This is a genomic window from Bacillus sp. BC05(2025), assembly GCF_056725905.1.
The window spans coordinates 1-57,671 of the sequence record NZ_JBWYRA010000014.1; the positions used below are offsets into that span (position 1 = coordinate 1).

At 33.5% G+C, this 57,671-nt stretch carries 46 protein-coding genes and 7 pseudogenes; 41 read left to right on the forward strand and 12 right to left on the reverse strand.

What is annotated here, in order from left to right:
• Positions 1-94 precede the first annotated feature (94 nt).
• The 5 genes from ACZ76X_RS26190 (at position 95) to ACZ76X_RS26210 (ending at position 4,497) form a co-directional block, all read left to right on the forward strand.
• A complete protein-coding gene (locus tag ACZ76X_RS26190; RefSeq protein ID WP_479852219.1) occupies positions 95-1,372 on the forward strand; it encodes a hemolysin family protein in 1,278 nt (425 codons plus the stop codon).
• A 359-nt stretch (positions 1,373-1,731) separates the two neighbouring features.
• Entirely contained in the window at positions 1,732-2,388 is a 657-nt protein-coding gene (locus tag ACZ76X_RS26195; protein ID WP_479852154.1) for a TetR/AcrR family transcriptional regulator, read from the forward strand.
• Complete coding sequence (locus ACZ76X_RS26200; RefSeq protein WP_479852155.1) at positions 2,381-3,112, forward strand: ABC transporter ATP-binding protein; 732 nt, start codon at positions 2,381-2,383, stop codon at positions 3,110-3,112. The genes ACZ76X_RS26195 and ACZ76X_RS26200 overlap by 8 nt, the downstream gene beginning before the upstream one ends.
• A complete protein-coding gene (locus tag ACZ76X_RS26205) occupies positions 3,105-3,803 on the forward strand; it encodes an ABC transporter permease (protein ID WP_479852156.1) in 699 nt (232 codons plus the stop codon). Before ACZ76X_RS26200 ends, ACZ76X_RS26205 begins: the two co-directional genes overlap by 8 nt.
• A gap of 16 nt (positions 3,804-3,819) precedes the next feature.
• Positions 3,820-4,497 carry a DUF4097 family beta strand repeat-containing protein gene (locus ACZ76X_RS26210; RefSeq protein WP_479852157.1) on the forward strand — a complete coding sequence of 226 codons (678 nt, stop codon included), beginning with the start codon at positions 3,820-3,822 and terminating at the stop codon, positions 4,495-4,497.
• Positions 4,498-4,923: 426 nt separating this feature from the next.
• On the opposite strand, the gene ACZ76X_RS26215 is transcribed toward ACZ76X_RS26210, so the two are convergent.
• From ACZ76X_RS26215 to ACZ76X_RS26225, 3 genes are all read right to left on the reverse strand, one after another.
• Positions 4,924-5,376, reverse strand: a complete 453-nt coding sequence (locus ACZ76X_RS26215) for an SMI1/KNR4 family protein (RefSeq protein WP_479852158.1) — start codon at positions 5,374-5,376, stop codon at positions 4,924-4,926.
• A gap of 62 nt (positions 5,377-5,438) precedes the next feature.
• Positions 5,439-5,549: a hypothetical protein gene (locus ACZ76X_RS26220; protein ID WP_479852159.1), complete on the reverse strand. Its 111-nt coding sequence runs from the start codon at positions 5,547-5,549 to the stop codon at positions 5,439-5,441.
• A gap of 21 nt (positions 5,550-5,570) precedes the next feature.
• Positions 5,571-5,792, reverse strand: coding sequence for a hypothetical protein (locus ACZ76X_RS26225; RefSeq protein ID WP_479852160.1), 222 nt, complete (start codon positions 5,790-5,792; stop codon positions 5,571-5,573).
• A gap of 219 nt (positions 5,793-6,011) precedes the next feature.
• On the opposite strand from ACZ76X_RS26225, the gene ACZ76X_RS26230 reads away from it, so the two are divergent.
• Positions 6,012-7,994 (forward strand): serine hydrolase domain-containing protein, encoded by a 1,983-nt coding sequence (locus tag ACZ76X_RS26230; RefSeq protein ID WP_479852220.1) that lies wholly within the window; start codon positions 6,012-6,014, stop codon positions 7,992-7,994.
• Positions 7,995-8,496: 502 nt separating this feature from the next.
• Here the strand turns inward: ACZ76X_RS26230 and ACZ76X_RS26235 are convergent.
• Both ACZ76X_RS26235 and ACZ76X_RS26240 read right to left on the reverse strand, forming a co-directional pair.
• A pseudogene (locus tag ACZ76X_RS26235) lies at positions 8,497-9,922 on the reverse strand (IS4 family transposase).
• 247 nt (positions 9,923-10,169) lie between these two features.
• Positions 10,170-10,409 (reverse strand): annotated as a pseudogene (locus ACZ76X_RS26240) (Tn3 family transposase); the annotation flags it as partial.
• 137 nt (positions 10,410-10,546) lie between these two features.
• Between ACZ76X_RS26240 and ACZ76X_RS26245 the strand changes: the two are divergent.
• The 4 genes and pseudogenes from ACZ76X_RS26245 to ACZ76X_RS26260 all read left to right on the forward strand — a co-directional run.
• Positions 10,547-10,609, forward strand: a pseudogene (locus ACZ76X_RS26245) (undecaprenyl-diphosphatase); the annotation flags it as partial.
• 154 nt (positions 10,610-10,763) lie between these two features.
• Complete coding sequence (locus ACZ76X_RS26250; RefSeq protein ID WP_479852161.1) at positions 10,764-11,696, forward strand: ABC transporter ATP-binding protein; 933 nt, start codon at positions 10,764-10,766, stop codon at positions 11,694-11,696.
• The gene (locus ACZ76X_RS26255; protein WP_000278329.1) at positions 11,671-12,378 is read left to right on the forward strand and encodes an ABC transporter permease; all 708 of its coding nucleotides are present in this window, start codon (positions 11,671-11,673) and stop codon (positions 12,376-12,378) included. Before ACZ76X_RS26250 ends, ACZ76X_RS26255 begins: the two co-directional genes overlap by 26 nt.
• Positions 12,378-13,109, forward strand: coding sequence for an ABC transporter permease (locus ACZ76X_RS26260; RefSeq protein ID WP_479852162.1), 732 nt, complete (start codon positions 12,378-12,380; stop codon positions 13,107-13,109). Before ACZ76X_RS26255 ends, ACZ76X_RS26260 begins: the two co-directional genes overlap by 1 nt.
• Positions 13,110-13,615: 506 nt before the next feature.
• On the opposite strand, the pseudogene ACZ76X_RS26265 reads toward ACZ76X_RS26260, so the two are convergent.
• Positions 13,616-13,747, reverse strand: a pseudogene (locus ACZ76X_RS26265) (Tn3 family transposase); the annotation flags it as partial.
• 100 nt (positions 13,748-13,847) lie between these two features.
• Between ACZ76X_RS26265 and vanR-A the strand changes: the two are divergent.
• The 8 genes and pseudogenes from vanR-A (at position 13,848) to ACZ76X_RS26305 (ending at position 24,006) form a co-directional block, all read left to right on the forward strand.
• The gene (gene vanR-A, locus ACZ76X_RS26270; protein WP_001281104.1) at positions 13,848-14,543 is read left to right on the forward strand and encodes a vancomycin resistance response regulator transcription factor VanR-A; all 696 of its coding nucleotides are present in this window, start codon (positions 13,848-13,850) and stop codon (positions 14,541-14,543) included.
• Positions 14,533-15,687, forward strand: coding sequence for a vancomycin resistance histidine kinase VanS (gene vanS / locus ACZ76X_RS26275; RefSeq protein ID WP_195756760.1), 1,155 nt, complete (start codon positions 14,533-14,535; stop codon positions 15,685-15,687). The genes vanR-A and vanS overlap by 11 nt, the downstream gene beginning before the upstream one ends.
• 624 nt (positions 15,688-16,311) lie before the next feature.
• A pseudogene (locus ACZ76X_RS26280) lies at positions 16,312-16,554 on the forward strand (D-Ala-D-Ala carboxypeptidase VanY); the annotation flags it as partial.
• Between the two features lie 56 nt (positions 16,555-16,610).
• Complete coding sequence (locus ACZ76X_RS26285; protein ID WP_479852163.1) at positions 16,611-17,249, forward strand: VanZ family protein; 639 nt, start codon at positions 16,611-16,613, stop codon at positions 17,247-17,249.
• 294 nt (positions 17,250-17,543) lie between these two features.
• A complete protein-coding gene (locus ACZ76X_RS26290) occupies positions 17,544-18,527 on the forward strand; it encodes a glycerophosphodiester phosphodiesterase family protein (protein ID WP_479852164.1) in 984 nt (327 codons plus the stop codon).
• Positions 18,528-18,970: 443 nt separating this feature from the next.
• Positions 18,971-20,641, forward strand: a complete 1,671-nt coding sequence (locus ACZ76X_RS26295) for a M4 family metallopeptidase (RefSeq protein ID WP_479852165.1) — start codon at positions 18,971-18,973, stop codon at positions 20,639-20,641.
• 662 nt (positions 20,642-21,303) lie between these two features.
• A complete protein-coding gene (locus tag ACZ76X_RS26300) occupies positions 21,304-22,503 on the forward strand; it encodes an NAD(P)/FAD-dependent oxidoreductase (protein ID WP_479852166.1) in 1,200 nt (399 codons plus the stop codon).
• 66 nt (positions 22,504-22,569) lie between these two features.
• Positions 22,570-24,006, forward strand: a complete 1,437-nt coding sequence (locus ACZ76X_RS26305; RefSeq protein WP_479852167.1) for an MBL fold metallo-hydrolase — start codon at positions 22,570-22,572, stop codon at positions 24,004-24,006.
• A 388-nt stretch (positions 24,007-24,394) separates the two neighbouring features.
• Here ACZ76X_RS26305 and ACZ76X_RS26310 read toward each other — a convergent pair whose 3' ends face one another.
• The 4 genes and pseudogenes from ACZ76X_RS26310 to ACZ76X_RS26325 form a co-directional block, all read right to left on the reverse strand.
• A complete protein-coding gene (locus tag ACZ76X_RS26310) occupies positions 24,395-24,568 on the reverse strand; it encodes a hypothetical protein (RefSeq protein WP_479852168.1) in 174 nt (57 codons plus the stop codon).
• 101 nt (positions 24,569-24,669) lie between these two features.
• Positions 24,670-25,011 carry a hypothetical protein gene (locus ACZ76X_RS26315; protein WP_479852169.1) on the reverse strand — a complete coding sequence of 114 codons (342 nt, stop codon included), beginning with the start codon at positions 25,009-25,011 and terminating at the stop codon, positions 24,670-24,672.
• Between the two features lie 25 nt (positions 25,012-25,036).
• The gene (locus tag ACZ76X_RS26320; protein ID WP_479852221.1) at positions 25,037-26,527 is read right to left on the reverse strand and encodes a WXG100 family type VII secretion target; all 1,491 of its coding nucleotides are present in this window, start codon (positions 26,525-26,527) and stop codon (positions 25,037-25,039) included.
• Positions 26,528-26,697: 170 nt separating this feature from the next.
• Positions 26,698-27,013 (reverse strand): annotated as a pseudogene (locus ACZ76X_RS26325) (YolD-like family protein).
• A 1,020-nt stretch (positions 27,014-28,033) separates the two neighbouring features.
• On the opposite strand from ACZ76X_RS26325, the gene ACZ76X_RS26330 reads away from it, so the two are divergent.
• The 4 genes and pseudogenes from ACZ76X_RS26330 to ACZ76X_RS26345 all read left to right on the forward strand — a co-directional run bounded on the left by ACZ76X_RS26330 (position 28,034) and on the right by ACZ76X_RS26345 (position 30,087).
• Entirely contained in the window at positions 28,034-28,300 is a 267-nt protein-coding gene (locus ACZ76X_RS26330; RefSeq protein ID WP_479852170.1) for a hypothetical protein, read from the forward strand.
• Positions 28,301-28,558: 258 nt separating this feature from the next.
• Positions 28,559-28,840: a barstar family protein gene (locus ACZ76X_RS26335; protein WP_479852171.1), complete on the forward strand. Its 282-nt coding sequence runs from the start codon at positions 28,559-28,561 to the stop codon at positions 28,838-28,840.
• Positions 28,841-29,071: 231 nt separating this feature from the next.
• Positions 29,072-29,335: a DUF3937 family protein gene (locus ACZ76X_RS26340; RefSeq protein ID WP_479852172.1), complete on the forward strand. Its 264-nt coding sequence runs from the start codon at positions 29,072-29,074 to the stop codon at positions 29,333-29,335.
• A gap of 127 nt (positions 29,336-29,462) precedes the next feature.
• Positions 29,463-30,087: pseudogene (locus tag ACZ76X_RS26345) on the forward strand (MerR family transcriptional regulator).
• 118 nt (positions 30,088-30,205) lie between these two features.
• Here ACZ76X_RS26345 and ACZ76X_RS26350 read toward each other — a convergent pair.
• Positions 30,206-30,409 carry a hypothetical protein gene (locus tag ACZ76X_RS26350; RefSeq protein ID WP_098296196.1) on the reverse strand — a complete coding sequence of 68 codons (204 nt, stop codon included), beginning with the start codon at positions 30,407-30,409 and terminating at the stop codon, positions 30,206-30,208.
• A gap of 912 nt (positions 30,410-31,321) precedes the next feature.
• On the opposite strand from ACZ76X_RS26350, the gene ACZ76X_RS26355 reads away from it, so the two are divergent.
• From ACZ76X_RS26355 to ACZ76X_RS26415, 13 genes are all read left to right on the forward strand, one after another.
• Positions 31,322-31,747 (forward strand): DUF4879 domain-containing protein, encoded by a 426-nt coding sequence (locus ACZ76X_RS26355; RefSeq protein WP_479852173.1) that lies wholly within the window; start codon positions 31,322-31,324, stop codon positions 31,745-31,747.
• A gap of 309 nt (positions 31,748-32,056) precedes the next feature.
• Positions 32,057-32,839, forward strand: a complete 783-nt coding sequence (locus ACZ76X_RS26360) for an IclR family transcriptional regulator (RefSeq protein ID WP_000159567.1) — start codon at positions 32,057-32,059, stop codon at positions 32,837-32,839.
• A 294-nt stretch (positions 32,840-33,133) separates the two neighbouring features.
• A complete protein-coding gene (locus ACZ76X_RS26365; RefSeq protein ID WP_227900752.1) occupies positions 33,134-33,784 on the forward strand; it encodes a bifunctional 4-hydroxy-2-oxoglutarate aldolase/2-dehydro-3-deoxy-phosphogluconate aldolase in 651 nt (216 codons plus the stop codon).
• 2 nt (positions 33,785-33,786) lie between these two features.
• Complete coding sequence (locus tag ACZ76X_RS26370) at positions 33,787-34,791, forward strand: sugar kinase (protein ID WP_479852174.1); 1,005 nt, start codon at positions 33,787-33,789, stop codon at positions 34,789-34,791.
• A 31-nt stretch (positions 34,792-34,822) separates the two neighbouring features.
• Positions 34,823-35,653, forward strand: coding sequence for a 5-dehydro-4-deoxy-D-glucuronate isomerase (gene kduI, locus ACZ76X_RS26375; protein ID WP_086419499.1), 831 nt, complete (start codon positions 34,823-34,825; stop codon positions 35,651-35,653).
• Positions 35,654-35,684: 31 nt separating this feature from the next.
• Positions 35,685-36,461, forward strand: coding sequence for a 2-dehydro-3-deoxy-D-gluconate 5-dehydrogenase KduD (kduD, locus tag ACZ76X_RS26380; RefSeq protein WP_001052291.1), 777 nt, complete (start codon positions 35,685-35,687; stop codon positions 36,459-36,461).
• Between the two features lie 218 nt (positions 36,462-36,679).
• A complete protein-coding gene (locus ACZ76X_RS26385) occupies positions 36,680-37,111 on the forward strand; it encodes a PTS sugar transporter subunit IIA (protein WP_479852175.1) in 432 nt (143 codons plus the stop codon).
• Between the two features lie 15 nt (positions 37,112-37,126).
• Positions 37,127-37,903, forward strand: coding sequence for a PTS mannose/fructose/sorbose/N-acetylgalactosamine transporter subunit IIC (locus tag ACZ76X_RS26390; RefSeq protein ID WP_000255370.1), 777 nt, complete (start codon positions 37,127-37,129; stop codon positions 37,901-37,903).
• The gene (locus ACZ76X_RS26395) at positions 37,896-38,690 is read left to right on the forward strand and encodes a PTS system mannose/fructose/sorbose family transporter subunit IID (RefSeq protein ID WP_000041901.1); all 795 of its coding nucleotides are present in this window, start codon (positions 37,896-37,898) and stop codon (positions 38,688-38,690) included. The genes ACZ76X_RS26390 and ACZ76X_RS26395 overlap by 8 nt, the downstream gene beginning before the upstream one ends.
• A gap of 15 nt (positions 38,691-38,705) precedes the next feature.
• Positions 38,706-39,185 (forward strand): PTS sugar transporter subunit IIB, encoded by a 480-nt coding sequence (locus ACZ76X_RS26400; RefSeq protein ID WP_479852176.1) that lies wholly within the window; start codon positions 38,706-38,708, stop codon positions 39,183-39,185.
• A gap of 133 nt (positions 39,186-39,318) precedes the next feature.
• Entirely contained in the window at positions 39,319-40,485 is a 1,167-nt protein-coding gene (locus tag ACZ76X_RS26405; protein ID WP_479852177.1) for a glycoside hydrolase family 88 protein, read from the forward strand.
• A 58-nt stretch (positions 40,486-40,543) separates the two neighbouring features.
• On the forward strand, positions 40,544-42,319 hold the full coding sequence (locus ACZ76X_RS26410) for a glycoside hydrolase family 35 protein (protein ID WP_479852178.1): 1,776 nt from the start codon (positions 40,544-40,546) through the stop codon (positions 42,317-42,319).
• A 236-nt stretch (positions 42,320-42,555) separates the two neighbouring features.
• Positions 42,556-44,907: a polysaccharide lyase 8 family protein gene (locus ACZ76X_RS26415; protein WP_479852179.1), complete on the forward strand. Its 2,352-nt coding sequence runs from the start codon at positions 42,556-42,558 to the stop codon at positions 44,905-44,907.
• A 240-nt stretch (positions 44,908-45,147) separates the two neighbouring features.
• Here ACZ76X_RS26415 and ACZ76X_RS26420 read toward each other — a convergent pair whose 3' ends face one another.
• A complete protein-coding gene (locus tag ACZ76X_RS26420) occupies positions 45,148-46,053 on the reverse strand; it encodes an AraC family transcriptional regulator (protein WP_479852180.1) in 906 nt (301 codons plus the stop codon).
• 244 nt (positions 46,054-46,297) lie between these two features.
• On the opposite strand from ACZ76X_RS26420, the gene ACZ76X_RS26425 reads away from it, so the two are divergent.
• From ACZ76X_RS26425 to tnpB, 6 genes are all read left to right on the forward strand, one after another.
• Positions 46,298-47,758, forward strand: a complete 1,461-nt coding sequence (locus ACZ76X_RS26425) for a glycoside-pentoside-hexuronide (GPH):cation symporter (protein WP_479852181.1) — start codon at positions 46,298-46,300, stop codon at positions 47,756-47,758.
• 20 nt (positions 47,759-47,778) lie between these two features.
• Complete coding sequence (locus tag ACZ76X_RS26430; RefSeq protein WP_479852182.1) at positions 47,779-48,810, forward strand: galactose-1-epimerase; 1,032 nt, start codon at positions 47,779-47,781, stop codon at positions 48,808-48,810.
• Positions 48,811-48,992: 182 nt separating this feature from the next.
• Positions 48,993-50,162 (forward strand): galactokinase, encoded by a 1,170-nt coding sequence (locus ACZ76X_RS26435; protein WP_479852183.1) that lies wholly within the window; start codon positions 48,993-48,995, stop codon positions 50,160-50,162.
• Complete coding sequence (galT, locus tag ACZ76X_RS26440; RefSeq protein ID WP_479852184.1) at positions 50,159-51,673, forward strand: UDP-glucose--hexose-1-phosphate uridylyltransferase; 1,515 nt, start codon at positions 50,159-50,161, stop codon at positions 51,671-51,673. Before ACZ76X_RS26435 ends, galT begins: the two co-directional genes overlap by 4 nt.
• 926 nt (positions 51,674-52,599) lie before the next feature.
• Positions 52,600-55,881, forward strand: coding sequence for a VaFE repeat-containing surface-anchored protein (locus ACZ76X_RS26445; protein ID WP_479852185.1), 3,282 nt, complete (start codon positions 52,600-52,602; stop codon positions 55,879-55,881).
• Between the two features lie 464 nt (positions 55,882-56,345).
• A complete protein-coding gene (gene tnpB, locus ACZ76X_RS26450; protein ID WP_479852186.1) occupies positions 56,346-57,464 on the forward strand; it encodes an IS200/IS605 family element RNA-guided endonuclease TnpB in 1,119 nt (372 codons plus the stop codon).
• Positions 57,465-57,671 lie beyond the last annotated feature (207 nt).

Below are 57,671 nucleotides of genomic sequence, written 5' to 3' on the forward strand. Positions count from 1 at the left end.
CGAATATGTTTTTAGATATTTCGATAAATATTAACATCTAAAAAATGAAAAGAAATGAGATAAAGTCCAGCTAGAAAACTAGAGAGTAGTTTTAATCGCTTTTACAGCATTTTTCGTCGCGATAGAATTTGCCATAGTAAAAATAAGAGGATCAAAGATTGACCAATTTGTATTAGAAGGAAAGAAGGGTGCGCTTGCAGCTAAAAAGGTGACCACAAAACTGGATGAATATTTGTCAGCTTGTCAATTGGGGATTACAGTGACAGCGATGGGACTAGGTGCACTAGGTGAGCCAACCATCGAAAGACTTTTACACTCCTTATTTGATAAAGTGAATGTCAATCCTTCCATTGCAAGTTTATTATCTTTAGGAATTGCCTTTACTATCATGACGTACTTACATATCGTAGTAGGAGAATTAGCCCCAAAAACATTTGCGATTCAAAAGGCTGAAAAGATTACTTTATTACTTTCGCCTCCGCTTATTTGGTTCTATAAAATCATGTACCCATTTATACGATTGTTAAATGGCTCTGCAAGGATGATAACAGGACTATTCGGCCTAAAACCAGCATCAGAGCATGACGTGGCTCATACAGAAGAAGAATTACGACTCATTCTCTCTGAAAGCTATGAGTGTGGAGAAATTAATCAAGCTGAGTATAAATATGTAAATAATATTTTTGAATTTGATAATCGTATTGCTAAAGAAATTATGGTCCCTCGAACGGAAATTATAGGACTACATGTAGATAATTCTTTAGCAGATCATATAAAAATAATTCGCCATGAAAAGTACACACGTTATCCTGTATTTGGAGAAGACAAAGATGAAATCATTGGAATGGTGAATGTGAAAGACTTCTTTATTCGTTACATCAATAAAGAAACTAAAGAATCCGATTCGATCCACTTGTATACGCGTCCAGTAATAGAAGCGATTGAAAGCATTCCAATACATGATCTTTTACTGCAAATGCAAAAGAAACGTATTCCATTGGCTGTATTGCATGATGAATATGGCGGTACAGCTGGTATTGTAACCATTGAGGATATTCTAGAAGAAATTGTAGGAGAAATCTGTGACGAATATGACGAAGATGAACGTCCGCCCATTCAGCAAATGAATGAATATCATTTCATAGTAGAAGGTAAGGTACTCATTAGTGAATTAAACGATTTGCTGGGATTACATATGAATGATGATGATGTTGACACGATTGGTGGTTGGATTATGATGCAGAATTATGATATCGAAGAAGGACAGACAATAAAAAGCGAAGAATATGAATTTAAGGTTCTTTCTAAAGATGCCCATCAAATTAAAAGTGTCGAAATAAAAAAAGAAATTGAGCAAGCAGCAACTGTATAGTTGCTGCTTTTTATTTGTGGCGAAGTTATAGTTCTTAAATTTACAAGAAAGAGTTGTTGGAGAAGAGAGCGTATTTTATATGTCTTTTTAGCTATGTAGGGGTCAATATATATATCCATCACCCTAAAAAATTAGTTGTTCTCCAAAACGAAAATTTCAACTCTTCATAGCTGTCTATGGGAATCCAGCTTATTTGTTGTCTTAGGGAATAATGGATTTCTTAACTTGATGGTAGTGGGGCGAGAATCTATGTTGGAAAATTTAGACTATTCGTCAATATATCATGTTGACATACAAATATTGTAATGTTAGTCTAAACATACCGACGTCCGGTATCTATAAAGAAAGAAGGTTTTTAAATGAGAAGTAAAGATTCAAAGCAAACAATTGAAAAAATCCTAACAGTAGCCACATCACTGTTTAGTGAAAAAGGTTTTGATAAAACGAGCATACAAGATATTGTTGATTCTCTTGGAATGTCAAGAGGAGCTATTTTTCATCATTTTAAAACGAAAGAAGACATATTAGAAGCAGTCATGGAACGACAGTTTAATTATACTTACGAGATGTTGGAGCAATTAGTTAATAGTATCGATTCAGTAAATAGTAGGGATAAGTTAACAAAAATTTTAGAAAGAATTGCATCAGATAAAAACATTCACTCTATTGATGATATTTTGAATTACCAAATAAAAAATCCACAGTTTATTGTGCAAGGAATAAAAGCAAGTGTAAATAAAGAAGCGTTAATATTTACGGAAATCATGAAACAAGGGATAGCAGATGGTTCCATTACAACGGAATATCCCAATGAATGTGCAGAAGTTTTTATGCTTTTGATGGATGTTTGGACGAACCCGATCCTATTTAATCGTAAAAAATCAGAAACGATTAGTCGGATAAAGTTCTTACAACATATGATGAGACAATTAGGGGTTGATATTGTAAGTGATCAATTAATAAAAGAACTTATGAATCATTATCCAAATATAGAAATGGGTGGTATTAATGAATAAAATTGCTGTAAAAACACACAAATTGGTAAAAGTATTTGATGGTTCAGAGGTTATTAAAGGAAGTACGATGACGGTAAAAGCTAATACTGTTTATGGTTTTTTAGGTGCCAATGGTGCAGGTAAAACGACAGTATTTAAAATTTTATCAGGCTTATTGCTTCCTACATCTGGGACAGTTGAAATTTTTGGAATGGACGTAACGAAAAAGCGCGATTTGATACTAAAGAGTATAGGAACTTTAATTGAAGTTCCGGTATTTTATGAGCATTTATCAGCAACTGAGAATTTGAAATTTCATTTGGCTTATATGAATGTTGAAGGATTTGAGATTTCTAAAGTATTAAAAATGGTAGGTCTTGTTCAAACAGGTGATCAGCCAGTTTCTAAATTTTCATTAGGCATGCGACAAAGATTAGCCATAGCACGTGCATTCATTCATAAACCTAAACTTTTAATTTTGGATGAACCAATAAATGGATTAGACCCACTTGGGATTCAAGAAATGAGAGTGTTATTTAAAGATCTATCAGAAAATTATGGGATGACTATTCTTATTTCAAGTCATATCCTTAGTGAACTTGAACACATTGTAGATTCGATTGGAGTCATTGTAAATGGGGTAGTGGTAGAGGAAGCACTTCTAGAAGAGGTAAAGAAAAAATCTCCAAAGGGGTTAGAAGCTCATTTCTTCAAAATAATGTCAGGAGGAAAAGTATATGCTTAATTTAATCCAACTTGAAATTGGAAAAAATAAAATAAATACTTTTATTTTAGCAAGTGTTATTTCGAGTATTGGTTTGCTTGCATTTATCTATTTTGTAGCATTTGTTGCAAAAGAAACAAATGAAATTCAATTTCAGAATTATGCTAATATTTACAAATTCACTATCTTAATGGGGATGATTGTTTTTTCAACTATATCATCTGTAATGTATACTCGCTTTATTATTGAAGAATACAAAGGAAAACAAATGACATTGTTATTTGCTTATCCTGTCAATCGGAAGAAAGTTTTACTTGTAAAATTACTTATTGTAAGTGGTTTTACTACGGTGGCTATGATTATTTGCAGTGCCATACCTATCATTATTTTTAGTTTAACAGAGAAAATATCTCCTATTGTTCCAGATACTCTTTCACAGGAAGATATTTTCTCTACATTGTTAATGATTGTAATTACTGCTTTTATAACAAGTATGGTAGCCCTTATTGCTATGAGAATAGGTTTTATTAAAAAATCAGTTCCTATTACAATTATTTCTTCTTTCGGCTTAATTGCACTTTTAGGGAATACTGTGGCATCTGGTTATGATAATCCTATGTTAGGTATCATTATATTAGTAATAATTGCTGCTATTGGGATCTTAGTTTCTCTTGAATTGATGCAGAGAGTAAACCGGATGGAAATAGATTAATTTAGGAGGGAGTTCAATGAGTAACTATCAAGAAACAGTTGAGCTAAATGAAAGAACTAAAATAGAAATTCAGATTAAAGGTGGCATTGTTTTTTGTCATGCAATAAAAGGAACAGAATTAGTTATTAATGGTTCATTAGGACGATATTGTAAGGGGATAGAAATAAAACAACTAGCGAATCGTCTAATTTTAAAACAAGAAGTTCGCATTACTCCAATTCTTATGATAGGATTTCCAAAATCAGTTTATTTAGATATAGGTATTCCAGAAGAGATGATGGAATACCTAGCTATTAATCAAGATCTTGGTGAACTGACTCTTGAGGGACTTCAAGGAAAAGAAATACAAGTTAACACGAAGACTGCGAAGTTGGTAGTAAATGATGTCTTATGTGATTCTTTAGATTTAAAGGTTGGGAGTCGCCCTGCAAATATACGTTTATTAAGAAAAATTCAGCATACTAATGTTAAGTCTATTTCAGGGAAGATTAATTTAGAAATGAATGAGATAGGTGGAGATTTGAACTGTTCATGTGGTGCAGCAGGTGCTTATATTAGGATTCCACCAAAGGCTAGTGTCCAAATAAACAAACGCGGGGTTAGAAAATGTGTAATAGATGCTGTATTATCAGGAGAACAACTTTATAAATTTAATTTAACAGCTAATTTAGGAGAGATAAGAGTTATAAACTAGTAAAGAATAAAGGCCTTTTGAAAGATAGAGGAACAACTTTTAAAAGTAGCATGATGAAGTGAAGGGGTAGAGTATGAGGTCCCACCACATCGCTATCAAGTTAACAAAACAATATTCCCCCATACCCATCAACTTAAGAAATTGATTGTTCCCCAAAACGATAAAATGAGCTGAATTCTCATAAATAACTGTAAAAAGGTGAAAATTTCGGTATGGGGGTATCTCAAAAGCTTAGGTTGATGGCAATGGGGTAGCGCCAACAAAACGCGAATTTCGTACGCTAAGCAAATTTTCATAGAAAAAAGCTGTTTCCTCTAAGTTTAGAGATAATCGGCTTTTTCTTTGTAAATCAAAACAATAAAATCATATGAAACCTATAAATATATATTATTACATAAAGTATGATTCTTAGTATTCTATAATTAATTAATCCTCATCATACAAATTATCTACAGATTCTTGTAAACAATCTAATAGATAGTCGTTGAAGTTTTCATAAGTAATGGCATACAGTTCCTTTGAAAAACGACTCCAAAAGACAACAGGGCACTCACCATCTTTCATTTGATTGGTATCTAAACATGCCACAGTACCATCGATATCATTTAAAACAATGTATTGTTCAGGAAGGTTATATGTTTCTCTATATAACTTGGTGTGGTAAACAACGGAAGAATCCGCAGCTGTTGTCTCACAACCATGAATATCCATACCATCCAGTGCGCCGCTACCATACTGTTTTAAAAACCAATGATAACTGTTTGGGAATTTAATGTTTAGCATTTGTGCTGCCTCTCGAATTGTACATTCATTTACCCCTCCCATAAAATCACCATCTTTTTCATATGTGGTAATGATTGAAATAATCTTGTGATTCATCTTTTTATTTCCCTTCTAAATGTTCTCGCGCTCTCATTTTCCAATAGTTATTTCTAAAATTATTATACTGTTTTATATAGCTCTTTGTCGTTTCTAAAACTTTCTCCTAATTCTACTAAACCATGTAATGCTTTAGTAAATTCATCATGTTTATTGGCTGGTATTTCAATCATTGCTCCAGGTTCTTTTTGCGTTCAATGATGTAACTCAATTTTGTGGTTATCTTTTGTAAAAGGTACCCCGACATCTAAAGCTAGTTGAAGATTCGAATTTCTGCTTTTATTAACGGATGGTGGAGCGACGTAATCCCAATCTATATTTTTCATACGGTAACCCCTTTTACTAATATCTTTAGTTTGCCCAGCCACTTTAACAGTACCTGTCACTTCATGTGCTGCATATATATTAATCACCAAACTTACCTAACCAAGATAAATCTATCTTCGTGTTGGTAAATTTCTGTCTATTGGTAACTATAGACTAATTCCTCAGACGAACAGTTTAAAAGACGGAATAGAAGAAAAATTAGAAAAAATAACTATATAATGGTAGAATATGGTTGATTAACCGGTAGCTGATTAATCAATAAATCTAGTATTAAAGGGGGAATTAGTTTGGGAAATAGGAATAAAAGAATGAAAATTTGTTTTCAAAGGTTAATAGCTGTAAGTGTTTGTTTTTTGTTATTTTTTCTGGGGAGCAATTATTCAAAAGCCGAAACTGTTGCACCTATAACATTAAATCCTAAAGAGGTAGAAACATTCACCAATAAAGTAATTCCAGAGAAAATGAAAAAAGAAAATGCAGCTGGTGTAGCTCTTGTCGTTGTAAAGGATAATCAAATTCTATTTCAAAAGGGATTTGGATTTTCCGATAAAGAAAAGAATACTCCCATCGATCCCCAAAAAACAGTTTTTCGATTAGCCTCAATATCAAAAGTTTTTACTGCTAGTGCTGTCATGCAGTTAGTTGAACAAGGAAAAATTGATTTAAATAAAGATATAGTAAATTATATGGGGGGATTAAAGTACCAAAATAACATGAGTGAACCAGTTACAATGGAGCATTTACTTACCCATACAACAGGGTTTGATTACGTAGATCCAAGACCAGAGGATATCCATTATCAAGATAATGATTATACAATGCTTAAAGATTATGTAGAAGATAATATGCCCACTGTAGTAAGAAAACCAGGGGATACATATACATATGATAATTTTGCTTCTATGCTTCAAGGGTATATTGTTCAAAATCTGACAAACACACCTTTTTACAAATATATGGCTAAAAATGTTTTTTACCCTTTAGAAATGCATAATAGCAGTTTTGTTATGACTAATTTTATTAAGGAAAAGTTAGCAACAGGATATGATGCTAAAGGCAATGCCATCCCATTTTATCAGACAAGACCAACAGACATGCCACAAGGCAGTATGTTTTCTACAGGAAGTGATGTAGCCAATTTTATGATTGCTCAATTGAATGATGGTAAATTTAAAAATAACCAAATACTACAAAAGGAAACTGTAGAAGATATGCAAAAAACAAAATTTGCGTTACATCCCAAATACCCTAATATGACATATGGGTTTGAATTCTTTTCACCGCAAAGCCATAATGGGCAATATGTGTTCGGTAAAGGTGGAAATATACCAGGTTTTTCATCTTTAATGTGGTTAATTCCAGAGCATAAAATTGGAGTTTTTGTTGTTACAAATAAAGATAGTTCAGCACTTCCTGTGGAAGTATTTGATGATTTTATGAATCACTATTTCCCAGATAAAACAAAGCCTGAATATTTAAACCCTAATGAAGAAGAATTAAAGAAATTTGAAGGCGTTTACCGAGATTTGAGATTAAAAAACCTAATGTCACATGTAAGCATAAGTGAAGGGAAGTTATTTGTAAGTGATAAAGTATATGGTAAACAACAGCTAAAACAAATAGACCCTTTACTATTTGAGGATGAAAAAGGGAATTATATGGCATTTAAACTTCACAAAGATGGTACTGTGAAAGAGATGATACATTGGAACTCTGGCAGCTCAGCGGTGAAGTTAAGTGAGCCCGAGAGATTTAAAGACGTAGATGAAAAGCACCCGTATGCTAAGTTTATAGATCCTTTACATCAATACGAGGTATTACAAGCAAATAAGGAGGGGGATTTCAATCCAGAATCTTCTCTTACACGGGCAGAATTTGCATATTGGTTATCTCAAATTGCTTATTTTACGCCACCTTCAAAAAAAGAACCAGTATTTTCTGATGTGAAAAATCATCCGTATGCACCGCATATTCAAAAGTTATATGAAATTGGTATTTTATATGAAAAAGAAGGGGAACAATTCCAACCAGACCGCGCAATTACTAGACAAGAAGCAGCATGGATTACATGGCAGTATTTAAAAATGTTAGGTGCGCCATCTGCAGATGCAACATTAAAGGGAGAAACTGATGATTGGGCAATAGAATCCGTGAAAAACATTGTAGGTCATCGTTTAGTAGGGCCTGAAGTTATATATAATGAAGATGGATCAGCAGATTATCTATCAAAACAAAGTATGAAACGACAAGAGGCAGCAGCATTGTTATTTTACGTTTTGTTATCTAGTTAATTTGTTTTGAGGTAAATTTCACAAAAAGAAAAAATCTAAAGAGCTTGAAATAATATATAGAAAAAGAATAGTCTTCGACCAATGATTTATCGTAACAAACAGGGGTGGATGAGTTATAACCATACTCCAAATCTTAAGTAGAGCTGTTATTAGAAGAACGTCTTAAGTGTTTTGTCATGTAAGGAGCTCCTTTCAGGGGAGCTTTTTTTATTTTATTATTAATAATTTCATGTACCGTAATTATTAATAATAAAATAAAAATCTACAACAAGGGGATTCAATTCAAGTTAGATAGAACTAGGTCACAGTAATACATTAGTTACCATCAAATAGGATGCATAAAAAATTGTGATTATCTTTTTTTATTGAAGGGGTACCGCCACATCGCCATCAAGCTAAGGGTACCAAGAGGGTATATGTGAGTGTATTTTTTTGGATTTCTACGATTACACTAAAAATGTGCATAACAAATAAGCCTATCAAATAGGTGTTTTGAAAAGTATTATGCAACTTTGAAACTCTGTGACAACGTACAATTATACATAACGCCTAGGATATTAAAGACTGTTTTCTTTTCGTAACGGTGAGATTTCCGTCCGTTTTTCTCTAAAAGATAAAATAAACGCAGAAAAACTTTTAATAATTCTTGGATGCCCTTTTTTAATCCATGGTAAAACAATAGATAATAATTCTTTATCATATAAATGGATTTGTACTCACTTAACTCTTTCTTTTTCTTATCTAAGAGTAACTGACGCATTTTGAGTATCGTCGATGAACAGAGTAAAATGCTAATGAGTTGACCATATAAATGACATTCTAAGCGTTCTTTCTTGATTTCTTTGCACTTGTGAATTTGGAAGAAAGATTTCCATGTTTTGAACAAAATTTCAATTTGCCAGCGTAATGAATATAAATCATGGATATGTTCCGTTGGAACATTTTCTACAGAAAGATTCGTAATATACACGTTGATTCCACTCAACCGTTTACTTCGTTCTTTGTAGGTAATACCTTTCTTTTTTTGCTTGTTCCTTCAACCTTTTCTCTGTTTGTTCCTTTGTTAATCGATGAATAATAACACGAGCTGGTAATTTTTGATACTGTCCAATGTATGCTTCTGAAATTTTCAATGTTTGACCAGGGAGCAATTGATTCATGAGTTCTTCCATATCTAATTGAATATAGAGTGTTCCTTTCTTCACGGTCCCATTTTGAAAATAATCTGGCTCATCATTCTTACAATAGATTCGAGAATTTAATTTCAAACGTGAAACATAGTAAGCGCCTTTATCATGAATCTTCTGTAAGTCATGTAAGTCAAAATAGCCTAAATCTCTTATATACAAGTCTTTTGGTTGAATGGTTTTTAGGCTTGTTGAACCAAAGGTTTTATCATTCTCTCTTCCTTCTCCTACATAAACGTACAGGAACTTTCCACTCAATAGGTCATACTCCAATTGAATTTTGACTCCTGCCGTATGGCTACTTCCACCTGAACCTTGATAATGTGAAGAAAACTTATCTGGAAGCTGAAATGTTGTAGAATCTAGAATTCGAATGTGCTTAAAAATCGTGGTATATTGATGAATTATTCCTTGTGTTGAATGAATTCTTTGGGTTAGAAGGTTAGCTAGAACTTGTTCAAGAAATTGTACTGCGGAAGCATTAAATCGTTGGTTAAGTCCTTCAGGACTTATAAGAACACCTGTAGATACTTCAAGACAGCTACATAATTGCGTGAGTGATGTAGTTGCGACCTGTTGACTAAGCCATACACATAAAGCAACTAACTCCTGTGCTTGATATTTACTCTTTCGCTGAACGAATCCTTTTTCTTTGGCTAAGTGTTCTAGAACATGAGAAGACATATGTCGTTGTAATTCTTCAGCAATCGGTTGAAGTTCATCAAGAATCGAAAGATTCATAAACAAACGCCATCCTTTCTTATGATTCTACAGAAAGGATTACGCCTTTTTTGCTTTATGGGTAGTGTCAAACCTTACCTTAATAGCGGTGCGGTAGCACTAACAAAACGAAAATTTCGTACACTAAGCAAAATTTCATAAAGAAAAAGCCGATTTCCTGTACGCTTAAGAGATAATCGGCTTCTTACTGTTAAGTTGTCTGTAGTGGCCGTAGAGAGTCTAATGGTGCAATTTCTCTTTTGCTAAATCAGTATTCTTCTAGAAAGTTAATGTGTTCCCATTCTAATGGAGAAATATATTTTAATAATTCTTCATCAAATTGTTCTTTTTTCTTCAAAGCTTTTATTGCTTCACTTAAATAAAAAGTATTCCACACACTAATTGCATTAATTAATAGGTTTAGTGCACTAATTCTTTGAAGTTGATCTTGTAGCGCTCTTTCTCGTAATTCACCATGTTTTCCAAAGAAAATAGCGAAAGGCAAGGCGATGAACACATTTACAAAATGACGAGAAAAATGACAAAACTGTAAGAATGCACGAATGTTTGTAAGAAAGTTCGATGTTTTCCTTTTTCTTTTTTTATTATAGTGAGAAGGAAGAAAGAAGAAGGAGGGATTTGAAAATGTCTTTTTCTCAATTCAATATTGATATTTTTCGAGCAATTAATGATTTAGGTAAACAATATGTCTCATTTTTTCAACTTCTAATTGGAATTTAATTTTGGTTGACTACATAATAGTTTCTGTATATTTAAAGATACAGTAATCAAATGATTTTTAAACTCTTTAGAAATTTAATTTAACCTTCGTGAAATATAATAAATATAAGGTGGTGTTTATATGAAATATATTGTTGAAACAAATAATCTAACTAAAAAATATAAAAAAAGTAGTGTGGTTAGTGGTGTAAATCTAAAAATTCCTGAAGGTGAAATTTATGGATTTTTAGGACCCAATGGTGCTGGAAAAACAACTAGCATTAGAATGTTATTAGGTTTAATTAAAGCGACTGAAGGTAATATTACAATTTTTGGTAAAGATTTAAATGAAAATCGTTTATCTATTTTATCTGATGTTGGAGCACTAGTGGAAAATCCTTCTTATTATGCACACCTCAACGCAATTGAAAATTTAGAAGTTTATAGACTTTTAAGAAATATACCAAAAGAAAAACTACATGTCGTTTTAAAAACTGTCGGACTGCAGAATGCAGCACACCAAAAAGTTAAAGAATACTCTTTAGGCATGAAACAACGTCTTGGCCTTGCCATTGCATTACTTGGTGATCCTAGATTATTAATTTTAGATGAACCGACAAATGGACTTGATCCCCAAGGGATACATGAAATGCGTGAATTAATAAAGAGCCTTGCTAAGGAAAGAGGCATTACTATACTAGTATCAAGTCATTTATTAAGTGAAATAGACCAGATGGCTACATATGTTGGGATTATTTCAAAGGGACGGCTCATTTTCCAGGATAAAATTGAAGTTTTACGACAACATTCACATAATTCAATTAAGATTTTAGTTAATAAACCTAAGGAAGCATGGAAAATCCTTCTTGCTAGTGGTATACCGTCAGTGATGGAGGAGGATAAAATTGTTATATCTAATACTGATAATACAGCTATAGCTAAGATTGTGAAAGCTTTAGTAGCAAATGACATATCTGTATTCCGTATTGAAGAAGAAAAAAATTCACTTGAAGATATTTTCCTAAACATCGTAAAGGAGGAACAAAACGATGTACAAATCCCTCTTAGCATCTGAATTTCTTAAATTAAAGCGTAAGTGGGTTTGGTTTTTAATAATGATAGCCCCAATAGGTGTTATTATACTTCAAGCAATAAATTTTAGTTTAAGATACGATTATTTGATAGAAAAATATAAAAATGATTTGTGGGGAGGGCTACTTTCAAATGTTCAGTCTCTTTCCCTTCCAGCAATACTACTAGGGATTACAATTATTACTTCTATAATAGCCCATTTAGAACACAGCTCTACTTCTTGGAAACACCTTTTAATACTACCAATAGAAAAAAGAAAAATATTTATAGCTAAATTTATATTAAGTTTTATTTTATTATTTATATCTTGCTCCATTCTCTTTATAGGGAGTATTTTTTTAGGTATAGGATTAGATTTTGGATATTCTATTCCATGGTCAAAAGTAATAAAAATTAGTTTTTTCCCTTACTTTTCTGCCTTACCAGTTTTAGCATTACAATTATGGTTATCCATTGTTTATAAAAATCAAGGAATCACATTAATAGTGGGAGTTTTAGGTACAGTATTAGCACTATTCTCAGAATCCTTGCCAGATTGGATTATATGGAAATTACCCTTACTTGCAAGTAAATCAAATACAACTACACTGTTAGGGGCTACAGTTGGGGTTTTACTAATTTTGATAACAACATTTGATTTTGTAAGAAGGGATGTGGATAAATAATGCTAGATTTAAGATTATTTTTGGCTGAATTCCATAAGATTAAAAAGACAAAAATCTGGCTACTATTATTTATTAGTCCCCTTTTAACAGGGATGTTAACTTACCTAAAAGTGAGTGATACATTAGCATCTTTAGATAATTGGGAAATTATTTATTCATTTGCTTCAATAATACACGCTATGATCTTTCTCCCATTATTAACTGGAATTTTTACTGCTTTTATCTGCCGTCACGATCATTTACATGGTGGGTGGAAGCAATTACTAGTTCAGCCTATAAAACGTTATCAACTTTACTGTACTAAAGCTATTTTTGTGCTATTTTCTATAATTATTACTCAACTTTTATTCCTTTTAGAAATAATTATAGTAGGTTCTATTTGCGGGATAACAGGCCCTTTTCCTACAACATATATATTCAAATCTTTAATAGGTGGAATATTTACAACATTACCTTTAATAGCACTTCAAATGTGGCTGTCCGCAATATGGTCCAGCTTTGCTGCTCCAATGGTAGTATGTGCTGGTCTAACGATACCTGGTATAATAATTAGTCAGTCTGAACGATTTGGTCCAATTTATCCATGGAGTCAACCCCTTTTAGCTATGTTACCTTCAGGTAGTGAAACAGGGCTATTATTTATTTCTACAAAAAGTATATTAATTGTATTGATTAGTTTTATTGTATTGTTCGCAGGGGGACTAATCAATTTCAATAAAAAGACATATTAATGTAAATACTAATGATTTTATATAATCACTTTAATATACAAAGATGATTACTAATGAAAATAATTATTTATCTTTTAGCTAGATTAACTCTAATTGTTATGATTGCTACCATTATTTTTGATATGAATTTACCGTATAAATTAAATCACTGGTTAAGTATTCTATTAGCTTCGTTTGTTATTATATTAGGTTTCTATAGTAATAAAAATTCTAATTTTAATAAATAAATTAGAAGAAAAATATAAAAAGATTTCATCGTACTGGATGAAATCTTTTTATATTTTTTCTCATTAAAATCTCCTATTGCCATCAAGGTAAGAAATTCGTAGTTACATAAAACGAAATAATGAGCTAAATTCTTATAAATCACTAGCCTTAGAGAAGTAATTTTTTCGTTCTGGAGGTACTATAAAATTTTAACTTGAGAGTGATGTGGCGGTACCCCATTGCTATCAAGTTAAGATTATGCAAATTCAATTTAAGCTGAAATTGTTCTTTTTTCTAAAGGGAGAGTATATTGCTTTAACTATTGTAAATAATCTTGAGTCCGATAGATCTCTTATTGTTGGTGTAAAATTAAACCCCAATAAATGGGTAAATCCGAAATTCTATTTTGTGTAACCGACTGTGTCTGTATACAGCAATATGACTTTACTTGGTGTAATAGGTATGATAGGCTCGTTATTCAGAAAAGATTCCGATTGAGAAAAGCACATCCATAAAGGAGGATTGGTAATCATGAGTGATAAAGTACTTATTGTGGAAGATGAACGTGAAATTGCCGATTTGGTTGAGCTATACTTGAAAAACGAGAATTATACGGTTTTCAAATACTATACTGCTAAAGAAGCGTTGGAATGTATAGACAAGAATGCGATTGACCTTGCAATATTGGACATTATGCTTCCCGACGTAAGTGGTCTCACTATCTGTCAAAAAATAAGGGAAAAGCATACCTATCCAATTATCATGTTGACAGCGAAAGATACAGAAGTAGATAAAATTACTGGGCTAACAATTGGCGCGGATGATTATATTACAAAGCCTTTTCGTCCACTAGAGTTAATTGCGCGAGTCAAAGCGCAGTTACGCCGGTATAAAAAATACAATGGAGTAACGGCACAGAACGAGAATGTTATCGTCCACTCTGGTCTTGTTATTAATATAAGCACGCATGAGTGTTCTCTGAACGAGAAACCGTTATCTCTCACTCCCACCGAGTTTTCAATCCTGCGTATCCTCTGTGAAAACAAGGGAAATGTGGTTAGCTCTGAGCAGCTGTTTCATGAGATATGGGGTGACGAATATTTCAGCAAGAGTAATAACACTATCACCGTGCATATCCGACATCTGCGAGAAAAGATGAACGACACGGTTGATAATCCGAAATATATAAAAACGGTATGGGGGATCGGCTATAAAATTGAAAAATAAAAATAAGAATAAAAAAATCGATTATTCAAAATTAAAACGGAAACTCTACCAATATATCCTTACGATTGTTATGGCAGCAGTTGTATTTGTGCTGTTTTTACGTCTATTTATCCAAGGAACACTTGGAGAGTGGATCGTACGTTTTTTGGAAAACAGTTATCATTTAGAGCGTTGGGACGCAATGATAATATATCAGTATACTATACGGAACAATATAGAAATTTTTATTTATGTGGCGGTTGCCATTAGTATTCTTATTCTATGCCGAGTTATGCTTTTAAAATTTGTAAAATACTTTGAAGAGATAAATACCGGTATTGATATACTTATTCAGAACGAAGATAAACAAATTGAGCTTTCTGCGGAAATGGAGTTCATGGAACAGAAGCTCAACACGTTAAAGCGAACCCTTGAAAAGCGAGAGCATGATGCAAAGCTGGCCGAACAAAGAAAAAATGAAGTTGTTATGTACTTGGCACACGATATTAAAACGCCTCTTACATCAGTCATCGGTTATCTAATCCTGCTTGACGAGGCACCAGACATGCCAAGAGAGCAAAAGGCAAAATATGTGCGTATCACGTTAGAAAAAGCGTATCGACTGGAACAGCTAATTGACGAGTTTTTTGAAATTACGCGATATAACCTTCAAACGATTACGCTCACGAAAAAACATATAGATCTATATTATATGTTGGTGCAAATGACTGATGAATTTTATCCTCAGCTTGCCGCGAAGGGAAAACAGGTGGTACTCCATGCTTCTGAAGATTTGACCGTATTTGGTGACCCTGATAAGCTAGCGAGGGTCTTTAACAATATTTTGAAAAACGCCACTGCATACAGCAAGGACGACAGCGTTATTGACATTAAGGCGGACCTATCCGAGGATGTGGTATCTATCGTTTTCGAGAACGCCGGATACATCCCGAAAGATAAACTCGCTACCATATTTGAAAAGTTTTACAGATTGGATGATGCCCGTTCTTCTGATACGGGCGGCGCGGGACTTGGATTGGCGATTGCAAAAGAAATCATTGTTCAGCATGGTGGACAGATTTACGCGGAAAGTAATGATAACTCTACGACATTCACGGTAGAGCTTCCAGCCTTTCAAGACTTGGTTGATAAAGAGGGTTCATAGAAAATAATCATTGTTTCTTAAGGAATTCTTAAGGTTATCTCTACTTTTTCTTAGGAAATTAACAATTTAATATTAAAAAATGGCTCGTTCTTATGCGGTAGACTTAAACCATAAGAACGAGCTTTTTTTTTATTTCGTCAAAGAAAGATATGATAACTTATGCGTGGATTAAAATAGCTCAAATGTTTAGAAAAAGAGTGACACAAATATTTCTTTTCCTTTTAACGAATTGTGTCAAATGAGCAATCTGCTGTTTTGGATGTACCTGCATACCACTGAACAGAGTATCCATATAGATATAGCTTCGCTTTGCAGAAAGTAATCGTTAAGAGTTACATATCCGAAATCTTCAGCGCTGAATTAGCGTGACATCATCATCAAGTCATTTACTTAAGGAGGAAGCCGAAAATGAAGAAGTAGTGTTTTTTATTGTTATTTTTCTTAGGTTTTGCTTTCATGAATAAAGCACTGTTTTTTCAGAATAAAGTAGATGTACAAAAATATGATCAAAATCACAAAGATAACATAGATAATACAGGGACTACCTCAATTATTCAAAAGAAAGAGATTGTAAAAGAACAGATCTATCAGGGGAATTTGATCTTAATTAACAGTAAATAGCCTATTCGCTATGTCGGTTTGCCTCACAGTGCGATTATGCAAGAAATGAATTTAGCCTTGGAAGAATACCTGGATTATTTAAAAGAAGAAGAGAGCATTTCAGAAAGTATTGGTGGGGAAAAATATAAGATTTCATATTCTCCCTTTTTTCAAAACAAGACAATCGACGTTGAAATACCAGTAAATGGATTGTGTGAAATGTTTGGAAATAATATAGACGGGGTGATTGTGACCATCCGTTCTTGAATTATATTCTAAAATGACAAAGTTATAGATTAAAATGTAAAGTTAGGAGATTCTATATGCATTCAGGATTTTTGATTAATTATTTATATACTTATTTTTTTACTATTATTTTTTGTATAGTGTTTCAAATTGGGTTTTATTTTAAAACGAGAAAAAATATATCTATTCAGCATTTACTATGGGTGTATGTTTTTCTATTCTACCTTTCACTAGTGTATAAGGTAACGCAGATAGGGACTATATGGGACATAGGGAGTTACGAAACATTAATTCGTGCAAATCAAATTAACTTGATTCCATTTGCTTCTGAAGGTATGACTACTTATGTCTTAAACATTTTACTGTTTATTCCATTAGGTTTTTTATTGCCGACTATTTGGCCGCAGTTTAGAACAATAAAAAATACCGCCTATGCTGGATTCGGTTTTTCATTGGCTATTGAGTTAGGTCAATTGCTAGATAATAGAATTACAGATATTGATGATTTATCTATGAACACTCTGGGAGCAATTATTGGGTATTTATTATATAGAATATTATTCAAAATGATATATAAAAGAGATGAAAAAAAGATTGATAATAATATTTCTCTAGTAATAAAATACGAGGCTATTTTTTATTTAGTTTGCTCATTTGTAGGCATGATGTTAATATATTATCCAGTTTTATTTAGACGGCCTCTAATCCTTCAATAAGGTAATTCAGATACTGTCAAATAATATAAATATAGCAAATTGATTCTGAAATAATAGGATATTACATATACCCATTTATATTAAATTCTCATAGAAATCTTTCAAAACTATTCTTACTGAAGGTTGAGTGGTTATTGAATTGATTTCTATTACTCCCGCTTTATATCAAAGTACTGGCCTTTAATTACCAACCATATTCATTGCGGAAAGATAAGATAGGGTGTAACATTTACCAGTATTTAAATGTCGAAAATTGTTTAAAGCATTTCAACCAATATTTAAGAGGAGCATACAATGAATAAACTAAAAAAGTTACTGAAACGTAAAACGAATTGGATAATTCTTATCCTATTCGTATTTGTTTATGTAAATAACAGTTCTTTTTTTGCTAAGAGGGACGATGGAACTCCTCTTCTTCTTGCTCACCGAGGACTTTCGCAAACATTTAGCATGGAAGAGATTGAGAGTGATACATGTACAGCAGAACGTATAAATAAACCTGAACATTCTTATTTAGAAAATACAATTCCGTCTATGGAAGCGGCATTTAAAGCTGGAGCTGATTTAGTAGAGTTTGATGTTCAACCAACTAAAGATAATAATTTTGTTATTTTTCATGACTGGACTCTTGATTGCCGTACTAATGGTAAAGGTGTTACAAGAGATTTTACAACAAAAGAATTACAAGCACTTGATATTGGTTACGGTTATACAGCTGATGGGGGTAAAACATTCCCGTTTCGTGGTAAAGGGATTAATCTTATGCCAACACTTGATGAAGTACTTACCCATTTTCCAGACCGTTCTTTTCTTATTCATATTAAAAGTGATGATGAAAATGAAGGAATTCAATTGGCTACTCACCTCAAGAAATTACCAGCGCAACGCCTTGATCAACTAACTGTATATGGTGGCGATAAACCAATTGCTGCGATAAAAGAGCGCATCCCTAGTTTACGAACAATGTCAAAAGCGACCATGAAAAAAGATCTTATTACTTATATGGCATTAGGATGGACTGGCTACATACCTTCAAGCCTGAAGCATGGAGAATTACATATACCAGACAAAGTAGCTCCTTGGCTTTGGGGATGGCCAAATCGTTTTCTTAATCGAATGGATAAAGCAGATACTCGAGTTATCATTGTAGGAGGAAATGGGTTTGGGTTTTCAAGTGGATTTGACTCAGCTGAAGATATAAAACGCCTTCCTGACGATTATACAGGTGGAATTTGGACAAATCGCATTGATAAAATAGCACCTGTATTTAAGAAATAAGGGATAATATAACATTCGAAGTTTTTTTCATCTGTTTAACCATTTATATTTTAAAAGAAGACTTATTAATAATTTTAAAGGTTTATATACCGATAAACACCCCTGATTTCCTATGAATAATGGAAATCAGGGGTGTTTTTTGAATGAAGGGAACTTATTTTATACAGAAGTACGACAATGATTAAATAATTACTCGCAAGATGTAAAAAATGAGCTAAATCCTTATAACTGACTGTAGAAAAGTAAATTTTTCGTTTGGGGGTACTTTCAAATCTTAGGTTGATAGGCATGTGAAGGTACCCCTATAAGGAATTTACATCTAGATAATTATATAAACGGATAATATGCAATTATTCATATTTGAACAAAAAATTCGAAAATAATTGTATATTAAATTTTGCAATTATATCTTTTAAATTACTCATATCGAAGGGGGAAAACGAATGAAAAAAATGGTTATTACATTGCTTGCTGCAGGAACAATGTTAGGTGCTCCTTTTTCAACTGCGTTTGCAGAAGAACAAGCTTCTCAACAAGAAGCAATGGATAAAATGGAGGTACTACAAAAAAATTGGAATGAGGAACAGGGAAGTCCATCATTTCTTTCAGGTGATTTATCTGATAAAAAGGTAGAGACTCAAAAGGCGGTAAAAGAGTTTCTTGAAGAAAATAAAGAATTATTTAAAATAAATCCACAAAAAGATTTAACACTTAAAGAAGTGAAATCAGATGATTTAGGTATGAAACATTATGTTTATACACGATCTATAAATAAAATACCTGTTGACGGTGCTCAATTTATTGTACATACAGATAAAGAGGGTAAAGTAACTACGGTCAATGGAGATGTCCATCCGGCTGCAGGGGAGAGTTTAAAGGGTAATACAAAAGCAAAAATTACAAAAGAAACAGCACTTTCAAATGCTTGGAAACATATTAAACTTACAAAAAGTGATACGCTAGTAAAAATGGACGGAAATGCATTAGATCAGATAAAAGAAAACTTAGAGTCTACTAATGAAACAGCAAATTTAGTTGTATATGAAAAAGATGGAACATACTATTTAACGTTTAAAGTGAAACTACAATTTATTAAACCCTATGGTGCTAACTGGCACATCTATGTTAATGCGGAAGATGGGACAATTGTAGATTCATATAATGCAGTTACAGATGCAGATAGTGCTCATAAAGGCTACGGATATGGGGTATTAGGTGATAAAAAAGAATTGAATACAACTTTTAGTAGTGTAAAGGGAAAATACTACTTAAAAGACACTACAAAACCTATGAATGGCGGCTACATTGAAACATTTACAGTAAATCATAGTGATGAAGATTATCCAATAAATTATCGTTTGTTTGATGAGGATAATGCTTGGATAAATAAAGATCAGGGACCAGCAGTTGATGCCCATTACCATGCAGGAAAGGTTTATGATTATTATAAAAATGTCCATAATCGTAACAGTATTGATGGGAAAGGTAAAACGATTCGCTCCGCTGTGAATTATGGAGTTAACGTAAATAACGCATTTTGGAATGGCCAGCAAATGATATATGGGGATGGAGATGGTCGTAGATTTATTCCGCTTTCTGGTTCTCTAGATGTTGTAGCACATGAATTAACTCATGCTGTTACAGAGTATTCTGCTGATCTTCGTTACGTAAATCAATCAGGTGCATTAAATGAATCTTTCTCTGATGTGTTTGGCTATTTTGTTGATCCTACCAATTGGGATGTAGGGGATGCTGTATTTACACCTGGTGTTTCTGGAGACGCATTGCGAAGTTTATCTAATCCTGAGAAATATGGACAACCTGCTCATATGAGAAACTATCAATATCTTCCAGAAACGGAAGAGGGGGATAATGGTGGAGTACATATAAATAGTGGTATTCCGAATAAGGCTGCATATCTTACAATTAATTCCATCGGTAAAGAAAAGGCAGAAAAAATCTATTATCGTGCGTTAACAACATATTTGACTCCAACTAGTGACTTTAAACAAGCTCGTACTGCTTTATTACAATCTGCGGCTGATTATGATGGTTATGATAGTATAACGTATAAAGCCATAGAAAATGCTTGGAATCAGGTCGGTGTAAAATAATTTAGTTACTATAGGCTAGGAATTATAGCTATTAAAACCGAAAAAAAGAACACACTTGTATAACAATAAAGTGTGTTCTTTTTCGTTGTTTTTGTATTGTTTAAGAACTAGACTCCAAAGCTGGTTATTTTTAAAATTAATCAGTACAGTAATATTTATGCATTTATTAAATTTAAAAGGGCTATTTCATTGAAAATAATAGATAATTTTACTTTACTAATAAGATATACTTCTCCTTTTTCAACATAAGCATAAATTATCTTTGGTAACCTCAATAATTTCACTCAATTGAATATAAGTCGAAGTTAATTTCCATGTAATTAGTAATTTTTTCACATAAAAACCTAGCGCGTTATAAAAACCTCCCGTATTTAAATAACAATTCCTCTATCCAATTAAGTAAATTTGTACATTTAAGAAAAACTATTCGAACCTTTAAATTCCAATTACAAGTAAGGAAGTATTCTTTGAAAAAGAAGATAAAGATAGCTTTGAGCGTAGAGAGAAACTGGTATAAAAGTAAGATTGACAGTTAAATTAACAAAATTTTCATTTTAATCAAATAAATACATGGTGTTTTTAACTTATAATAATGTTACTACGATGAAAATATGGCTACTAATTAGTTATTTTAAAAATCAATTTTAGATAGGAAGAGAATCATGAAGACCAGAGATAGTTATAAAATTGTTGTAATTGGTGCTGGGACTGCTGGAATATCTTCTACTGCACATTTGTTACGAAATGTACCCCTAATGAAAGAAAGTATTGCAATTATTGATCCATCAAAAAAACATTACTTTCAACCACTATGGAGTTTAGTAGGAGGAGGAATTGTATCAAAGGAAAGTACGATACGTGATCAAGAATTGCTTATTCCAAAAGGTGCAACATGGATCCCTAAAGGTGTTGTTAAGTTGTTTCCGGATGAAAATAAGCTAGTTTTAGATGATGGACTGCTGCTTGAGTATGAAATTCTTATTGTAGCAGCGGGTATACAAATAAATTGGGACAGCATTAAAGGCTTAAAGGAGTCTATTGGGACTAATGGGGTTTGTAGCAATTACTCTTATAAATATGTTGATTCTACTTGGGGAGAAATTGAAAAATTTAAAGGAGGAAATGCAATTTTTACCCACCCCAATACTCCTATTAAATGCGGCGGTGCTCCACAAAAGATTATGTATTTAGCAGAAGAGTATTTTTCTAATAGCGGTGTAAGAAACAAAAGTGAAGTAATGTTTTATACGGCGAACGCTAACATATTTCAGGTTCCACGATATGCTAATACATTAGAAAAAGTACTAGAAAGAAAGCAAATAATAACAAATTATAATAAAAACTTAGTAGAAATTATTGCTGAGAAGAAAGAGGCAATTTTTGAAGATACGCAAACACTGAAAAGAGAGACAGTACCGTATAGTATGATCCATGTTGTTCCACCTATGGGGCCACCTAATTTTATTAAAGAGAGTGAAATAAGTGATTCTCAGGGCTGGGTAGATATAAACCCTTATACTTTACAACATGTACAGTATAAGAATATTTTCGGACTTGGAGATTGTACCAATTTACCAACCTCTAAAACTGGAGCGGCAATTCGAAAACAAATACCTGTCTTAAAACAAAATATTATGGACGTACTTAACGGAAGAGACTTGCATGCTAAATATGATGGATATACATCGTGCCCCATTGTTACAGGTTATAAAAGTCTTATACTCGCTGAATTCAACTATGAACATGAGCCTCAAGAAACGTTTCCGTTCAATCAAGCGAAAGAACGGTATAGTATGTTTTTACTTAAAAGATATATGTTGCCCTATATGTATTGGAACTTTATGTTAAAAGGGATTCTATAAGGGAAGAGAGAAAGCAGCTAGAAAAATGGAAAAACATTTTAAATTAACTATTTGGAGGGAATAGCTATGCTTTTAAAATATTTTTATGATGAAAAATTAGCACATGCTTCTTATTTAGTTGGTTGTCAGAAGGAGGGCGTAGCAATTGTAATTGATCCAAGTCGCTATATAGAACAATATGTAGAATTTGCTAAGAAAGAGGGGATGGAAGTAATTGCTGCGGCTGAAACTCACATTCATGCAGATTTTCTTTCTGGGTCTAGAGAACTTTCTAATCTTTATCATGCCAATTTATATGTATCTGATGAAGGGGATTGTGATTGGAAATATCAATATCTTAACGAAGGTCGATACAAATTAGTTAGAGAGGGCTCAGAGTTTAAAGTAGGTCATATAAAATTTAATGTAATGCACACACCAGGGCATACGCCTGAAAGTATTTCTTTTTTAGTAACTGATACAAGTCAAAATAATTATACGAATGATAAGCCGATGGGAATATTCACAGGTGATTTTATTTTTGTAGGAGATATAGGAAGGCCGGACTTATTAGAAACCGCTGTAGGTATGAAAGATACTGCAAAAATAGGAGCGAAACAATTATTTGATTCTATACAAAAAATAAAAATACTTCCTGATTATTTGCAAATATGGCCATCTCATGGTGCAGGAAGCGCATGTGGAAAAGCATTAGGAGCAATTCCAACTTCTACATTAGGTTATGAAAAGATGTTTAATTGGGCATTTCAGTGTAATGAAGAAGGTGAGTTTGTATCGACTGTATTGACGGGACAGCCAGAGCCTCCAAAGTATTTTTCATTAATGAAGAATTTAAATAAGTATGGTCCTCCAATTCGAAAGAAGAGGGAAGTTTTTGCTATTAAAACAGTAGAAGAACTTCAAGAAGTGATGAGGAGCGTTCAGCAAATAGTTGATATAAGGAATGTAGAGAGTTTTGCTTCTGGTCACATTGAGAAATCTATTAACATACCGTATAACAATTCTTTTACAACTTGGTGTGGATGGTTACTAGATTATAAAACAGAAACTTTAATCATACTAGATGAGGAAAAGGTTAGAGTGGAGGAGGTTATTAGAGACTTTGAATCTATTGGGCTAGACAATATTATTGCTTTTGTACCTTTAAAGGTAATACAAAGACTTGATAAATTTGAAAATTACAAAGAAAAAACATCAATTGAATTATATCCGCATATAAAAGATGGAAAAGTTAAGGTTATCGATGTACGAAGTAAAAAGGAGTGGGAGGAAGGACATCTTCATGATGCAATACACATCCCTTTAGGAAATCTATTTAAGCAGCTAGATTGCATACCAAAAGATTGCCCAATCGTTTTACAATGTCGAACCGGATTGCGTTCCGCTATAGCAGCTAGTATTTTACAAAGAGCTGGTATAAAGGAAGTAGTGAATTTAAAGGGAGGATTTCTTGCATGGAAAGAAGAAGAGCTTCCTTACGCAACTTCTAATCTCAATGCGTAGGGAATAGACTCGTATTAAATAAAACATTGATAAAATATAGAATTTGTTCACTTTTACGATACATTTATGAAACATTCATATGTTACGTTATAAAAGTCCTTTTTTGTATCATTTTCATTCTGTCAAAAAGTCCTAGTCCCCCTAGGGCTTTTTGCGTTTAAATAAAGGGATGTACTGTATTTCTCAATGCACAACATTACTTAACGTGGTAAAATAATATTTGGATGGGAGTCCAATACATATTATTAAAATTAAAGTGGTTCAAGTCGGAGGAAGGCACCTTAGGGTGTCTTTTCTTTTTTCTCAATATAAGAAGTTTAAGAATATGCTATTATGTTAATACAAAGTCCCTTTTGTGCAATGAGATAGTAGTACCCTAATGACCCACCTATTCCCGTTGGTGGGTCTCTTCAAATTCTTCAGCGTCATGAAAACCTAAATCAAACGAATACAACGTTTCTGATGCTACAGGATATTTTAAGTGTACCAATATGCCTGTAAATCCATGAATGCGTAAACCAGGTCTAATATAAATCATATTTTTAGGCCGTTTCTCTTTCATAATTCCTACATCGTGTCTTATTAAGACATAAGTTTTAACGAATACACAAAAGGCCACCCATCATTTACAGGTGGCCTTTTTCGTGCTGTATGTAACACTATTTACTTGTTATTTTTTTCGGTTTTCAATTTTGTATGTTCATTTAACCAAATATCTATTAGATTTTTTAATGTAATAGTTTCTATTTCAAGAGGGATTTCGATTTCATCTTCATCATACTTATTAAATATAACAGTTTTATCTCTTCGAACATCTGCCCCAAAAATATTCGCACTTATTTTTTCATAATCACTTTTTTCATTTAAAACTTTATCTACAGTTTCTGCTATCCAATCACCGAATTCAGATACCTCTACATTTAAAAAAGCTTCTAAAATATCGAATTCCTCAGGTAGTCTAATAACTAAACTACCTGTACTAAGTAACTCAAATTTGTAATCCATATTATTTTCTCCCTTAATAATTAAATTATCGACCTTGTCTTGGAAATGCAGAAATAATTTTACCATTACCATCTAAAAACAAACGAATAGGTAGGCCGTCTATCCCTACTCCATCATAGATATTAGTATTACCACCCATGTGGATTTTATTGCTGTATGCCTCATTTATATTGTCTACGATTTGTTGTGGATGCCAATCTTTAGGGAAAAAAGTAGAATAGCCACCATTCGCCGCCTTAGGAATCCCGTTCACTTCCACTTGGGCTTTGTATGCCCCGTAATCATTAATTCTACGATCTGTGCCGGGAATTATTCTTCCGTGAGTATTCTCTAAGAACTCTGAGTGGTATCCTGTTGCTTCGCCTCTACGGTTTATTTCCCCTTCAAGGATATGTTTAAGTGAATTTGACCGGAAATTCTCAGTTTCTTGTAAACTAGATATGATTTCGCTAGTAGAGAGTGATGAAGTATGACTTTCATTAACAGGATTATTTCCGCTAGAACCGGCCTCGTCTTTAGCAAACTGATGGGTCGATAGTTTTTCTTCAGCTTGTCTAAAATCAGGTGTATCAAATGCAGAGCGTATATTATTTCCACCAGCTAAAGCAAACTCATTACGATTACGATTGAATAAGGATGCAGCGTCTTGCAAGCTTTGATTAGCAGTTCGTGAAATCTCAGCTAATTTTGTGCCAGGGTTCAACATTGCAATTTTATCCACGCCTTTTGTTCCTATGAATAGTTGTCCAGCAGCCAATATAGTATGAGCAGCCGCGCTTCCATACCATTCTGCACCACTATACGAGTCACCATTGGTAACATCACGATTCCAAGAATCAGAAATTGTTTGTTTTATCGCATTGAACGTCTCGACTGGGTGAGAAACGGCTTCAATCGTGTTATTAAATGTATCAATTGGATGGATAACTGCATCTGCAAGTCCTAATAATTCATCACCTATAGCGTCCCCCACTCCCTTTTTAAAGTGATAGGGGACACCTAAGCCAGCTTTTTCAAAAGCAGATGCAATTTCATCATCTATAGCGTCTTTTATTTTATTCACATCTTTATACGCTGCATCGATACCATGTTTAAATTTATCATATAAAGACTCATCGGAATTTTTTACTTTACTAAGATCCTCATAAGTTTCCTTGAATCCATGCCAAACCTTGTCACGTAAAGACCCATCATTTTTCTCACTATTTAACTTACCACACATTGCTCCTTCTTCAAGATTTCCATCATATGAAGCATCTGCGGTACGGAATTTTTCGGCAATTCGTTTCAAATCTTCTTCCACTTGTATAATTGAATTGATAGCTGTAAAAGCTTTTGGTCTCGCATCATTGAACATTTGAACGAATTGTTGATTAGAGGCACCAATCCATTGAAAACACAAATGATCTATTTCATTACATAGATTATTATGTATAGTTTCTAATGCAATTCTGGTATTATTTGCACGATTAGCAAATTCTTCTAGCATTTCAGGTGTTACTTTGATTTGAACCATTTCTTTCCTCCCTTTCCCCAATTAAGATTATGAGATAAAAAGAAAAAAATGTAAATACGGAAACTTTAGATTAGTATAATAATATTTATGTAAAATAAAATCTGCTTAATTGTAAATAAAGCTTATGTGTATGTAAAGTAACAATAAGAGTCACGATTGTGAGCGTTTTTTTATTTTGCATCAATAATATCAATAAACTTCAAAGTCATATTATTATAAAATGCATCCGTACAAATTATAGATTTATTCAGCGGATCAATATCCACGACAGTCATATAGTTAGTAAGTAAAAAACCGCCTTCGTAATATGTAATTAATATCTCTTTTTCCGAAAGTAATGAACATAATAGCATACTCAATAAGTTCTTGTTCATCTTGGGTTAATGTAGGCCGTTCTACCTTCGTCTTTTCTTTAACGATTTCACGGATACCAGCGAATTGCTCTGGTATCGCTGCAAATGAGACAGATTCTTTTTTTATTTGCAGGCTTTTTTAACTGCTGATTCTATCATATCCGTTATAGCGTTATGCGGCGGTTTATCCATTATAGTTGGTAGCCAGGAACGGGGATTTAGCTTAATTTCAAGAGCAGGGATCGGCTATATAGTGGTTCAAATGATTCTGTTATTTACGAGGTTGCTTGTTAAAATAGCTAAATCGATATAGAATGATATCTAAATTAACGTGAAAAATCGTATATTAAGAGAAAAGAAAGAGGTGAAAATATGAATGTGCGGATAGTCTTAGGTGCTGATAATTGATTCAAGGTTAAAGAGAAGAGAGTCGTTTTATTTTATAGCATTCTTAGCTGTTAGAAGAATTCTAATATTTTAGGCGGTGAGACATGTTCCAACGCTTTTATTTGTATCCTTTTAACTAATTTTAAAAAGCTATATCTTTTTATTGACTCAAGTCAGCTATGGGTGAAAAATAAAGATACCACAAGGATGTGATACCTTTATTGGGCTAGCTATTGTAGCCGTCCTCGGCGCTCTTAATCAACTATCAGGATGGATTAAAAACACCTTAGATATATATTTCAAGGTTAAACAAGAAATACATAAGAGTCGCACCCACCAAGATAACAACTCAGAATAACCACAAGGGGAGGAAAACCTCTCCTATTACCTAAGATTATAACATATTCGTAATTATTATGAAAAAATTTATTTGGAATAATATACCATTTGCTTTATTTCTAATTTTTATTTTAACAACCCTTGATTATAACAATCTAGGTACTGGGAGCTATATCTACATTATTTTTACAGGGATAACTTTATTCTTAATGTTACTTAATATAATAACCCTTTATATAAAGGAGAAGCATAATCTTTAATTTTGAAACAAAAAACAACTAACAAAGTTCATACAAGATGAAATTTAAAGCAGTTTCATATCCCATTGTTTAAGCGATTGCTTATGGAAATTGCTAAAGTAATATAAAACGATATAAAAATGATTATAAAAACTGTATAATAAGAGAATAAAAGGGAGGTGCGATGAGTGATTCGTGCTTTTAAAAAAGTATTTTCTGAGAGTTATAAATCGCTAATAATTATTTTGATACCTGCATTCTTATTTGTTGATTATAATAACATAATATTAATTGATTATATTTATTTTACGGCAGTTATAGTAGCGTATGTAGCTTTTTTATTCTCCGTAGTAATGACTTGTGTAACATTAAGATATGAAGAACAAAAGAAAGCACATTTAGAACGAATAAGAAAGAGTGCTTTCAGAATGAAAAAAAGAACGAGCACTTCTTGAGGGAAGATAAATATATACGGAACAAAAAATGTTTATTTTGTTACTGGTGAGGTTATAAAAAAGTCCTGTGTGCATAGGGCTTTTTTATATGCAGGAATTTGCTAACCATCATGGAATACTCTCACTAGGAGGTGTCATAACGTTATGACGGACAAAATTGTTTACTCAGCTAGTGAAGTATATAAACGACTAGGAATAAGTGATATATTGTGAAATAGTGATGAAATATAAGCTTAATGTGTTAATGGGGTTTATAAATTGAGTAATGAACGGGAATCAATTATGGTCATAGATGTAAGCAACATTTATAGTGCAAAAGAATTGCATTTACTTCTTAAAGAGAAGCTTGAGTTTCCTGATTTTTACGGGGAAAATTGGGATGCCTTTTGGGATTGTATTACAGGGTTTGTGTTTCCTTTGCCAAACAAAATGATCTTCGAAGGATGGTCAAAGTTAGAAAAAAGGTTACCGATAGATACAAAAATAATGAAAGATTGTCTTCTTGATTATAATGAAGAGGATAGAAAGGATCCTGAATAGAAAAGTGAATTCTTATTTAATTAAATAACAGGAAATATTTTCGATGTGATTAAGAATCTTAATATAGAAAAAGAATCCCTAAATAGGGATTCTTTATATGCAGGAATTTCTCTGCAATCATGGAATACTGTCAAGACAATATGAACATCATTGTATTTATATAGGTTTTTTTGTATAATAAAATTAAATATATAGATTTTTGTATGTAATGACTGAAATCAGAAATATTCTATGAATTTTGAGAGGTGTTATATGTTTACAAATAAGAAATTGATTCGAGTTGGCCTTACGTTATTTGTATTTTTAGGTTTGATTAATTTTACAATCGGTTATTTTCAAGCTTATCTTGAAAATGCAGCAGATATTAAATGGGTAGTTCCAGAAATTTGGAAAACTATTCTGATAGATGTTCCTCGAGGTATACTTGTTCTTTTGGGGGCAGTCGCTTTGTATGATTTCACAAAGGAGACATCCAAAAAAGACGCATCAATCTAATTACATCTTTCTTCAATTAACAATTACATGACAGTCGTCTTGTAAAAAGCCCTAATCAGGGCTTTTTTTATATGCAGGAATTTGCTAACCATCATGGAATACTCTCACTAGGAGGTGTTGTAACGTTATGACGGACGAAATTGTTTATTCCGCTAGTGAAGTATATAAACGACTAGAAATATCCGATAGCACCCTTAGAAAGTACATGGAAGTTTTGCAACGCGAAGGATTCGCAGTAAAGAAAGATAATTGCGGCAGACGCCAATACACAGATAATGACATTATGGTGATTGAGAAGTTAATTGAGCTGAGTAAGCATGACGGTATGACGCTAGAGAAGACAGCGAAGATGATAGCGCAGAAAATAGAAAAGGTTAATCCGAATCTGATTAAAGAAGAACCAAAGGAAACAGATCTAATACCATTCCACATTCAAGAACAACTCCAGCAGCAGTACGGCGTTATGGGCGCAAGAAATGAAACAGGGTATGTTGGCAATGGAGAAGCGATTAAGTGACCAGGCGAAGCAGAGTAACGAAGAAATCAAAGCGAGTGTAGAAGCGCATAATGAACGAGTGGAAAAACGATTGGAAGCGCGAGATGAGACGCTGATGAAGACACTACGTAAGATGCAGGAGTTTCGCGATGAGGTTGTTGCATCTAAAGAGAAGAAGAAGCCGTGGTGGAAGTTCTGGTATAGGATTTCGAACAAACTACGCGAAAGTAGAAAAGTATACATTTCTACTTTGTAGTAAGATGTATTTATTATTGTATTTTTAACATAAAGTGGTATCGTCAGCATTTCGGAAAAAAAGCTAAGCAACAAAAAAATAAGCTGTCTATTTAGACAGCTTATTTACATAAAATTCGTTATTGGAAGTTACTTTTTGTTTTATTTTTTTCACTAATTTTAAGCCGTTTTGCACTTCCAAAAAATGCACTTCCAATTATGAATATAACGGAAGAAATATACATTGTTATCCCTGAATATTTATTATCAAATATTGTAGTATTAAGTAAATTAATAAACATCATCAATATAAGTGATATGTACAATCCATTAATATATTTCATTTATACCCCTCCCTATCTTTTTCCCTATTTTACCATTTAAGAGAGGTGATATGTTATTTGATTTTGGTTGTATATTGTATACATACTTGGTTAACATAACGTCTCATTATCAGTAGAGAGGAAAAAGAAGGAATCCTACTTTCACAAGGGAATCTCCTTTTTCTGTTCTATGGAGCAATGCATTTTTTTATACAATCCTATTATGGCACGTTTTTAGGTTTCTCTTTTGTTACTGGATTACTCGAAAAATTGTATAAAATTATGCATCCTCTTAGCGTGGTATTTTTTGAAATGCTGGCAGTACTCCATTGCGCTCAAGCTAAGAAATACAAATACATCCAAACCCAATAAATTGTACATCTTTATATGAAATGTACAATTTATTGGGTTTGAGGTGTTATAATATTCTTAAGTCGATGGATGTGTGACGGTACCCAAAATATAAAAAACACCTTATAGCAAATAAGGTGTTTTTTATACCTCTTAAAATGACTTAAGATGCGTTTACTTGAGTTCACTAGGTAGTTAGAGGTTTAAAGACTATCTTTAACGAAAAATGTTGAGCAGTTCTGTTTAATTGTACATCAATATATCTAAATAAAAAATGCAATCTTGCATCATCAATCCTTTTCTGATCCAATACATCCAAAAAATTTTTTCTCTCGTTTCTTTCTTCATCCTGTGGTATGCCTCTAGTGATAATGGTCATACTAAGGCATGGACGGATGAATCAAAACAAAAACCAACTAGGTTCATAGGTTAGAAGTGTATCTGAATAGATCATATAACTGCAGAAACATAAGATAGAATATTCCCACTAATATTTCTGTAGTTTCAAACTATATACTTATAGAAGTAATAGAATTATATTGGCAATGAAAGAGAAAACAATAGATGGAAGGGGATGTTTTTATGTTTAAAAAAGCAGCACTTGGTATTTCATCGTTAGCTGTAACTGCGTTTGTCGGATTTGGAATGGCAACAGAAGCTTCTGCTGGACCTGCAGCACCACTTACTTCACTAAATGTCGTACAAGTAGAGTCTGAACAGGGCGGAGTAGAAACTATTAATCCAAACAGTTTTAGCACAACACGTGACCACGGAGGAAAATACTTATATATTACTACGAAGGAAATGGGATATGGTCAAAATCCATTTGCGAAAATAAATGGATTTAATGTGAAAAGTATTGGCTCTACTATAATTGGCGGAAAACCAATCGTTGGTTGGTATTATAAATGGGATGCTTCTGGGCATCAGCAAGGAACATTTGAATACCAAAAAACATCTATTAACGCTCCATTTAATACAATGCGAACTTCAATCTATATCAAATAAATATTTTGAAAAGTTATAGGGATATAACATGAAAAATTATGTTCATAAAATTGAATTTATTTATAGAAAATATAAGAGTCGTCCTTAATAGGAGGGCTCTTACTTTAGTGGGGAAAATGTCTAAATAGATGAATGAAATTGAAAGAAGCAGAATACATGCTAGTATTTAATTTTCGTCCCTTCTAATTGATTAATGTGGACTGTACCTCCCTTTCTTATATAATTGTTTTATAGTACAATTTCTTTTAGATGGTACGTTTTATTTCAAAAATAAGATCGTTTATTATGATTGTTAAAGGATGAGTCGGTATGACAAAAGAAAAACAACCATATGGTACAGTTTTAATAAAAGCTGCAAAAATCTTAGATTTTTTATCTGAAAGCAAAAAACCACAGCCTTTAAATGTGATAGCTCAGGAAACAGGAATGACAAGTTCAACAACATTAAAGATATTAGAAACGTTAGTTATAATAGGTTATGCAAAAAAATATCCTGAAACTAAAAGATTTGGTTTAGGAACCTCTTTAATTTACTATGCAAATCAGTATCTTGCGAATTTAGATATTACTAAAATTACATTTCCATATTTGCAAAAATTACAAAGTAATTTAGATGAAACGGTTCATTTAGGAATATTAGAAGAAGATAAAATTTTTTATATTAATAAATTAGAGCCAGAGAGACCGATAATTCGTATGAGTTCACGAATTGGAATGAGTATTCCTTTGTATTGTTCGGCAATGGGGAAGGCTGTGCTTGCAGAGTTCTCTCAACAAGATTTAGAAAGCTATTTAACAAGGGTAGAATTAAATCCAGTTAATGAAAATACTATAATTGATCCTCATGTTTTAAAGGAAACTTTAAAAGAAATAAAGCAAATTGGTTTTGCAATTGATGATGCTGAATATGAAGAAGAAGTATATTGTATTGGAGTTTCGTTAACTTTAAATGGACAAACATATGGTGCATTTAGTGTGAGTATGCCTAAGTATCGTGTTACAGAGGACCTGAAGAAAAAAATGATTCAGTTGATACTAGAAACTAAACAAAATATTCTCAATGAACTTAAACAATTGCATGTGTTCATATAGAAATTCATTTTAAGGAGCTTTAATGGTGATTTTTCACTGTTAGAGCTCTTTTTTATTTATAGGAGCAAAATAATGGGAACTGACTTGTAAATGTAGTAAGAACTACGGCTCAATAACGGATTACTATGTTAGGGAAATATTTAATAATGTTCAAAAAATTTTCATTAAATATAAAAAAAAAATCTTGTAATCTTTTTAAATAATTCATATAATTTATTTGTAAATTTCTTTTCAGGAAAACTAATTTCCAAATAAGAAATTTAGAGCTTAAGCTCTAAAAAATGGAGGCACTTTATGAAAAGGGTTACTGTATTAAATAAACTGAAAAAGAGTGGTGTGATTGCTGTTTTGAGAGCGCATACAAAAGATGAGGCTCTTAAAGTTACTGAGGCAGTCATTAATGGAGGGATTACTGGTATTGAAGTAACCTTTTCGGTACCACAAGCTGAAGAGGTCGTTCGTAAAATAAGGGAACTACATAGTGATTATGAAGAGTTGGTGATTGGTGCAGGGACTGTTCTTGATGCGATAACGGCACGTATAGCCATTTTGGCTGGAGCTGAGTATATTGTCAGTCCAGCATTTGATAAAGAAACAGCAGAGATTTGTAATCTTTATCAAGTTCCATATTTACCTGGATGTATGACAATTACGGAAATAAGTACAGCATTAAAAGCAGGAGTCGACATTATAAAGTTATTTCCAGGAAGTTCGTATAATCCAAACTTTATAAATGCAGTGAAGGGTCCCCTGCCACAAGTTAATATTATGCCTACTGGTGGGATAAATATTGAGAATATGCATCAATGGTTTGAACGTGGATGTGTAGCTATAGGTGTGGGAGGAGATTTACTAGCTCCTGCTCAAAATGGGGATTATGCTAAAGTCTCAGAACTTGCAAGAGAGTATGTGGATAAGTTAGCAGAGATCAGAAAGGGTGCCTAATTATGGGGCGAATTTTAACGCTAGGTGAGATTATGCTTCGTTTATCCACTAATGAAGGAACTAGAATAACTGAAGCTAATTCTTTTAAAGCGCATTATGGTGGTAGCGAGGCTAATGTAGCAATTAATTTAGCAAATTTTAACCACCAAGTTTCTTTTGCTAGTAAGGTACCTTCAAATTTATTAGGTAGAGCTGTTCAACAGCATTTACAAAATTATGGGGTGGATACCAGTAATTTATTGAAAGGTGGTTTACGTTTAGGAACGTACTATCTGGAAAGGGGTACAGGTAAAAGGGCTTCATTGGTTTTGTATGACCGAACATATTCTAGTTTTGCACAGATGAAAAATGTGGAGTGGAATATAGATGATTTATTCAAAAATGTATCATTATTTCATGTTTCGGGAATTAGCCTTGCTTTATCAGATTCAATGACTGATCTCATTCTAGGATTAATCAAAGAGGCCAAAAAGCGTCAAATTAAGGTGAGTTTTGATATTAATTATCGATCTAATTTATGGAACTATGAACGCGCATCGAAAACACTGAATAAAATTTTACCTTATGTAGATTACTGTTCTGCAGGGAAAAAGGATGCTCTCTATTTAATAGGGATTCCTGAAAATAAGACGCAACAATCAGATTTAGAATATTATTATGAGCAAATGCATAACAAGTATCCTAATATTGAAGTCTTTTACTCTACATTAAGGGATGTTCATTCTGCTAGTTCGAATGATCTTCAGGGAACATTATGGAAAAATCATTTTCTGTATACTTCGAAGGTGTACCACATTAATCCTATTGTGGATCGTGTTGGTGGGGGAGATGCTTTTGTTGCTGGAATTTTACACGGATTATTGGAAGAAAAAGATCCGGATTATACAGTTTCATTTGCTACCGCAGCATCTAGTTTAAAGCATACGATTCATGGTGATTGTAATCAGTTTTCTATCTTGGAAGTAGAAGAGTTTATGAGAAATGAATCAGGAAATATTATTAGATAAAATACTAAAAAATGATAGGAGAATGTATATTATGGAAACACGTTATACACATAGCCCAATGGATATTCGTCATTATTCTACAGATCAACTAAGACAGGAATTTTTAGTAGAACGAAACTTTGCACCGGGAGAAGTTATTCTTACATATACACATAATGATCGAATGATTTTTGGGGGAGTAACGCCAACTGAAAAACCTTTGAGTATAGAGTTGTCTACTGAGTTGGGAGTTTCTTATTTTTTAGAACGCCGTGAATTGGGTGTTATAAATATTGGTGGACCAGGATCTATCATAATTGATGGTACAGAAGAAAGTATGAAAAAACAAGATGGGTACTATATTGGAAAAGAAACAAGGGAAGTAGTCTTTAAGTCAGATGATCAGTCAAATCCTGCGAAATTCTATTGTGTTTCAGTACCTGCACATCATAAATATCGAAATGTACGTATAAGTATTGACGAAATAAAACCTATGGAAACAGGGGACTCTGCAACATTAAATAAGCGTAAAATCTATCAATATATTCATCCGAATGTTTGTGAAAGTTGTCAACTACAGATGGGGTATACCATTTTAGAACCAGGAAGCAGTTGGAATACAATGCCTTGCCATACCCATGAGCGACGCATGGAAACTTACTTGTATTTTGATATGAAACCGGATACAAGAGTATTCCATTTTATGGGTAAACCTGATGAAACTAAACATTTGGTAATGAAAAATGAACAAGCGACAATTTCTCCAAGTTGGTCAATTCACTCTGGTGTCGGTACAAGTGATTATACATTTATTTGGGCAATGTGTGGAGAAAACATTACGTATAGTGATATGGACATGGTTGAGATGGATCAGTTGAAATAGTAGATTGATACAATTAAAGGAGGACTAGAACATGAACTTAAATGAATTTTCGATGGATTTCTTTAGTTTAAAAGGCAAGGTAGCTATTGTTACTGGGGGAAATACAGGATTAGGTCAAGGATATGCAGTAGCATTAGCGAAAGCTGGGGCAGATCTATATATTGCAGCATCTGGTGACAATTGGGATGAAACTCGTCAATTGATTGAGGAATGTGGACAACGAGTAGAATTTATTCAAGTAGATTTAACACAAGATGATGCAGCAGAAAAAGTGGTGCAAGGTTGTTTAGACAATTTCGGGAAAATTGATATTTTAATTAATAATGCAGGTACAATTCGTCGTGCACCATTGCTGGAATATAAGAAGGAAGATTGGAATGCCGTGATGAGCATTAACTTGAATACTGTTTATTTACTGAGTCAAGCAGTAGCTCGTGTTATGGCAGAACAAAAGAGTGGAAAAATCATTAATATTGCTTCTATGTTATCTTTCCAAGGAGGGAAATTTGTACCGCCTTATACTGCCAGCAAACATGGAGTGGCAGGATTAACGAAAGCATTTGCTAACGAATTAAGTAAATATAATATTCAAGTAAACGCAATTGCTCCTGGCTATATAGCAACAGCTAATACTGCCCCAATTCGTGCGGATGAACAACGGAATAAAGAAATTTTAGATCGTATCCCAGCTGAAAGATGGGGAGTACCATTCGATTTAATGGGTACGGCTGTATTTTTATCAAGTAAAGCGTCAGATTATGTAACAGGCCATATTCTAGCTGTTGATGGTGGATGGTTAGTGCGTTAATCAGTTTTAAGTCCTATAGCAAATATTTTTTGGGCGATTCAAGAACACTTTGGTTGTTAGAAACATCTGAACATAAGGTGTGAACCTTTTTGAAAGGGCATACATTATGTTGGGTAGAGCCGGTAAATTGAATATATTGATGAGTATAAGGGTTAGAATTACTTTATCGAGAGTGTTGACTTTGAAAAAATACAAGTCGATTAGAAGGGAAGTTATTTATGGATATACTGATTCTTTCACATGCTGGTGTTGCAAGTGGGTTGAAGAAAGCTGCACAAATGATTTTAGGGGAACAAAAAAACTTACACGCTCTAGAATTAACTGAAGAGAATGGAATTACTTCTTTTAGTGATCAACTACAAGAATTCTTGGAGAGATGGAGTGAAAATCAATCGAATAAGTTGCTTATTTTTGCTGACCTTAAGGGGGGAACACCTTTTAATCAGGCTGTATTTTGGGCATCAAAATTAAAGTTGAATCAGCGTATTAGTATTATCAGTGGTGTAAATTTACCAATTGTAATAGAAGCAATATATTGTAATCAAGAAAAATCATTAGAAGAGCTGTCAAAAGAATTAATAGAAGGTGCGAAAAATGGAATTGATATACCAGAAATAGAGATTGAGAGTGTAAATGCTTTAGATGAATAGAGAGGAGAATAGCCAATGGTAAGCGTTGAATGGTGGCAAATTGTTTTAATAACGCTATATTCTGGATTCGCCATTTATGATGGAAACAATACAACGTTTGGTTTTGTAAAGCCAACAATGGCAGGATTTTTCGCAGGGCTAATTTTAGGGGACATTCAAACGGGTTTAATTGTAGGGGGAACGTTAAACTTATTGGTTTTAGGTGTAGGTAACTTTGGAGGAGCCTCTATACCAGATTATATGACAGGTGCGTTATTGGGAACAGCTTTTACAGTTATGAGTGGGCAAGATGCTAAATTTGGAGCGACACTGGCAATTCCCATTGGACTACTAATGGTGCAATTAGATGTTCTGGCTCGTTTTACGAATACTTTTTTCCAGCATAAAGCTGAAAAATTAGTTGCGGAAGGCAAATTTAAAAAGGCATCCTATATGAATCTATGGGGAATTGTCCCAACTTCCTTATCAAGAATGATACCTGTGTTTCTAGCTTTAGTATTTGGTGCCAAATTTGTTCAAGCAATTGTAGATAATATTCCAAAGTGGCTTATGGGTGGTTTACAAGTAGCTGGGGGATTGCTTCCTGCATTAGGTATTGCAATTCTATTGAAATACTTACCTATAAAACAAAATATCGCCTTTTTGATTATTGGTTTCTTCTTAGCGGCTTATTTAAAAGTACCTGTATTAGGTGTTGCTTTAATCGGGTTAGCAATGGCAATAATTTATTTCCAAACCTTTATGAAAGATAGCGATTATGCGACTGATGATGGAGGAATGGGAGATGAGTAAAAATATAGTAGATAAAGATTTAAACAAGGTATTCTGGCGTTGGTATTTCTTCGGTCAAACAGGATGGAACTATGAAAAAATGCAAGGCCTAGGCTATTACTATAGCATTTATCCATTGCTAGAAAGCATATATAGTGAGGAAGAAGAAAGAAAAAGAGCAGCAATAAATCAATTGCAGTTTTTTAACACGAATAACTCTACAGCTCCCGTTATTCTAGGCCTAGATGTAGCCTTAGAAAAAGAGAAGGGGATTGAATCTATTGATACAGTAGCTTCGCTTAAAACTGGATTAATGGGACCGCTAGCAGGAATTGGTGATACCTTATTCTTTGTAATTCCTACCACTATTGTTGGGTCCATTGCGTCTTATTTAGCATTAGAGGGAAATCCAATTGCTCTGATTTTATGGATCTTATTTGGATGTGTCAGATTGGGATTTATGAGATTTTTTGTATGGACAGGTTATAAAGAAGGAGCAAAACTTGTTGGTGAGTTAGGGAATCGTTTGAAAAAAATAACTCAATCCGCAAATATACTGGGAATCACCGTTGTAGGAGCATTGATTCCTTCCGTAGTTAAGGCCACTTTTGGTTATGAGTTTACTAAAGGGGAAGTTACTTTAAAGTTACAGGATCTTGCTAATCAAATTATGCCTGGTTTAGCACCAGCTCTTGTAGTCTTTTTAACATATTGGTTATTAGGTAGAAAGAAAATGAATTCTACTCGTGTTATCTTTTTATTGATTTTTATAGGAATTATTGCTTATAATTTAAAAATTTTCGTTTAAGGGGAGTGTTTAGTAATGGAAGGAATCGTACATATAAGAGTTGATGATAGACTTATTCATGGGCAAGTTGCAACAAGATGGGCAACAGGTTTAAGAGTAAATCGTATTATGATTATCGATGATAAAGTCGCAGTTAATGATGATGAGAAATCAATTTTAAGAATGGCGGCACCAGCTGGTGTTAATACGTCCATTTTAACCTTTGAAAAAGGCCTTAATAATGTGAAAAATGGGAATTATAGAGGGCAAAGAGTGTTATTAATTGTGAAGACTCCTGAAATTTTAGTGCAATTAATGAATGGTGGATTAGCATTAAAAGAGGTAAACATTGGTAATATGTCTAGTCGTCCAGGAACAACTCAAATTAAAAAATCAATTAGTATGACTGAGAGTGAAAAAGTAGCTGTACAACAGTTATTAAGCCAAGGTGTAAAAGTTACTGCACAGATGGTTCCAGAAGAATCTGATGCAAGTATTGAGGGATTTTTAAATTGAATAATATGTAAGGGTAAATAAAAACTAAAAACATCACTCGTTTTATGAAAAATGAGTGATGTTTTCACATAGTGAGGTTAAAAGAATAAGAGAGTTTAGATGTAAAGATTGAATTGTTGGGGAGGAGACTAACATGTCTATACTATTAAAAAATATAGAGCTATTTAAAGAAAAAGGAAAGGCATTAGATAGAAATAGTATAAAAGCAGAATTAGATTGGATATGTGAAAAGCTAGAAAAGAACATAGAACGCTTTGGGACAAGCTATCCATCTGCCTGTGCAACAAATGGAAAATATAGAATAAAGGGAAATGATGATTGGACGAATGGATTTTGGACAGGGATGCTATGGATTGCCTATGAATATTCGAAAAAAGATATTTTTAAATCAATAGCACTAAAAAACATTCAAAGTTTTAAAGATAGACTAGATAAGAATTTTGTTGTAGATCATCATGACCTAGGATTCTTATACAGTTTATCAGTTGTTGCTGGTTATAAGGTGACATTAGATGAATCTTTTACCCCAATTATTATTCAAGCTGCTGATAAGCTAATAAGTCGTTTTCATGACAAAGGAAATTTTATTCAGGCTTGGGGAAATCTTAATGATCCTGATGAGTACCGTTTGATTATTGACTCATTATTAAACCTGCCTTTATTGTTTATGGCAACGAAATTGACAGGTGATCAATGTTATAAACATATAGCAGAACAACATTTTCAACAAGTAACGAAAACGATTATAAGGGAAGATGCATCCACGTATCATACATTTTATTTTGATCCTGTTACAGGTGAAGCTTCGTATGGCGCTACTCATCAAGGATATACTAATTCTTCCTGTTGGGCACGTGGGCAAGCATGGGCCATTTTAGGTTTACCTATGGGGTTTAATTATATGCTTAATCATGTTGACCAAAAACAATATGAAGACATTACAAATTATTTTATTAGTAAATTATCGAATGGTTTGGTTCCATATTGGGATCTTACTTTTACAGATGAAGATAATCAGCCGTTGGATAGTTCTGCAATGGCAATTGCCGCATGTGGTTTACTCGAAGCTCAAGCAAGTAATATGTATGAGGGATCTGCATCCATTGCTCGTGGAATGATTCAAGTACTTAGGGAACAGTGCACAATAAAAGATGATGAGGATAATGAAGGGATTTTACTACATGGTGTTTATGCATACGCAGAAGGAAAAGGAATTGATGAACCTAATTTATGGGGGGATTATTTTTACTTGGAAGCGTTGTATCGTATGTTTAATCCAACGTGGGCAACATATTGGTAGGTATAAATGAAAATACAGTTATTAAGGTATCATGATTTGAAATACTGGGGGATAAACTATGAAATCATTTGAAATTGGGAAAGATTTTATGCTAGATGGTAAGCCTATAAAGATTATATCAGGTGCTCTTCATTATTTCAGGATTGTTCCAGAATACTGGAATCATAGTCTTTATAACTTGAAGGCACTAGGATGTAATACAGTAGAGACGTATGTTCCGTGGAATATGCATGAACCAAAAGAAGGGGTATTTAATTTTGAAGGTATAGCAGATCTTGTGAAATATGTACAATTGGCTCAAAAATATGGATTAATGGTTATTTTACGTCCTACTCCTTATATTTGTGCAGAATGGGAGTTCGGTGGATTACCTGCTTGGTTACTAAAGTATAAAGATATAAGGGTTCGAAGTAATACGAACTTGTTCCTAAATAAAGTGGCAAACTTTTATAAAGTTCTCCTACCAATGGTAACCCCATTACAAGTAGAGAATGGTGGACCAATTATTATGATGCAAGTAGAAAATGAATATGGTTCATTTGGAAATGACAAAGAGTATGTAAGAAGTATAAAAAAATTAATGAGAGATTTAGGCGTTACAGTTCCACTTTTTACTTCAGATGGTGCATGGCAAGAGGCTTTAGAATCAGGGAGCCTGATTGATGACGATGTTTTAGTAACGGGTAATTTTGGCTCACGCTCTAATGAAAATTTAAATGCACTTGAAAGTTTCATTAAAGAAAATAAAAAAGAATGGCCATTAATGTGTATGGAATTTTGGGATGGCTGGTTTAATCGGTGGGGTATGGAAATTATTCGACGTGATAGCAGTGAATTAGCAGAAGAAGTCAAGGAACTATTGAAAAGAGCTAGTATTAATTTCTACATGTTTCAAGGTGGTACTAATTTTGGATTTATGAATGGTTGTTCATCGAGGGGAAATGTGGATTTACCACAAATTACTTCATATGATTATGATGCATTACTGACAGAATGGGGAGAGCCAACGCCAAAATATTATGCTGTTCAGAGAGCTATTAAAGAAGTTTATTCAGATGTAGACCAATTTGAACCGCGCTTTTTACCACGTGCAAGTTATGGGGAAATTAAATTGAATCGCAAAGTATCACTATTTTCAACATTAGAGAAAATAGCGAAGAAGAGACAAAATTCTTATACATTAACAATGGAAGATATGGATCAGCAGTATGGTTATATTTTATATCGAACATTTTTAAAAGGACCAAAAAATATAGAAAAATGTAAGGTAGTAGATGCTAGAGATCGTGTACATTTGTTCCTTAATGAACAATTAGTAGATACCCAGTATAGAGATGAGATTGGTAGAGAGGTATCGTTGGATTTAACTAAGGAAGAAAATACGTTGGATATTTTAGTAGAAAATATGGGACGTGTTAATTATGGGGCAAGATTGTTATCTCCAACGCAAAGAAAAGGTATCTCCTCAGGTGTAATGATTGATATACATTTACAATCAAACTGGGAGCATTATGCACTTGAATTTGATAGTCTTAATGAGATTGATTTCAACGGTCAATGGGAACCTAATACGCCTAGTTTTTATGAATACACATTTAATGTACAAGAATTAAAAGATACATTTTTAGACTGTAGTAAGTTGGGAAAAGGATTTGTTGTTTTGAATGGGTTTAATTTAGGAAAGTATTGGGATGTAGGTCCAACGGGTTATTTATATATCCCGGCTCCTTTATTAATCAAGGGAGAGAATAAGTTGATTGTCTTTGAAACGGAAGGGAATTATGAGGAAGAACTTTATTTAAGGGAAAATCCAATTTATTTAGATATAAAATAAACATTTCTAGTATTTTGTTTGATATTTCTTAGCGTTATAATGGGCAGCTTTGATGAAGGAATTAGCTAAAGCGTATAGTTTAGAAAATTCTATGTAGATTATTCCGGTTTTAGCTGCTTCACAGACTGAATTTTCGTAATGTGCAAACTTTTTGAAGAGGTATTATTTGAAATGAAATCTTTTTACACGGAATGAATGGATGATTCATTATTAAAGTGATAAAGGAGAACGGTTTCATGAAAAGGATAATATTATGTATATTTGTTTTAAGTTTTGTTATGGGGTCTTTCAGTTTAAATGCGGTCGCAGAAACGGAAGAAAGCGCTAAAATGATATCAAATTGGAAAAGGGTACTTGTTGGTGAACCTTTTACAAATAATGATGTAATTTTAAAAAATATCGTTTGGGATAAAGAAAAGGATTTACAAGATAACGTGTTAAGCAATCTAAACAAAGAAAATGAAAGTCCTTCCTTATTTAAGAACCTTCCAGACTGGAAACAGAATTCTACACAAATCACAGAAACAGTGAAAAATATCGAAAAAATGGCGGTACTTTATCAAACACCTAATTCGATATACTATCAAAAAGATACATTACAAAAAGATATTATGTACGCAATAGAATACTTCTATGATCAAATGTATAATGAAAAAATTAAAAATACGTATGGAAATTGGTGGGATTGGGAGATTGGGACACCACAGTCATACAATAACATTTTGGTATTAATGTTTGATGATTTAACTGAGGTGGAGCTAAGCAAATATATAATGGCAGTAGATCGTTTTGTACCTGATCCAACAAAAAGATTAAATGGAATTAAAGAAACGGGAGCTAATTTACTAGATAAAAGTTTTATAGTCATGGTGAGAGGTATCCTGAACAATAATAATAATAAAATTCAATTAGGAATAGATGCGACAAATGATGTGTATAAAATAGTTCAAAATGGCGATGGATTTTATAAAGATGGATCATTTATACAACACACATATAATCCGTATACGGGTGGGTATGGGGAAGTGTTACTTGCGAGAAGTGCTGATATTCATGAATTGTTTAGTGGAACAGACAGACTAACGAATGTACAAGGAATTAAAAAACTATATACGTATATTAAAACTACCTACTTACCAGTTATGAAACAAGGTGAAGTATTTGATATGACGCGTGGCCGAGGCATGTCTAGACAAAATTCCTCCTCTAGTATTGTAGGGAGAAATATTCTGTATGAAATACTTGTAATTAGTTCACAAAATCAAGACTTATCATATCGGGGGAAATATGCACGTTATGTAAAAGAAGCTATATTTCAACATAACGATTCGGAAAGTTATTATAATGGGTTATCCATTCATAAAACGCAAACATTTCAACGTTTAATGAGTGATAGTTCAATTAAACCAGATTTTGGTGTGAGAGATACAAATAATATGTTAAGCGCAATGAATCAGATGACCCATCAAAAGAAGGACTTTGCAGCTGGATTGAGTTTATTTGGTAAACAAATCAGTTCTTTTGAATATGGAAATGGTGAAAATATGAAGGGATTTTACATGGGAACGGGGATGTTATATTTATATAACAATGACCTTGGTCAATACGATAATGACTATTGGGCAACTATAGATATGACAAGACTTCCTGGCACAACAACAGATCATAAATTAGGGAATTTAATTGATTGGAAAAATTATAATAATCCTAAGTCTTGGTCAGGAGGCGTTTCAGATGGACAGATTGGTTCTGCCAGCATGTATTATACTATGCAGAATGTCACTGGAAGCTCATTAGAAGCAAAAAAATCTTGGTTTTTTCTCAAAGATAAAATTGTAGCAATGGCTGCAGGGATTAATTCAAAAGAGAATGCTGATACAGAGACAATAGTTGAGAATAGAAGATTAGAGAAAGATGGTTCAAATCTTCTGGAAGTGGAGGGTAAAGAGGTAGTTTTTGATCAAGGTATCCTATTTCAAGGAGCTTCTTGGGCCCATCTTAAAGGAAAAAACAATCAGTCTGATATTGGTTATGTGTTTCCTCAATCTGAAAATATATATGCTGAAAAGAAAGAGCGAAGTGGAAAGTGGTCTGATGTAAATAAAGGGGGATCAAGCGATCAGGTAAGTAACATGTTCGCAACACTATCAATACCTCATGGAAAGTCGCCTTCAGGTGGTGAGTATGTGTATGTAATTCTTCCTGGTAAGAATCAAGAAGAGACATCTACTTACGCAAAAGAAATGGATGTTTCGATACTTTCTAATACACCAACGCAACAAGTGATTTATGATGATGCTGATGATATATGGATGGGGAACTTTTATGAGATAGGGAAGGTGAATGAAGTAGAGGCTAAAACTAGGGGAGCAATTGCAATAAATTATAAAGATAATGGTGTCAAAGTAGTGATGGCTGATCCAATGAAAGAGCAAGCTAAGGTAATCTTTACTATACCTAAAAAAATAGGTTACAAGGTAGCAGAAAAGGACGATGAGATAACTGTTAAGGAAGATGCAAACTCTTGGATAATAGAAATGGATAGTTCGGATAAAAGTGGGAAAAGTTCTCAAGTGTATTTTGAATAATAAAGGTTACAAAATACATTTTGATGTGCAGATTGTGTAATAGCTCCCATATAAAACATAAATAAAAGTCAAGTGCTATATTGATAGCCTTGACTTTTATTATGCTCGCAACTAATGATTCTGGTGCAAGACTAAATGATAGCAAAATATACACGGAAATATATCTTGAATATTTAATGAGTAACAGTTTACAAAATACGTATCGTGTTTTGGATTTTAAAAAATTTATTTTCAATTTTCCTAGGTGGCCCGTGAAATAATATCTTGTTTATCAAGTAATAACCTCAAGCTTGATAAAGAGGTTGATTGGAAATTATCTTTTGACATACGTTTTCGGTAGTGCGTAGGAGTTTCCTTAGTCACTTTTTTAAATATGCGGCTAAAGGCTGCTAAACTATGAAAACCAACCTGATAAGATATATTTTCTACCGATTCATTAGTCATTGAAAGTAAATATGCTGCGTGATTAATACGCATCCTTATAATCCAGTCTTTCATGCTCATCCCAAAATGATTTTGAAATACCCGAGAAAGATGGCTTCTATTGACCGCAAGATGGTTTGCTAAATCACTTACGGTAATCTCCTCTATATAATGCTCTCCAATATATATCATGGCTTCAATTGCGAGTCGTGAAAATTTTTGTTTTACTCCTGGTGAGAGTGAACTACCATCTGTAAGAAATAATCTTAAAAAACGATAGGTTAGCTCATTCAACTTTAATTCATCTTCTAATGTACTTTCGGAGCAATTCATACACTCCAAGATAATCTCCAAATATTGTTGAATATTAGTTGAGGTAACAGCGTAGTTATCACCTTTAAAATTTGAAAAATTAATAATTTCTTCTGCAACCTTCCCACCAAAAGAAAGCCATGCATACAACCATGGTTCCTCTGCGTCTGAACGATAAAAGGTAGACTCTCCTGGAGGAATAAGAAAAAGATCCCCTTGCTTTAATGAATATTTTTTATCTTTTACATAGTACTTCCCTTTTCCATCTAGCACGACATGAATAATGTAGCTGTTACGTACAGTAGGACCAAATGCATGAAAAGGTAGTGTTTTGGAAAAACCGCAAAAATCAAAATAAAGTTCGCTCGAGAAGTGGTGGTGTTCTTTTTTTTTAAATACTGCTTGTTCCATGTGCTTCTCCCTTCTTCGAGATTACTATAACCAATATGCCTTTTGAAGCAGGAAACGCAACAAAAGGTTAAATCAAGGTCACAAAATGATATAAAACAGAAAACGCTTTCTTGTTAAACTATACATGAAAAAGAAAACCATAGGAAGGTTAATGTAATTCTTCATTTTTTATGGATAACATTGAAAACGTTTTCTCTCTTTTATTAAAACTAAGTGGAGGGGAATTTCACACAAGGGGAATGAAATGGTTAAAAAATTTAAACAACGTGTTTCCTATGCTTTAGGTGCATTTGGTCATGACATATTTTATGTAACTTTGAGCACCTATTTTATGGTCTTTGTTACGAGTGCGATGTTCACTGGGGCAGATAAAGAAACAGCGGGAAAAATGATTGGAATTGTTACGAGTTTAATTGTAGTAATCCGTTTGGTAGAAATTATTTTTGATCCGATTATTGGAGGAATAATTGACAACACAAAAACGAGATTCGGGAAGTTTAAGCCTTGGTTAGTTGTTGGTGGTTTAGTTAGTTCTATCCTTCTTGTATGCATATTTACCAATTTCTTTGGTCTTGCAATTCATAATACTACATTGTTCATCATTTTGTTTGCAATTGTTTATATCTTACTCGATAGCTTTTATTCATTTAAGGATATTGCCTTTTGGTCAATGATTCCAGCGTTAAGCACTAAAACCAAGGAGCGAGAAAAATTAGCAACATTTGCACGACTGGGCTCATCACTTGGTGCGAACGGAACTACACTCGCAGTTGTACCAATCGTCACCTTCTTTACTTTCTTGATGACTGGTGAACATTCTCAAGGCGCCTCTGGTTGGTTTTGGTTCGGCTTAATTGCAGCTGTCATTTCTGGAGGGACAGCCGTTATTGCAGCGTTTGGCACAAAAGAAAATGAAAGTGTAATTCGTCAGCAGCAAGAAAAAGCAACCCTTAAAGATATTTTTAAAGCTATTGCGAAAAACGATCAGTTGATGTGGTTAGCACTATCATATATTGCATATGCCATTGCGAATGTTGCAACTACCGCCGTGTTATTCTTCTACTTCAAATATATTTTAGGAAATTCAGGTGAGTTCTGGATTGTAGGACTAATTGCAGCTGTACTAGGTTTAATTGCTGTTCCGCTTTTCCCAACACTCACGAAGTTAATTTCAAGAAGGTTTGTATATATTGGCGGAATTGTAATGATGCTTCTTGCATACGTATGTTTCACTTTAGCTGGAACAAGTTTACTGGTAGTCATTGTGGGATTGGTTCTCTTCTATTTTCCTCAGCAGCTAATTTTCCTTTCCGCTTTAATGACTATTACAGACTCAGTTGAATATGGACAATGGAAAAATGGTACCCGTAATGAAGCTGTGACACTATCAATTCGTCCATTACTCGATAAAATTGCGGGAGCTTTATCAAATGGAATCGTTGGGTTTGTAGCTGTTGCTTCTGGGATGACTGGCAATGCTACAGCAGCAGATATTAGTGCTAATGGTATTTCGACATTCCATCTTTATGCGTTTTATCTTCCAGCAGTACTCATGATTTTTTCAGCTATAATTTTCGCATGGAAGATCACATTGACAGAGAAAAAGCATGTACAAATTGTCAAAGAATTAGAAGCAAGGCTAAATCATAGTGAGAAAGCAGCAGAAGGTTTTAGTTCTAGTGCTGCACATGCTCATTCTAAATAAAGGAGTTGGGGAAATCTAAAATGAACATTACAACAAAAGATTTCGGTGCCGGTTATACGAGTATCACTATTACCAATCTGAACGGCCTTCAATTGAAAGTTTCAGACCTAGGAGCTCGTATTACAAGTTTAAAGGTACCAACAACACATGGTTTACGTGAGCTTATACTTGGTTTTGATACAGCAAAGGAATACCTTGAAAAGGATTTATATATTGGTGCCTCAATCGGACGTGTAGCTGGACGAATTCGAAATGGAACTTTTCAAATCGATGGGGAAATCTATAAAGTACAAGTTGATGAGAAAACTGGGAACACTTTACATGGTGGTACCCCAGGGTTTGAAAGTAAAAAGTGGCAATATTGTGTTGTCGAGAATAATGATGAGGCCTCAGTGGTATTTCATATGGTGAGTCCACATGGTGAAAATGGTTTTCCAGGGAACCTTGATATTGAGATATGTTATACATTGACTAACACCAATGTTTGGAAAGTGGAAACTAGAGCGACAAGTGACAAAGATACCTTATTCAATCCAACAAATCACGTATATTTCAACTTAACTGGTGATGTAGCACAACCCGTAAATGAACACACATTGTGGGTGGATAGTGATCAATTTGCACCATTAGATTTGGAAAGTGTTCCAATTGGTGTGAAGTTACCTGTAGAAGGGACTTCATTTGATTTTAGAAAGCCAGTGAAACTCAAAGAAACCTTCGGTAGTAATTTTGTTCAAAAGGAATTAGTGGATGGAATTGATCATCCATTCTTCTTGAATCGACCCGAACTTTCACATAGTTCAGTGAAACTCACTAGCCCGGATGAATTGGTTTCTATTGAAGTAGCCACAAAAGAACCCAGCGTCGTCATCTTTACAGCAAATTTCGGTAAAAATACACCGCTTATGCATGGCAAGCAACTTGCAAACCATGGAGGGATTACTTTTGAAACACAGGTTTGTCCAGGGGCTGAACAGTTTTTTGGTTTTGGAGATATGGTACTTAGGGCGGATTCAGCTTATCAAACGGTGACAGAATTTCATATTATTTGAGAGCAAATTTTTGATAGTCTCTTAAAATATGAAACATGTATAGAAGGATTAGATACCGTTATCGCAACTTACTTAAAATACGATGTTGTGTCTAGAAATAGTGTTGAACTGTTAGAAGTAGTCGAATGAATAATGGAATGATTTCTATTTTTAAAATGAATGCAAAAGGGAGGTTTATATTTATGGAAAAGAAACGTGAGCTGGCTTTAAAATTTGCTGAGATATTTGGAGATCAAGAAACAACCCAATATTTTTCTCCAGGGCGTATTAACTTAATCGGGGAACATACAGACTACAATGGTGGCTATGTATTCCCAGCTTCTATTACATATGGGACTTATGGAGTGGCTAGGCGTCGTGAGGATGACAGGGTATTAGTTTATTCAACAAACTTTGAGAAACTTGGAGTGATTGACTTTACCGTGAATGAACTAAATTACGATAAAAATGACAATTGGGCAAATTATGTAAAAGGAGTTCTTTTAACGTTGAAAGAAGCTGGTCATAAAATAGACTCTGGTTTTGAATTATTAGTTGAAGGGACGATTCCAAATGGAGCGGGTCTTTCAAGTAGTGCATCACTTGAATTACTTGTAGGCGTAGTATTAGAACGCCTGTTCAACTTAGATGTGACACGACTTGAATTAGTGAAAATGGGTAAAAAAGTTGAGAATGAATATATTGGTGTGAACTCTGGCATCATGGATCAGTTTGCCATTGGATTTGGTGAAGAAGACAAAGCAATTCTCCTAGATACCAATACGTTAGAGTATGAAATGGTACCAGTGGTTTTGAATGACTATGCTATTGTAATTATGAATACCAATAAGCGCCGTGAACTAGCAGATTCAAAATATAATGAACGCCGTGCTGAATGTGAAGAAGCACTCGCATGTCTCCAAACAAAGTTAGAAATTAAGGCACTTGGAGAACTAAGCAAAGCAGAATTTGATGCAAATCAAATTCTTATAGGGGATGAAATCTTAATTAAACGCGCTAAGCATGCAATTTATGAAAATGAGCGCACAAAGAAAGCAAAAGAAGCTCTTATTGCAAATGATTTAGAAGAATTCGGAAAGCTATTGAACGCTTCTCATGCATCTTTAAGGGATGATTATGAAGTTACTGGGCTGGAATTAGATACATTGGTAGCCGCTGCGCAAAAGCAAGAGGGGGTACTTGGGGCACGTATGACTGGGGCTGGATTTGGTGGATGCGCCATCGCATTAGTAAAAGAAAGTGAAATCCATGCTTTTAAAAACAAGGTTTATGATGAATATCTTAAAGTTATAGGATATGCACCTGTCTTTTATGTAGCACACATTGGTAGTGGAACTACAATAATCGGATGATGAATGGGGTGAAAAAGATGAAAACAAGCCAAGCAATTTATGATTTTACTACACTTGCAATTAATAATGGAGCTATTGAGGAAGTTGATCGAATTTATACCCACAATCAACTATTACGTTTGATTGGAGAATCGGACATGGGGGAGATTACTAGCGTAGTCGAAACGAACCCACATGTGCTGTTAAATGCGCTTTTAGGTATTGCGATGGAAAATCTAAGTATCTCTCAAAATCAAGTTAATCGTGATATGTTTGAAGCGCTTTTAATGGATGTAATTACACCACTTCCATCTAAAGTTAATGCGAATTTTCAGAAGGAATATCGTAAAAGTCCTAAACAAGCAACGGATTATTTCTTTGAACTTAGTAAACGAAATGATTACATAAAGACACGTGCGATTGAAAAAAATATTCAATATGTAGCAGAATCAAAATATGGCGAACTGGAGATTACCATTAATTTATCCAAGCCAGAGAAAGACCCTAAAGAGATTATGGCAGCTAGAAATATATCGACGGGTAATTATCCAAAATGTTTACTTTGTATTGAAAATGAAGGGTATTTCGGTCGTTTGAACCATCCAGGTAGAAGTAATCACCGAATCATTGATATTGAACTAGATGGAGAAGAGTGGGGGTTTCAATATTCACCATATGCATACTTTAACGAACACTCCATCATATTATCTAAAAAGCATCGTCCAATGGAAATTTCTCGTGAGACATTTTCTCGTTTGTTCTGTTTTGTAGAAACAATGCCACATTACTTCATTGGTTCAAATGCGGATTTACCTATTGTAGGAGGTTCTATCTTAAGCCATGATCATTATCAAGCCGGACGCCATATCTTTCCAATGGCAAAGGAGAACGTTCTTAAAACATTTGAATTACCTGCTTATCCAAATACTTCTTGTGGTATTGTCAACTGGCCAATGAGTGTGATTCGTCTCTCTTCCCTAAATAAAGAAGAACTCATTAATGCCAGTACCTATATCTATGAAAGTTGGAAGAATTATTCGGATGAATCCTTACAAATTTGTGCACAATCAAAAGATGGAACAAAACATCATACGATTACACCAATTGCAAGGCGCCGTGAAGAGAAATATGAAATTGATCTTGTACTTCGTGATAATAATGTGAGTGAAGAATATCCTGATGGAATTTTTCATCCACATCAAGATGTACAGCATATTAAGAAAGAAAATATCGGACTTATTGAAGTCATGGGACTTGCAATTCTACCGCCACGTTTGATTAAGGAACTTCATGAAATTGAGCTGTACTTGTTAGATAAGGGGGAATATGTTCCAGAAATCCATCAAAAATGGGCAGATGAATTAAAAAAACAAGGTGGATATACAGAGGAAAACATCCAAAGATTTCTTCAAACTGAAGTTGCAAAGAAATTTGAACGTGTCTTAGAAGATGCTGGGGTTTATAAGGTGAATAAAGAGGGAAGAGCGGGGTTTGAGCGCTTTATTAAGGAATTACAAAGTATAAATGGATAGGTGATGACTAGATGACAGTATTTATTTTAAGTGGTACAGGATATTGGCTCACATGTCTTCCAGTTAATGTATCACAAATGGCTATGAGGTAGCAGTAACCGATAGTCTATTGACTGTTTATATCAAATCGTTACATAAAAAAGCGCGGATATACGTGATAAGAAATGTATTTATAGTCATAAAATTTTGACGTAAGGGCAGCTGATACATAGTTGTCCTTTCATTATGCAATAGATGTATAGATCATGTGAGAATTACAAAAATAGTATATTGTTCCATATGAGTGATAATAAAAAAATGAAAGATTGAATAAGGTAAAGGATTATTATTTTAATGAGGATGATTAACCAGAAGCTTGTGTAGAGTTAACTATGCCACCTGACATAGGAATCTTGTTAGATTCAAAACCAAACAATCATGTAAGTAGAGATATTGATAATATATAAATTTAATCTAGGCATCCATTCGGGTGCTTTTTATTTTGAAGGAGGATAAAGGAGATACATTAAATTGATGAAGTTTTAATAATTAAAGAAATTGATTTAGAAGGCTTCCGCTGGACCTGTAGCACCGCTTATTTCAATAAAGGCTCTACTAACGCATTATTTCTACCTATATGGTATTCTGATTTCCTTGTAGTAAAGGTTGTATAAGTTAGAAGCATAATAACTTGAGTAAAAGAACTGCTATTAACATACTTAACATACATATTTGTTTTGTTAATTGTGGGCGTGTTTTGAGGTTTGTATATAGTAATTTCATTTGAAAACTTGAAAAATATTAAAATATGTAAATTTTTTGAATTTATTATTAAATGTATTTAATATTTGTAATTTGTTGTTTTATAATGATACTCGGGTTGGTCGTGAATGTTTTAGATATTGCGATATACAATCGGATTAATTTATTTTAGGGAGGTTTCAAAATTGGGTAAGAGAGTTATTATAAGAGTTTTTACATTATTATCAGTACTGGCATTATTCCTTAATGTATTTTTACCAAGGGCTAGTGCAGAGGTTATGACGCACGAGAAATATTCAATGGACTGGAGTTATAGTGATAGTCTAGGTAAGTACATTCGAACTGAAATTATTAAAAATTCAAGCGGTCAAATTGCTTATTGCTTAACTCTTGGATTAAAATCACCAAATGGTGAAAATCTTCCTGAAATGGGGAAAACAGATAATGTAGTATATAGGGTCTTATTAAATGGTTTCCCACAAAAAAGTGCAGAACAACTGGGAGTAGCTAATAAGAATGAAGCACATTATGCAACTCAGCTTGCGGTTTGGAATGCATTAGGTCAACTTGATGTAAATGAATTAAAACATGAGAATAAAAATGTTGAAAAAGCGGCTAAGACAATTATTAATGCTGCAAACAAAAGTGAAGATACTCAAGATATTTTTATGAATGTGATTCCTGCTGAAAAGCAAAAAGCAGAATTAAAAGGTGAGTTCTTCGAAACGAATCTATATACAGTACAAACAAATGCTAAGAGTGGTTCTTATAAAGTAGTAGCGAAAAATGCACCTAATGGAATAAAAATTGTTAGTGAAAATGGTGAAGTGAAAGATCAACTTTCAGTTGGAGAGAAATTCCGTATCCAAATTCCTAAAAATACTAAAACAGGTGAATTTAATCTAAGTGTTGCTGCAAACTTAACAAAAGTTCAAGCAATTGCTTACCGCGGTACGGATACTGTTCAGAATGCTACAGTATTACTAGAAAGAAATGAAGAAAAGCTTAGTAGTGACCTTGCAGTAAATTGGGAAGCTGCTGGTTCTTTAAAAATTAAAAAAGTTGGAGAAAGTGGAGAAGTATTAGCTGGTGCGGTATTCGAGGTTTTTAATGCGAATAATGAATCAGTTGGAAAAATTACGACTGATGCTGATGGTACGGCAGAATTAAATAACCTGCCAATTGGTACTTATACTGTAAAAGAAATAAAAGCACCTACAGGCTATGTTTTAGGTGATAAACCACAAACTATTGAAGTTAAGACAGGAGAAACAGGAGCTGTTCAAATAGTAAACAACAAGGCAAAGGGAAACATTGAAATAAAAAAACTTAGTGATTCAGGTAAAGTGCTACCTAATGTTGAATTCACTGTTTTTACTGAAGATGGAAAAGAAGTGAAAAAGGCAGTAACAAATGAAAATGGAATTGCAAAGGTTGAAGGCCTTACATTTGGTAAATATTATTTCTTAGAAACAAAAACACCAAATGGATATATCGGAAATAAAACAAAGTATCCTTTTGAAATTAAAGAGCACAATAAAACACTTACTTTTACAGTGGAAAATACCGAAGTAAAAGGTAGTGTAAAACTATTAAAAGTAGATACCGAAGATATTAGTAAAAAGTTAGAAGATGCAGTATTCGAGTTAAAAGATGCAAGTGGAAAAGTAATTGGCGAATATAAGACAGATAAAAATGGCGAGATTAATGTTAAAAATCTAACGTATGGTAAGTATTCATTTGTAGAAAAGACTTCTCCAAATGGTTACGTTCTTGTTACAGAACCAATTGTGTTCGAAATAAAGGAACATGGAAAAATTATTGAGCTATTAGCAGTTAATCATCTAATCAAAGGTGATCTGGAAATTACAAAGGTAGATGTTGCGGATGGAAACAATAAGCTTCCAAATGCAGAATTTACGATTTATAACGAAGCAGGAAAAGAAGTAGTAAAAGGTAAAACAGATGATAAAGGTATCGCTAAATTTGAAAAGCTACCATTTGGAAAATACACATATAAAGAAACTATTGCACCAAACGGTTATATCTTAAATGAAGAGACGTTTTCTTTTGAAATCAAAGAGAATGGTCAAATAATTAAACATATCGTCAAAGATGAGAAGATTCCTTCAATTAAAACAACAGCAACTGACAAAAAAGATGGTACAAGAGAAATGCACACTTCTAAGTCTGTAACGATCCAAGATAAAGTGGAATACAAAGACCTACAAGTAGGTAAAGAGTACACTGTAAAAGGTAAATTAATGGATAAAAAGACTAATAAACCATTCGTTGTAAATGGTAAAGAAGTAACAGCTGAAACGAAGTTTATACCAAAAGAAGCTGCTGGTTCTATTACATTAGATTTCACTTTTGATGCAACTGGTTTAGAAGAAAAAGAAGTAGTAGTATTCGAAGAGTTACTGAAAGACGGAAAAGTTGTTACGACACATGCTGATATCAATGATAAAGGTCAAACAGTTAAGTTCGTTAAGCCATCAGTAAAAACAACTGCTACAAACAAAGCTGATGGTGGAAAAGAGATTCATTCAAAGGATTCTATCACAATCCAGGATAAAGTGGAGTACACTAACTTAGTTGTTGGTAAAGAGTACACTATAAAAGGAAAATTAATGAACAAAGCTATTAACGAACCACTATTAATTGATGGTAAAGAAGTAACAGCTGAGACTAAATTTATTGCAAAAGAAAAGAATGGTTTTGTAACATTAGACTTTACGTTTGTTGGTGCTGAACAGCAAGGAAGAGAAGTAGTCGTGTTTGAAGACTTATTACATGAGGGTCAAGTAATTGCAACTCACGCTGATATTAACGATGTAGGTCAAACAGTTCGATTTGTAGAGCCTTCTATTAAAACGACAGCTACAAATAAAGCTGATGGTTCTAAAGAGTTAGATGCTTCTAAATCTGTAACAATCCAAGATAAAGTGGAATACAAAGACTTAATCGTGGGTAAAGAGTACGTTGTAAAAGGTAAACTAATGGATAAAGCAACAAAAAAGCCATTATTAGTTGATGGTAAAGAAGTAACAGTAGAATCTAAGTTTACTGCTAAAGAGAAGAATGGTTCTATCACACTAGATTTCACATTTAATGCTTCTGCATTACAAGGTAAAGAAGTAGTAGTATTTGAAGAAATGTATCAAGATAATATATTAGTAGCTATTCACGCTGAAATTGAAGATAAAGGACAAACAGTGAAATTTAAAGAGGTAAAGCCGGAACAACCAAAACCGGAACAACCAAAACCAGATAAAAATACGCCAACACCAGAGCAACCAAAAGAGCAAGTAAAAGAACAACCACAACCTAAAAAAGAAGTTCAATCTAAAATTGGATGGTTACCACAAACAGGTGCTAATCTTACAAGTTGGATTTCTATGGCTGCAGGCGCATTACTGTTAATTGTTGGTGGAGTAATTTTCTTAAAACGTAAAAACGCATAAAATTTAAAAAATAAGCACATCTCTTTTTACAGGATGTGCTTATTTTTATGTTAGTAATTGTTGCTTTTTTATGATTTAAATGTATTTTAACTTTATTATAAAAGAGCCCAAATCAAAGCCTGTTTTTATTATAGCTATAGTTGAAATTAGGGCTAATGGATATTTAATAATTGTTTTTTTAGGAACTCCTGTATATTTTTCGTATTGTAAACCACCATTCTCGATTTATTCAACACCATTTATCAATTTAGCCAAGAAGACTCCTTCCTCAAGGAGCGTGAAGGACGTAGCCCAGCGAGTAGGTGGGAGATGAATTGGCTTCGAACAAGAGATGGCAGGAAGTCATCTTAATTGTTCGACATATGTAAAGTGTTACCGGACAATTTGTCATAATCACTTCACTATCAATCGAATGTATGTTTGGTATATAATAGACATATATCGAAATGGAGGTGAAACGAAGGATGATCAATAAAGCGTATAAATTTCGTATCTATCCAAATAAAGCACAAGCGATCCTAATCAATAAAACGATTGGGTGTTCTCGTTTTGTATTCAATCACTTCCTATCTCTATGGGATAATGCATACAAAGAAACAGGAAAAGGTTTGACATATGGTACATGCTCTGCCAAACTTCCTGCCATGAAGAAAGAGTTTGTTTGGCTAAAAGAAGTGGATAGTATTGCTATTCAATCGTCTGTTCGCAACCTTGCGGATGCTTATACACGCTTTTTTAAAAAACAAAACAGTGCCCCGCGTTTCAAATCTAAAAAGAACAACGTACAATCTTATACCACAAAACAAACAAATGAAAACATTGCTGTTGTGGGAAACAAAATGAAATTGCCGAAACTAGGTCTTGTTCGATTTGCCAAAATTCGTGAAGTAAAGGGACGTATTTTAAATGCTACGGTTAGACGGAACCCTTCTGGCAGATACTTTGTGTCATTGTTAGTTGAAACAGAAGTGCAAGAACTTCCGAAAACACATTCTTATATTGGAATGGATGTAGGATTAAAAGATTTCGCCATTTTGTCAGATGGAACAACCTATAAAAACCCTAAATTTTTTCGCTCATTGGAAGAGAAGTTGGCAAAAGCACAGCGTGTTCTTTCTAGAAGAATGAAAGGATCTTCTCGCTGGAATAAGCAACGAGTTAGGGTAGCTAGAATTCATGAATGCATAGCTAATGCTAGAAAAGATTACTTGGACAAAATTTCAACTGAAATCATCAAAAACCACGATGTTATCGGTATAGAAGATTTGCAAGTATCGAATATGTTGAAAAATCATAAGTTAGCAAAAGCGATTAGTGAAGTATCTTGGTCACAATTTAGAATGTTGCTAGAATACAAGGCGAAATGGTATGGAAAACAAGTCATTCTGGTATCCAAAACATTTGCCTCAAGCCAATTATGTTCTTGTTGTGGGTATCAAAATAAAGACGTTAAGAATCTAAATCTTCGTGAATGGGATTGTCCTGAGTGCAATAGTCATCACGACAGAGATATTAACGCAAGTATCAATCTTAAAAATGAAGCTTTAAGGCTTCTAACCGTAGGAACTACGGGGATAGCCTAATGAATTAGAAGTCGTTAGGCTTCTGTACTTAGGAATCTCCCACTTCAAACAGTCCGTAAGGACGTTAAGTGGTGAGTAGTTCAATGTAGTCTCATTTTGAGAAATCATAACTTTTAAATGCTTGGAAACTTTTCTTCAAAAACTCTAATAAAAAAACTAAAAATAGGTACTGTTTGTGAAAAAGAAACTACAGTTATTATGGTTCAA

Coding starts and splice junctions, on each gene's coding strand:
- ACZ76X_RS26195 (WP_479852154.1), top strand. CDS start 1,732: ATGAGAAGTAAAGATTCAAAGCAAACAATTGAAAAAATCCTAACAGTA.
- ACZ76X_RS26200 (WP_479852155.1), top strand. CDS start 2,381: ATGAATAAAATTGCTGTAAAAACACACAAATTGGTAAAAGTATTTGAT.
- ACZ76X_RS26205 (WP_479852156.1), top strand. CDS start 3,105: ATGCTTAATTTAATCCAACTTGAAATTGGAAAAAATAAAATAAATACT.
- ACZ76X_RS26210 (WP_479852157.1), top strand. CDS start 3,820: ATGAGTAACTATCAAGAAACAGTTGAGCTAAATGAAAGAACTAAAATA.
- ACZ76X_RS26215 (WP_479852158.1), bottom strand. CDS start 5,376: ATGAATCACAAGATTATTTCAATCATTACCACATATGAAAAAGATGGT.
- ACZ76X_RS26220 (WP_479852159.1), bottom strand. CDS start 5,549: ATGATTGAAATACCAGCCAATAAACATGATGAATTTACTAAAGCATTA.
- ACZ76X_RS26230 (WP_479852220.1), top strand. CDS start 6,012: ATGAAAATTTGTTTTCAAAGGTTAATAGCTGTAAGTGTTTGTTTTTTG.
- ACZ76X_RS26250 (WP_479852161.1), top strand. CDS start 10,764: ATGAAATATATTGTTGAAACAAATAATCTAACTAAAAAATATAAAAAA.
- ACZ76X_RS26255 (WP_000278329.1), top strand. CDS start 11,671: ATGTACAAATCCCTCTTAGCATCTGAATTTCTTAAATTAAAGCGTAAG.
- ACZ76X_RS26260 (WP_479852162.1), top strand. CDS start 12,378: ATGCTAGATTTAAGATTATTTTTGGCTGAATTCCATAAGATTAAAAAG.
- vanR-A (WP_001281104.1), top strand. CDS start 13,848: ATGAGTGATAAAGTACTTATTGTGGAAGATGAACGTGAAATTGCCGAT.
- ACZ76X_RS26285 (WP_479852163.1), top strand. CDS start 16,611: ATGCATTCAGGATTTTTGATTAATTATTTATATACTTATTTTTTTACT.
- ACZ76X_RS26290 (WP_479852164.1), top strand. CDS start 17,544: ATGAATAAACTAAAAAAGTTACTGAAACGTAAAACGAATTGGATAATT.
- ACZ76X_RS26295 (WP_479852165.1), top strand. CDS start 18,971: ATGAAAAAAATGGTTATTACATTGCTTGCTGCAGGAACAATGTTAGGT.
- ACZ76X_RS26300 (WP_479852166.1), top strand. CDS start 21,304: ATGAAGACCAGAGATAGTTATAAAATTGTTGTAATTGGTGCTGGGACT.
- ACZ76X_RS26305 (WP_479852167.1), top strand. CDS start 22,570: ATGCTTTTAAAATATTTTTATGATGAAAAATTAGCACATGCTTCTTAT.
- ACZ76X_RS26310 (WP_479852168.1), bottom strand. CDS start 24,568: ATGAAAGAGAAACGGCCTAAAAATATGATTTATATTAGACCTGGTTTA.
- ACZ76X_RS26315 (WP_479852169.1), bottom strand. CDS start 25,011: ATGGATTACAAATTTGAGTTACTTAGTACAGGTAGTTTAGTTATTAGA.
- ACZ76X_RS26320 (WP_479852221.1), bottom strand. CDS start 26,527: ATGGTTCAAATCAAAGTAACACCTGAAATGCTAGAAGAATTTGCTAAT.
- ACZ76X_RS26340 (WP_479852172.1), top strand. CDS start 29,072: ATGAATTTTGAGAGGTGTTATATGTTTACAAATAAGAAATTGATTCGA.
- ACZ76X_RS26350 (WP_098296196.1), bottom strand. CDS start 30,409: ATGAAATATATTAATGGATTGTACATATCACTTATATTGATGATGTTT.
- ACZ76X_RS26355 (WP_479852173.1), top strand. CDS start 31,322: ATGTTTAAAAAAGCAGCACTTGGTATTTCATCGTTAGCTGTAACTGCG.
- ACZ76X_RS26360 (WP_000159567.1), top strand. CDS start 32,057: ATGACAAAAGAAAAACAACCATATGGTACAGTTTTAATAAAAGCTGCA.
- ACZ76X_RS26365 (WP_227900752.1), top strand. CDS start 33,134: ATGAAAAGGGTTACTGTATTAAATAAACTGAAAAAGAGTGGTGTGATT.
- ACZ76X_RS26370 (WP_479852174.1), top strand. CDS start 33,787: ATGGGGCGAATTTTAACGCTAGGTGAGATTATGCTTCGTTTATCCACT.
- kduI (WP_086419499.1), top strand. CDS start 34,823: ATGGAAACACGTTATACACATAGCCCAATGGATATTCGTCATTATTCT.
- kduD (WP_001052291.1), top strand. CDS start 35,685: ATGAACTTAAATGAATTTTCGATGGATTTCTTTAGTTTAAAAGGCAAG.
- ACZ76X_RS26385 (WP_479852175.1), top strand. CDS start 36,680: ATGGATATACTGATTCTTTCACATGCTGGTGTTGCAAGTGGGTTGAAG.
- ACZ76X_RS26390 (WP_000255370.1), top strand. CDS start 37,127: ATGGTAAGCGTTGAATGGTGGCAAATTGTTTTAATAACGCTATATTCT.
- ACZ76X_RS26395 (WP_000041901.1), top strand. CDS start 37,896: ATGAGTAAAAATATAGTAGATAAAGATTTAAACAAGGTATTCTGGCGT.
- ACZ76X_RS26400 (WP_479852176.1), top strand. CDS start 38,706: ATGGAAGGAATCGTACATATAAGAGTTGATGATAGACTTATTCATGGG.
- ACZ76X_RS26405 (WP_479852177.1), top strand. CDS start 39,319: ATGTCTATACTATTAAAAAATATAGAGCTATTTAAAGAAAAAGGAAAG.
- ACZ76X_RS26410 (WP_479852178.1), top strand. CDS start 40,544: ATGAAATCATTTGAAATTGGGAAAGATTTTATGCTAGATGGTAAGCCT.
- ACZ76X_RS26415 (WP_479852179.1), top strand. CDS start 42,556: ATGAAAAGGATAATATTATGTATATTTGTTTTAAGTTTTGTTATGGGG.
- ACZ76X_RS26420 (WP_479852180.1), bottom strand. CDS start 46,053: ATGGAACAAGCAGTATTTAAAAAAAAAGAACACCACCACTTCTCGAGC.
- ACZ76X_RS26425 (WP_479852181.1), top strand. CDS start 46,298: ATGGTTAAAAAATTTAAACAACGTGTTTCCTATGCTTTAGGTGCATTT.
- ACZ76X_RS26430 (WP_479852182.1), top strand. CDS start 47,779: ATGAACATTACAACAAAAGATTTCGGTGCCGGTTATACGAGTATCACT.
- ACZ76X_RS26435 (WP_479852183.1), top strand. CDS start 48,993: ATGGAAAAGAAACGTGAGCTGGCTTTAAAATTTGCTGAGATATTTGGA.
- galT (WP_479852184.1), top strand. CDS start 50,159: ATGATGAATGGGGTGAAAAAGATGAAAACAAGCCAAGCAATTTATGAT.
- tnpB (WP_479852186.1), top strand. CDS start 56,346: ATGATCAATAAAGCGTATAAATTTCGTATCTATCCAAATAAAGCACAA.